Here is a 56532-nt window from a genome sequence, read left to right on the forward strand (position 1 = left end):
TTTTGACAAGTACCTGGATGGAATTGAGCATGTAACAAAAGAAGAAATTGTTGCAGCTGCAGGGAAAATTGAACTGGATACGGTGTACTTCTTAACGGGAAAGGAGGAGGCTTAAATGGCAAAATCCATAAAGTTTGATCAGCTGCAGGAAGAGCTGTTCTATGAAAAGATGGAGAATGGCCTGAACGTGTATGTTCTCCCTAAAAAAGGATTCAATAAAACCTATGCGACGTTCACTACGAAATACGGTTCGATTGACAATGAATTTGTGCCCCTTGATCAAAAAAACATGATTTCTGTTCCGGACGGAATTGCTCATTTTCTTGAGCATAAGCTTTTTGAAAAAGAAGATGGAGATGTGTTTCAGGATTTCAGCAAGCAGGGAGCCTCTTCAAATGCTTTTACATCGTTTACAAGGACAGCTTATTTATTTTCAAGTACTTCGAATGTCGAGAAAAACCTTGAAACTCTTGTAGATTTTGTTCAGGATCCCTACTTCACGGAAAAATCTGTCGAGAAGGAAAAAGGCATTATCGGCCAGGAAATCAACATGTATGACGATAATCCCGACTGGCGTCTTTATTTCGGGCTCATTCAGAACATGTTCCACAAGCATCCGGTTGGCATTGACATTGCCGGGACAGTGGAGTCCATTTCCAAAATAACGAAAGACCTTCTGTATGAATGCTATCACACGTTTTATCATCCAAGCAATATGCTGTTGTTTGTCACAGGTCCTGTTGATCCGGAGAGCATTCTGACTCAGATCCGGGATAATCAGAACAAAAAAGAATTTAAGCCTCAGGCTGAGATTAAACGGGCAGAAGTAAAAGAGCCGGATACTGTCGCCAAAGCTTCGGAAAAGCTGAAAATGAATGTGCAGTCTTCAAAATGCCTTGTCGGACTGAAAGCAAAGCAGGCTGACCGTTCAGGGCAAGAGCTGATGAAGCACGAGCTGTCAATGAACCTCATTTTGGATATGGTGTTTGGAAAAAGCTCTGAGAAGTATACGGAACTGTATGAAAATGGACTGATTGATGATACATTCAGCTATGATTATACAGAAGAAAGCGGGTTTGGTTTTGCCATGATCGGCGGCGATACAGACCGTCCGGATGAGCTTGCAGACGAAATTAAGCAGACGCTGCTCAAGGCTAAAAGCGAAGGTATACCCGCAGAGCGCCTTGAAAATGCCAAAAAGAAAAAAATCGGTTCTTTTCTTAGAGCGATTAACTCACCGGAGTACATCGCAAACCAGTTTACGCGCTATTCATTCAACGAAATGAATCTGTTTGATGTTGTGCCTGTTCTTGAGCAATTGACAAACGATGATATTCATTCTACGCTGAATGAAGTGGTTGAAGAAGAACTGTTTTCAGTCTGCCAGGTTGTACCGAAATAAACATCCTTTTTGAGGGTGTTTTTTTCTCGTCAAGATCATAGGAAAGAGGAAAAAGATGAAAAAAACGGCATTCATTACGGGAGCAAGCGGAGGAATCGGTCTCGCAACTGCACGAAAGCTTGCTTCTGAAGGATATGATTTAATCCTGCATTATCACCGGAACAAAGAACCGCTTGAGAGGCTTAAACAGGAACTTCCTGTACAATGCAGGATTGTACAGGCCGATCTCTCAATCCCCTCAGGTCCGGACACGCTTATGGAGCAGGGAATCGCTGCTGACCTTCTTATATTGAACAGCGGAAAGAGCAAGTTTGGTCTTATGACTGATTTAAATGATGATGAAATTGGAGAACTCGTTCAGCTTCATATCACAAGCCCCTATAAAATTGCACAGAAGGCAATTCCTTCTATGGTGGGGAAAAAGAGCGGAAATATAGTAGTGATCACGTCAATTTGGGGAGAGGTCGGCGCCTCATGCGAAGTGCTCTACAGTATGGTGAAGGGCGGGCAAAACTCGTTTGTAAAAGCCCTGGCAAAAGAGCTTGCACCTTCAGGAATCAGAGTGAATGCGGTATCTCCCGGTGCAGTTAAAACAAAGATGCTCGATGGATTTACAAAAGAAGAGCTGGATGATTTAAAAGAAGAAATACCGCTTGGACGGCTTGGGCGTCCGGAAGAAATTGCGGATGCTGTATCTTTCGCTGCGTCAGAACGGGCAAGCTACATAACCGGTCAGATTCTTTCGGTTAATGGGGGCTGGCACGTGTAAATTTTTCATTCCGTTTCCGCATAAATTCATGAAGCAAAGACAAACTAACACTGTATTCCATTTAATTAGGAGGGGTTAGAATGTCTGTTTTAGATAACTGGGATCAGTGGAAAAACTTCCTCGGCGACCGTCTGCACCACGCTGAGGGCGACGGAATGAAACAAGAAGCTGTAGGCGACCTTGCTTATGAAATCGGCGATTACCTCGCAAAACAGGTAGACCCGAAAAATGATCAGGAAAAAGTTCTTGCAGATCTTTGGAGCGTTGCTTCTAAAGACGAGCAGCATGCCATTGCGAACATGATGGTAAAACTTGTCCAAAATAACGGCACAAGATAAGAGGGGGCGCAGGTCCTCTCTTTTTTTTTGCATATAATTCTGATGCTTGTAGGTCTCTGTACCCTTTTTTTATTGTCAAGGAATTATTCTTTCCTCTTTTGGCAAAATGCTTTATGATATGGATATAGGTGAGACAGACCTTGTTTTGAAGGGGGTCCATAATTGGATATGCAGGAATGGTATTTAGAATATGAAATTCAGAAAAACCGTCCCGGTCTCCTCGGTGACATATCATCGCTTCTCGGGATGCTTTCCATTAATATCGTGACGATAAACGGCGTGGACGACAGCCGGAGGGGACTGCTGCTTAAATGCACAAATAACGAGCAGATCCAGCGGCTTGAATCCATTTTAAATACGATGGACCATATTAGAGTGACTAAATTAAGAAAACCTAAACTGAGGGATACACTTGCTGTCCGTCACGGAAGATACATACAAAGAGATGCGGATGACAAAAAGACGTTCAGGTTTGTCAGAGATGAACTTGGGCTCCTTGTTGATTTCCTTGCAGAGCTGTACAAGCAGGAAGGGCATAAGCTGATTGGAATCAGGGGCATGCCGAGAGTAGGGAAAACCGAATCCATTGTGGCATCAAGCGTGTGTGCGAATAAGAGATGGCTTTTTGTGTCGTCTACATTGCTCAAGCAAACGATCCGCAGCCAGCTGATTGCGGATGAATACAGTGTGGATAATGTGTTTATCATCGACGGGATTGTATCGACCCGCAGAGGTTCGGAGAAGCATTTGCAGCTTGTCAGGGAAATTATGCGGCTTTCAGCAACAAAAGTAGTGGAACACCCTGATATGTTTGTGCAAAATACAGAGTATACACTAGATGATTTTGACTATATAATTGAACTTCGGAATGACCCGGATGAAAAGATTACATATGAGGAAGCAACAGGGCCTCAAATGTTCGATGAATCGAGTTTTTCCGGGTTTGATTTTTAGAAGATATGGAAGGTGTTATGGTTGAGTGAATTAGGAAATCGACTGAAACAGGCGAGAGAAGAGCGGAAACTAAGTCTTGACGATCTCCAGGCAATAACAAAAATTCAGAAGCGCTATCTGCTCGGCATAGAAGAGGGAAACTACGGCATGATGCCGGGAAACTTTTATGTGCGTGCCTTTATTAAGCAGTATGCAGAAGCAGTCGGTCTTGATCCGGAGAAACTTTTTGATGAATACAAAAATGAAATTCCAATTGTTCACACAGAGGAGACGATTGAGCTCTCCCGCGTGAAAACACATAAAGAGCTGCCGAAATCAGCATCAAAAGTTCTTGAATTCCTGCCGCGCATTCTTATTATAGCGGTCGTCATTCTTGCAGCGGTCATCATCTGGATTACTGTTCAAAACAAGCCGGATTCATCAGGACAGGCAGATCAGCCAAAACAGACATCAAGCGGCGAAAATGAATACGATGCCATTGAAAGCCCTGAAGAGCCCGAGCCGAAAGAAACAGATACAGGCAGCGCTCCTCCTGCTGAGGAAGATAAGCCTGCTGAAGAAAAACCCGCCGAACCGGCTTCAGAAGTCGTATTTAAGGAAACAGCCGGCCGGAAAGCTGTTTACGAGTTAACAAAAGCCGAGCAGTTCAAGCTTGATGTAACCTCATCCGGGACAACCTGGATTGAGATTCGCAACGCATCCGGCAAAAAGTTTTTCAGCGGCATGCTGAATAAAGGCAAGACCGAGTCCCATGACTTTACAAATGAAACGGAAGCGTTCATTGTCATCGGAAATGCATCCGCTGCACAGATCAAAGTAAACGGCAAACCCGTTGAATACAAGATTGATCCGAAAAAAACTGTGAGACAAGATATGCAAATCGTATATACTAAGGAATAAAGTCATCTTTAAGATGGCTTTCTTTCATTCTTTTTTGTCTTGCTGTACATACATTAACGTTTTGGAGGAAAACACATGAACTTGCCAAATAAGATAACCATTTCAAGAATTCTTTTAATCCCGGTATTTATGGTGATTATGCTTGCGCCTTTTGACTGGGGAACATTGTACGCTGGAGAGACTTCAATCCCTGTCACTCATTTAGCGGGGGCGATCCTGTTTATTATTGCTTCAACAACAGACTGGATTGACGGCTACTATGCCCGGAAGCTTAACATGGTCACAAACCTCGGCAAATTCCTTGATCCGCTCGCTGATAAGCTTCTTGTATCAGCCGCACTGATTATTTTAGTGGAACTTGGCCTTGCGCCTTCATGGATTGTCATTATAATCATCAGCCGTGAATTTGCCGTGACCGGTCTTCGTCTTGTGCTTGCAGGAGAAGGGGAAGTCGTTGCTGCGAATATGCTCGGTAAAATAAAAACATGGGCACAGATTATTGCCATCTCTGCTTTGCTGCTGCACAATATCCCGTTTTCCTATCTGTCTTTTCCTTTTGCAGATCTTGCATTATGGGTTGCATTATTTTTCACTGTTTATTCCGGTTGGGACTATTTTGCCAAAAACAAGGCTGCCCTTCTTTCTTCAAAGTAAAACACGCAGAGGAGAATGCACATGGCTACAAAAACAGAGATCATTGCGGTTGGATCTGAATTGCTGCTCGGGCAAATCGTCAATTCAAATGCCCAGTTCATCTCTCAGCAGCTTGCAGAGAACGGGATTAACGTCTATTACCATACAGTGGTTGGAGATAACCCGGGCAGGCTTAAGCAGGCAGTAAAAACAGCACAGGAACGTTCAAACATCATCGTGTTTACTGGCGGGCTCGGTCCGACGAAGGACGACCTCACAAAAGAAACCATCGCAAGCATGCTCGGGCGAAAACTCGCAACGGACGAGGAAGCGCTGCGCAGCATCGAAGATTATTTTGTGAAAGTAAACCGCCCCATGTCAGAAAACAATAAAAAGCAGGCTCTTGTCATTGAGGGCTCTGATATTCTTAAAAATGAACATGGCATGGCGCCGGGGATGGCCATTCAGGAAAACGGCATCATCTATATGCTTCTTCCCGGGCCTCCAAGTGAAATGAAGCCGATGTTTCTTAAATTCGGACTTCCTTTTTTCAGAAAAGCACTTGGCAGAAACGATAAGATCATCTCAAGAGTTCTCCGTTATTTCGGTATAGGGGAATCCCAGCTTGAAACGGATATTCAGGATCTGATTGACGGACAATCCAACCCTACAATTGCTCCTCTTGCGGGTGACGGGGAAGTGACCTTACGACTGACAGCAAGGCATCAGTTTGAAACTGAAGCTGTCAAACTGATCAACGATGCTGAAAAGGCGATAAATGAAAGAGTCGGCGCGTTTTTCTACGGATATGATCAGACGACACTTGCAGAAGAGCTATTAAGGCACCTGAGGCAGCGGGGAATGACCATTTCTGCAGCTGAAAGCCTGACAGGAGGGCTGTTCTCAGATCAGCTTACAGCCGTTAAAGGCACGTCGGACGTTTTTAAAGGAACGATTGTGTGCTATACAAATGAAGTGAAGGAAGCCATGCTCGGAGTATCGAAAGAAACGCTTGATGTTCATGGTGCCGTCAGCGAACAATGTGCACAAGAGATGGCAGAGCAGATCAGAAAGCTGACAGGGAGCGATATCGGAATAAGCTTCACAGGCATAGCAGGCGAAGAGCCTGTTGAAGGAAAGAAACCCGGCACTGTTTATATAGGTCTTGCCGTAAAGGGCAGGCAGACAGTAACGCATCAGCTCCTGCTTGCAGGAAGCAGGAACGGCATACGCAAGCGAACAGTTAAATACGGCTGCCATCTTGCGGTAAAAGCTTTAACAGAAAATACAGCGGAATAAGCTGTATTTTTCTTTTTGTCCATTTTCTAATTCGCATCGAGTGCATGGGAGGCTGCGCAAATCCCCTTCAGAAATGTAAAATAGAATTTTAGGTGATTAAAAGAATTCAAATTTCTCATTTCAATAAGGAGAAAAATGAATTTTTCCATCCATTTCAATGTGCAAAAAAACGAATAAATGTTCGCTTTTTGCTTGTCAAACAGATAAAATAAAGGTATATTATTAATAGGTTAATAACTAAAGGAGGAAACTCAGTGAGCGATCGTCAGGCTGCCTTAGATATGGCACTTAAACAAATAGAAAAACAATTTGGTAAAGGTTCAATTATGAAACTCGGTGAACAGACCGACCGTAAAATCTCTACATCCCCAAGCGGTTCGCTTGCGCTGGATGCGGCTCTTGGAGTCGGCGGCTATCCGCGCGGAAGAATTGTTGAAATTTACGGACCTGAAAGTTCAGGTAAAACAACTGTTGCCCTTCATGCAATCGCTGAAGTACAGGCTGCAGGTGGACAGGCTGCATTTATTGATGCTGAGCATGCCCTTGATCCTGTATATGCCCAGAAGCTTGGCGTCAACATTGATGAGCTTCTTCTTTCCCAGCCGGATACAGGCGAGCAGGCCCTTGAAATTGCCGAAGCTCTTGTCCGAAGCGGAGCTGTAGACATTCTGGTTGTCGATTCAGTGGCTGCCCTTGTTCCTAAAGCAGAAATAGAAGGAGAAATGGGAGATGCACACGTAGGTCTGCAGGCGCGTCTTATGTCGCAGGCGCTCCGCAAACTCTCCGGCGCGATCAGCAAGTCGAAGACTATTGCCATTTTCATCAACCAGATCCGTGAAAAAGTCGGTGTCATGTTCGGAAACCCTGAAACGACGCCAGGCGGACGCGCTCTTAAATTCTACTCTTCTGTCCGTCTTGAAGTGCGCCGTGCAGAAACACTAAAACAGGGAAATGAAATGGTCGGAAACAAAACGAAAGTAAAAGTCGTCAAGAACAAGGTTGCTCCTCCATTCCGTGTTGCAGAAGTTGACATCATGTACGGAGAAGGCATTTCCAAAGAGGGAGAGATCATCGACCTTGGAACGGAAAGCGATATTGTTCAAAAGAGCGGCTCATGGTATTCATATAATGATGAGCGCCTGGGACAGGGAAGAGAAAACGCAAAGATCTTCCTTAAGGAAAACCCGGCCATTCGCCTTGAGCTTCAGGAGAAAATCCGCAGCCACTACGGATTAGACGGTGACGCTGCTGTACCTGAAGAACAAGATGAACTGAATTTGCTCGAAGACTAAAAAAAGAGGCGTCCGCGCCTCTTTTTTGTATATTTTTGAATAAATGTTGGCAGAATGGTTGAAGTAAATGGGCGGAACTCCTGACTTTTCCTGTTTAAGAAATGTCAGGCAATGCCTGAAAATTCATAATTGCACTGAAAACCCCTGAATGACAGGCTTGACAAGAAAAATTCACACATTTACAATTGAGAAGTAATACTATTTTGTTAGAACTTTTTGCGAGGCACTATGAAAGCAGATGTTGACCTGCAGAACGGATTGCTGCAAGGTCTCCATGAAACCCTTAAGCTTTGTGCTGTATATTGAAGAATGTATGCAATGTACATGCCGACACTTAAATCTAGCAAGAAACAAGTTCATAGCAAGAGGAGGTGAAATGATGGATCCCATTACAATGATCATCTCCATTTTGCTTGGCCTAATCGTCGGTGCAGTTGTTGGCTATTTTGTTCGTAAATCCATTGCAGAAGCGAAGATTGCAGGTGCTAAAGGCACAGCTGAGCAGATTCTTGAAGATGCAAGGCGTGATGCAGAAGCAACGAAAAAAGAAGCGCTTCTTGAAGCAAAGGATGATATTCACAAGCTTCGCACAGAAGCCGAGCAGGAAATTCGTGAGCGACGAAATGAGCTGCAAAAACAAGAAAATCGCCTGTTACAAAAAGAAGAGAATCTTGACCGCAAGGATGAATCTTTAGACAAGCGCGAAAACATGCTTGAGAAAAAGGAAGATTCTCTGAATGAAAGACAACAGCATATTGAAGAGATGGAAAGCAAAGTGGACGAGATGGTGCGGAAACAGCAAGCTGAGCTTGAGCGCATTTCCAGCTTAACCCGTGAAGAGGCTAAGCAGATCATTCTTGAAAAGGTTGAAAATGAGCTTTCTCATGATATCGCCGTAACCGTTAAAGAAAGCGAAAATCGTGCGAAAGAAGAAGCGGATAAACGAGCGAAAGAAATCCTTTCCCTTGCTATCCAGCGTTGTGCAGCCGATCATGTGGCTGAAACAACGGTATCCGTCGTTAACCTGCCAAATGATGAAATGAAGGGACGCATCATTGGCCGTGAAGGACGAAATATTCGAACACTTGAAACCCTGACAGGTATCGACCTGATTATTGATGATACTCCGGAAGCCGTTATTCTTTCCGGATTTGACCCAATTCGCAGGGAAACAGCAAGAATCGCATTGGACAAACTTGTGCAGGATGGACGCATTCATCCGGCACGAATTGAAGAAATGGTTGAAAAATCCCGCCGCGAAGTGGATGAGTACATCCGCGAAGTAGGTGAACAGACAACCTTTGAAGTTGGCGTTCACGGACTTCACCCTGACTTGATCAAGATTATGGGCCGTCTGAAGTTCAGAACGAGCTACGGTCAGAATGTCCTGAAGCACTCAATGGAAGTTGCCTACCTTTCCGGCCTTATGGCTGCAGAGCTTGGCGAAGATGTAACATTGGCAAAACGTGCAGGCTTGCTGCATGACATCGGTAAAGCAATTGACCATGAGGTTGAAGGAAGCCATGTTGAAATCGGTGTGGAACTTGCTACTAAGTACAAGGAACATCCGGTTGTCATCAACAGTATTGCTTCTCACCATGGCGATCAGGAACCGACTTCCGTTATTGCGGTTCTGGTTGCGGCAGCAGATGCTTTATCTGCGGCTCGTCCGGGCGCAAGAAGCGAAACGCTTGAAAATTATATCCGCCGACTTGAAAAACTTGAAGAGATTTCTGAATCGTACGAAGGTGTTGAAAAATCCTTCGCCATTCAGGCAGGCCGTGAAGTTCGCATCATGGTTAAGCCGGATACGATCGATGATCTTCAGGCTCACCGTCTGGCACGTGATATCCGCAAGCGTATTGAAGAAGAGCTGGATTACCCAGGTCACATTAAAGTAACAGTCATTCGTGAAACAAGGGCTGTTGAATATGCAAAATAAAGCGATGCCTCCCGCATCGCTTTATTTTTTGCCCGCAACTGAAAGACAGGGGCCTATTTTCAGCAGATCTAAGCCAAACTAAAGAAAAAGACATATTTGCAGAGAGAAGGTTTTACAGCATGAAACTATTATTTGTCGGAGATGTCGTCGGCTCACCGGGCCGGGACATGATTAAAGAATACTTGCCAAAGCTTAAAAAGAAGTTCAGACCATCCTTGACGATCGTAAATGGAGAGAACGCTGCTCATGGAAAAGGGCTCACGCAGAAAATCTATCATGAGCTGATTCAGGCGGGAGCACAAGTCATTACGATGGGGAATCACACGTGGGATAAACGGGAGATTTTTGAATTCATCGAGGAGGTTCCTCATTTGATCCGTCCTGCCAATTTTCCTGAAGGGACACCAGGAGAAGGCATTACCTATATTAAAGCGGACGGCAAAGAAGTGGCTGTGATTAATCTTCAAGGCCGGACCTTTCTTGCTCCGATTGACTGTCCGTTTAAAAAAGCAGATGAGCTGATTGAGGAAGCGCGAAAACGCACACCTATTATCTTTGTGGATTTCCATGCGGAAGCTACAAGTGAAAAGCAGGCAATGGGCTGGTATCTGGACGGAAAGGCATCAGCTGTTGTCGGAACCCATACACATGTTCAGACGGCAGATGAACGGATTCTTGATCACGGGACTGCTTTTATTACAGATGTCGGCATGACAGGACCGTATGACGGCATACTCGGAGTTGAGCGGGAAGCTGTCATCAAACGCTTTTTAACAAGTCTGCCGGTCCGGTTTGAAGTAACAGAAGGAAAGGCGCAGCTGAGTGCAGTTGTGGTCGATATCAATGATAAAACAGGTAACGCATCAAAGATTGAACGGATTTTAATTAATAATGATCACATGTTTTTTGAATAGATCATTTATTTTGAAATTTTAGAAAAAATAAATGAACAAGCAGGAATACTCGTTCCCTCTAGTGAATATAGTATCAATGGAATGACTGTATAAGAGGTTCAGAAGGCTCATAAAGGGGATGAGCCCTCCGAACAGATCCGGTAATACACGATCCAATGTACATTCACGATCTATTGAAAACAAGGGGGATTCTAGAAATGGAAATATTAAAAGTTTCAGCAAAGTCCAATCCTAACTCCGTAGCGGGGGCTCTTGCAGGCGTTCTGCGGGAAAGAGGAGCAGCCGAGATACAGGCCATTGGCGCAGGCGCCCTTAATCAGGCCGTAAAAGCTGTCGCCATTGCCAGGGGATTTGTTGCTCCAAGCGGCGTAGACCTGATCTGCATACCCGCCTTTACGGATATTCTCATTGATGGTGAAGAGCGTACGGCGATAAAATTAATTATTGAGCCTCGTTAAATAGAGAAGAGTACAGCCTGTTTGCGGGATACGCAAGCAGGCTTGTTTTTTCATAAATAAGGCATTGCCGGAGAAGAGTTGATTTCTTGTGCGTATCTTTGATGCTCATTGTGATCTGCTGTACCAGCTTTGGAAAGATCCTGAGAAGAGCGAATGGAACGATTTGAATCTTCACGTAACCATTGAAAAGCTCTTCAGATTTGGAGCGAGGATTCAGTGCTTCGCTATTTTTGTGCCAGTAGAGGCAGTTAATAAAAAAGAATGCGCGATTGCACAGGCTGCCATTTTTCACGAGCGCATTCTTGAACGCTATGAAAAAATCAGGCTGATCAAAACGAAGCAGGATGCAGCCTGTCTGAAAGAAGATGAAATCGGGGCCATCCTGACGCTTGAAGGATTGGAGCCGATCGGCCATGATCTTCAAATGCTGTCTGTTTTTTATCATTTGGGTGTAAGGGCAGCCGGGCTGACCTGGAATTTTGCCAACCTGCTTGCAGACGGTGCGCTCGAAACAAGGAATGCGGGACTTACCTTTTTTGGCAGGCATGCTGTTTCAAAACTGAATGCGTATAACATGTGGACGGACGTTTCCCATTTGTCCGAGAGAAGTTTCTGGGATGTCATTGAACTGGCAGACTATCCGGTGGCAAGCCATTCCAATTCCTACGCTCTCTGTCCGCACCCGAGGAATTTAAAAGAAGATCAGCTGAAGGCGGTCGCTGATAAAAAGGGAATCATCGGGATTACCTTTGTTCCGCAGTTTACGGCGTCCCATGCACAAGCCGGCATGAAGCACATCTTGAATCATCTTGATTATATTCTTGGTATTGTCGGGGAAGATGCGGTAGGATTCGGTTCGGATTTTGACGGCATTGACGAAACCGTAGAGGGACTTGAAGGGTATGAGCAATATCCTTATCTCGTAAACACGCTTCTCAGGCACTATTCGGAAAGACAGGCGGAAAAATTTCTATGCCTCAATTTTATCAATGCCATTCCATTCTGACACAATAGATGAAAGATTTGAAAAAATCAAATAAATTCAGGGCGAAAACAGGTTTATTTGCCTGAAACGCTTGTTTTTTTCTCTTTATCGTTCTACAATTGTAACGTTTAGTACATAATCTGACGCAGTGTATCAGCTCTAATTAGAGCAAAAAATATATGAGTGTTTCTTAAGAAGGGGTGTAAGGCACATGATCAGTCAACTTTCATGGAAAGTTGGAGGACAGCAGGGCGAAGGTATTGAAAGTACAGGTGAAGTCTTTTCAATTGCTTTAAATAGAATGGGATATTATTTGTATGGGTACCGCCATTTTTCATCCCGAATTAAGGGCGGCCACACGAACAATAAAATTCGCGTAAGCACAACCCAAGTCCGAGCTATATCCGATGACCTTGATATATTAGTAGCTTTTGATCAGGAAACGATTGATGTGAACGTGTATGAGCTTCGCAAAGGCGGGCTTGTGATTGCAGATTCAAAATTTAATCCGTCTATTCCGGATGACTGCAGCGCTGTACTTTATTCTGTTCCTTTTACAGAGATCGCAACAGAGCTTGGAACGTCTCTGATGAAAAACATGGTAGCCATCGGAGCAACAAGTGCAGTTCTTGACCTTGGAACAGAACAGTTTCAGAATGTGGTTCAGGAGATCTACGGAAGAAAAGGCCAGCAGATTGTCGAGAAGAACCTTGAGGCCATTTCAAAAGGCTCAAGCTACATGAAACAGGAGCTCCAGTTTGACCGCGATGATCTGTTCCTTGAAAAAGCAGACGGAAACAAGCGCATGTTCATGATTGGAAATGATGCCATCGCACTTGGTGCTGTAGCAGGCGGAGCCCGGTTTATGGCTGCCTATCCGATTACTCCGGCTTCTGAAATTATGGAGTATTTAATTAAAAAGCTGCCTGATTTTGGCGGTACGGTCATTCAGACTGAGGATGAAATTGCCGCATGTACAATGGCAATCGGCGCAAACTACGCCGGAACGCGGACACTGACTGCTTCAGCAGGGCCCGGCCTTTCATTAATGATGGAGGCAATCGGATTATCCGGAATCACGGAACAGCCGCTTGTCATCGTGGATACGCAGCGCGGAGGCCCAAGTACAGGTCTTCCGACTAAACAGGAACAGTCAGATCTGATGGCCATGATTTACGGAACACACGGGGAGATCCCTAAGATCGTGATGGCGCCAAGTACGGTTCAGGAAGCTTTTTACGATACCATTGAAGCGTTCAACCTTGCAGAGGAATACCAGTGTCCGGTCATCCTTCTCACTGACCTTCAGCTCTCCCTTGGCAAACAGACAGTTGAACCATTAGACTATGATAAAATTCAAATCCGACGCGGCAAGCTCGTTCAGGAAGAACTTCCGGAAATCGAAAACAAAGGCTATTTCAAACGCTTTGAAGTGACAGATGACGGCGTTTCTCCGCGTGTTCTGCCAGGTATGAAGAACGGCATTCACCATGTGACAGGTGTTGAGCATGACGAGACAGGAAAGCCTTCAGAAGTGGCAACAAACCGCAAAGCCCAGATGGACAAACGTCTAAGAAAGCTTTCAGCCATGAGGTTTGATACGCCTGTTCATCAGAATCTGATTCACCCTGAACCGGATGTTTTATTTGTCGGCTTTAACTCAACAAGAGGAACGATTGAAGAGGCAATGGTCCGCCTTGAAAAGGACGGCGTGAAAGCAAATCACGCACATGTCCGCCTTCTTCATCCATTCCCGGCAGATGAAATGCTTCCGCTTGTAAAGGCAGCAAAAAAAGTCGTAGTAGTCGAAAACAACGCGACTGGCCAGCTTGCCAGCCTGATCAAAATGAATGTCGGCCATGCAGAGAAAATTTGCTCGATTTTAAAATACGATGGAAATCCGCTCTTGCCGCATGAAGTTCATTCAAAATGCAAGGAGTTGTTCTAAATGGCGACATTTAAAGAATTTCGGAATAATGTAAAACCAAACTGGTGTCCGGGATGCGGAGACTTCTCCGTGCAGGCTGCCATTCAGCGCGCCGCCGCAAATGCAGGCCTTGAGCCGGATCAGCTTGCCGTTGTATCAGGCATCGGATGTTCCGGACGTATTTCAGGATATATCAATGCCTATGGGTTCCACGGCATTCACGGCCGTTCCCTCCCGATCGCCCAGGGAGTTAAAATGGCGAACAAAGATTTGACGGTTATCGCCTCCGGCGGTGACGGCGACGGGTTTGCCATCGGCATGGGACATACCATTCATGCCATCAGAAGAAACATTGATGTCACATATATCGTTATGGACAATCAGATTTACGGCCTGACAAAAGGCCAGACATCTCCGCGAAGCGATGTCGGATTCAAAACGAAGAGTACGCCTAAAGGGTCCATTGAATCTTCTCTTTCTGTTATGGAAATGGCTCTTACAGCAGGCGCAACGTTTGTGGCCCAGAGCTTTTCAACGGACTTAAAAGACTTGACAGCCATTATTGAAGCGGGAATTAAACATAAAGGCTTCTCACTGATCAATGTGTTCAGCCCTTGCGTAACGTACAACAAAATCAATACGTATGACTGGTTCAAGGAAAATCTCACAAAGCTTGCAGATATCGAAGGGTATGATCCTTCTAACCGGATGCAGGCCATGCAGACGCTGATGGAGAAAAACGGACTGGTAACAGGACTGATTTATCAGAATGCCAATCAGCCATCCTATCAGGAGCTCGTTCACAATTACAGCGAAGAACCGCTGTCTCATGCAGACCTTAAAATCAGCGAAGAGAAGTTTAACGAACTTCTTTCAGAATTTATGTAAGTCAGAAAACGTCTATCTCCGGATAGGCGTTTTTCTGTTGAAAAATAAATGATTCTGGTCAGATTTATCGCGCTTATGAAACTTTTTCAGAGATTTTTTCCGGGTGTGTTCAAGTGTCTTTTTGGAGAGGACACCTATCTTTACACTGCTGTTCAAGGATGATAAACTTCAACTATGATAACGTATTAAGCAGTTTTTTAAGCAGGGAGTGTTCATTGTGAATGGAAAAATGAAAGCGGTTGTCAAGCATCACAGAGGATTTGGAGCCGAGCTTAAAATGGTGGATATTCCTCAAATTAACGATCACGAAGTATTGATTAAAGTAAAAGCTACATCCATCTGCGGGACAGATGTTCATATTTATACGTGGGATGCCTGGTCGGAAAGCAGAGTGAATCCACCATATGTTTTTGGGCATGAATTTTCCGGAGAGGTTGCCCAGGTTGGAAGCAAAGTTACAAACGTTGCGGTTGGAGATTTTGTTTCTGCTGAAACTCACCTTGTATGCTACGAATGTCCGCAATGTCTGACAGGAAACTATCATATTTGTAAAAATACGAAGATTATCGGTGTCGACACAGATGGCTGTTTTGCAGAATACGTGGCGCTTCCGGCTGTCAACCTCTGGAAAAATCCGAAGGGAATGCCGTTTGATACAGCGTCTATACAGGAGCCTATGGGCAATGCGGTGCATACTGTTCTTGCTGGTGATGTAGCAGGAAAAAGCGTGGCTGTTATTGGCTGCGGTCCAATCGGCATTATGGCTGCCGGCGTTGCAAAAGCTGCCGGGGCATCGCAGGTCATTGCGCTCGATTTAAATGACTACAGACTGAACCTTGCAAAAGAAATGGGAGCAACAGCCGTCATCAATTCTAAAAATGAAGATCCGCTTGAAAGAATCAGCGAACTTACGGATGGAAACGGCGTCGATGTCGTGTGCGAAATGTCCGGCCACCCGGCTGCGATGAATCAGGGGTTCAAGATGGTGACAAACGGAGGCCGAGTGTCCATTTTGAGTCTCCCGGTCCGGCCTGTAGAAATTGATGTTACGAATGATATTGTTTTTAAAGGCATAACCGTACAGGGAATTACAGGCAGAAAAATGTATGAAACATGGCAGCAGGTTTCGCGCCTTTTGAAATCAGGGCAGGTTGATGTCACGCCGCTGATCACCCATCACTTCCCGCTTGAAGACTTTGAAAAAGGCTTCAATTTAATGATCGAAGGAAAATGTGGTAAAGTCGTATTACATCCTTAAACATGAACTGGAGGGGCTATGATGAAAGGGTTTGAATACTTACAGGCAGAACTTGATGAAATGAAACAAAACGGGACGTTCCGTAAATTGATTCCGCTGGAATCCGATCAAAAGTCAAAAGTCGTGATCGGAGGAAAAGAATTAATTCAGCTTTCTTCAAACAACTATCTTGGGCTCACCACACATCCAAGACTTGTAAAAGCATCCATAGAAGCAGCACGGAAGTACGGGGCCGGTACGGGTTCAGTCAGGACGATCGCCGGAACATTCTCCATGCATGAAGAGCTTGAGCAAAAGCTTGCCGAGTTTAAGCATACGGAAGCAGCACTTGTCTTTCAGTCCGGTTTTACAACAAACCAGGGCGTGCTGTCTTCTATTCTGACAAAAGAAGATGTGGTCATTTCTGATGCTTTAAACCATGCATCCATCATTGATGGCATCAGACTGACAAAAGCAGCCCGCAAAGTGTATAATCACGTGGATATGGCTGACCTTGAACGCGCACTGAAAGAATCAGCAGACTTCCGTGTCCGCATTATTGTGACAGACGGTGTATTTTCAATGGACGGCAATATCGCGCCACTTCCCATGATTGTCGAGCTTGCTGAAAAATATGACGCCCTCGTTATGGTTGACGATGCGCATGCTTCAGGTGTGCTTGGGAAAAACGGCCGCGGGACGGTTAATCATTTTGGTCTTGACGGACGTGTACATATTCAGGTGGGAACATTGAGCAAAGCGGTAGGTGTGCTTGGCGGATACGTTGCGAGTACACGAACGCTGATTGACTATCTTATTCAAAAAGGACGTCCGTTCTTATTCAGCACATCTCATCCTCCTGCTGTCACGGCAGCGTGTATGGAAGCGATCAATGTATTGCTTGAAGAACCTGAATTGATTGATAAGCTTTGGGAGAATGCGAAGTTCTTCAAAAAGGGTCTTGAAGATCTTGGCTTTGACACCGGGAAAAGCGAAACTCCGGTTACGCCTGTCATTGTAGGTGATGAGGCGCTGTCTCATCAATTCTCTGATAAACTGAGAGAATACGGCGTCTTTGCTCAGGGAATCGCGTTCCCTACAGTAGCAAAAGGGCAGGCCCGCGTAAGAACAATTGTTACGGCCGAACACTCAACTGAAGAGCTTCAGCAGGCACTGGACATTTTTGAAAAAGCTGCAAAAGAGCTGAACATCCTGAAATAATCGAAAAGAGAGGCTCGCTGCCTCTCTTTTTTTGCCGCAGCCGGAAGCCCTGCTTTTCTTTTTTTTCTCAATCATTTACTATAGATGTATGTCCTTTCTGAATATTTTATTGTTTTGTTCTTTAAGAACATATATACTATAAAATTGGTATACTCTCACATAAGTGAGGCGGTTTGAAAGGCCTGAAAGGAGACTGTTTTACATGAACGAAAAGCAGCGTCTGGAAAGCTCACAGGTAACGCCTTCGGACAAAAAATCCGAGAAGGATTACAGCAAGTATTTCCAGGCCGTGTACATGCCTCCTTCTTTAAAGGATGCTAAAAAACGCGGTAAAGAAGAAGTGAAATATCAAAATGACTTTAAAATCTCAGAAGAATTCAGAGGCCTCGGCAACGGGAAGAAATTCCTGATCAGAACGTACGGCTGTCAAATGAACGAGCACGATACGGAAGTAATGGCCGGGATTTTTACTGCACTTGGATATGTTGCAACAGCCGAAGCAGAAGATGCTGATGTGATTCTTTTAAATACATGTGCCATCCGTGAAAATGCAGAAAATAAAGTGTTTGGCGAAATCGGCCACTTAAAAGCGCTGAAACGCGAAAAACCGGGTCTCTTAATCGGCGTCTGCGGATGCATGTCCCAGGAAGAATCGGTTGTTAACCGGATTATGAAAAAGCATCAGCATGTGGACATGATCTTTGGCACACATAACATTCACCGCCTGCCAAATATTCTTAGCGATGCCTATATGTCCAAAGAAATGGTCATTGAGGTCTGGTCTAAAGAAGGCGATGTTATTGAAAATCTGCCGCGCGAACGCAAAGGCAAAATTAAAGCATGGGTCAACATTATGTTCGGCTGCGACAAGTTCTGCACATACTGCATCGTTCCGTACACCCGCGGAAAAGAACGAAGCAGACGCCCGGAAGAAATTATTCATGAAGTAAGACAGCTTGCAGCAAGCGGCTATAAAGAAATTACCCTGCTTGGACAAAACGTAAATGCATACGGCAAAGACTTTGAAGACATGGAATACGGACTTGGAGATCTGATGGATGAAATCCGCAAAATCGACGTAGCCCGTGTCCGGTTTACAACAAGTCATCCGCGCGATTTTGATGATCATTTGATTGAGGTCCTTGCAAAAGGCGGAAACCTTCTTGATCATATCCATCTTCCAGTACAGTCTGGAAGCTCGGAAGTGCTGAAGCTGATGGCGCGCAAATACGACCGTGAAAAGTATATGACACTCGTCAAAAAAATTAAGGAAGCGATTCCAACAGCTTCTTTAACAACAGATATCATCGTCGGATTCCCGAACGAAACAGATGAGCAGTTTGAAGAAACGCTCTCTATGTACCGCGAAGTGGAATTTGACAGTGCATACACGTTCATTTACTCTCCGCGCGAAGGGACGCCTGCTGCGAAAATGCAGGATAATGTTCCGATGGAAGTGAAAAAGGCACGCCTGCAAAAACTGAACAAGCTGGTCAATGAGATCTCAGCAAAAAAAATGATGGAATATGAAGGTCAGGTTGTGGAAGTCCTTGTTGAGGGCGAAAGCAAAAACAACCCTGAAGTGCTTGCCGGGTATACATCAAAAAGCAAGCTTGTAAACTTCAGAGGTCCAAAATCAGCAATCGGCGAGATTGTGAAAGTGAAAATTACGAAAGCAAAAACATGGTCTTTAGATGGGGAAATGGCAGAAGAAGCACTAGAGGTGAAATAGGGGGATGACAATGTATACGAAAGAAGAAATCGTAGCCAGAGCACGTGAGCTGGCGCAAATGGTAGCTGATACAAAAGAAGTTGAGTTCTTCAAAAAAGCAGAATCTCAAATTAACGAAAATCAGAAAATCCGCGAAAAAGTAGCAAGCATTAAAAGCCTTCAAAAACAAGCAGTCAATTTTCAGCACTACAGCAAGCAGGAAGCGCTTAAACAAGTAGAAGATAAAATTGACAAACTTCAGGAAGAGCTCGATGAACTTCCGATCATTCAGGAGTTCAAGGAATCTCAAATTGAAGTAAATGATCTGCTCCAGCTGATCGCCGTTACCATATCAAATCATGTAACAGACGAGATTATCCGCACGACAGGCGGAGATCTTCTGAGCGGGGAAACAGGTTCAAAAGTGAACAACTCTAAAGGATCAGCCTGCAGCAGCTGAAAAAAAGTCCTTTCTGTGAAAACAGAAAGGACTTTTTTTTGTGTTTAATTATCAAGTTAAATCATGTTCTAAATAATCATAATATCTATCTAATAACTGAATTCCAACAAAAAGCATCTGGAACAGCCGGATATCAAAAAAACGAAAAAATATCTAACTAAACTATGTTCCAAATAATCATATATACAACCCCATCCAGCAAAGGCCAAACCCGCCTTTGCTGAAAACCTCTACTAAAATGAACAGCTATATCATATTTATAGGACGAACAAGATTTTATCCTATATGCCTGCAGTTAAGCCTGAATTGGGTTTTCTTTTAAACTTTTAGGCACATTTCTGGGCGTACACGCATAGAATGAAGTATACCGATTCATGTATTGGCGGTACCTATTATTTATTCCTTTTAAGCAGTAGCACAAACCATACTAGCCCAGCATAGGATTAAATGAAGATGATTGAGGAGGGTATGTACGAATGGCTGAATACAGAGAAATAATCACGAAAGCGGTAGTTGCGAAAGGCAAAAAGTTTACTCAATCCACCCACAGCATTGCTCCTTCGCAAAAGCCGACAAGCATTCTGGGCGGCTGGCTGATCAACCATAAATATGATGCGAAAAAGGTTGGGAAAACAGTCGAGGTAGAAGGTACTTATGACATCAATGTCTGGTATTCGTATGCAGACAATACGAAAACAGAAGTTGTCACAGAAAAAGTTTCATATGTTGACGTCATTAAGCTGAAATATAAAGATAACAACTTTCTTGACGATGAACATGAAGTGATTGCAAAAGTGATGCAGCAGCCTAACTGCATGGAGGTTAACATTTCTCCTAACGGCAGCAAAGTTGTCGTTTCAGCTGAGCGTGAGTTTTTAGCAGAGGTTGTCGGAGAAACAAAAGTGGTTGTTGCAATCAACAACGAAGGCTTTGTTGAATCAGAAGAGGACTGGGAAGAGGATCTTGACGATGAGTTTGAAGACCTGAATCCTGAATTTCTTGTAGGCGGAGACGAAGAGTAAGAGGAAACTGGGGAGAATTATCTTCCTGGTTTTTTCTTTGGCAAAATCTCGAGCTTCTAGTATTCCCCAAACCAAAAAAACAGGTTTGTATGCTATAATTAAGGTTGTTTTGAAACGCAAGGTAATGGGGGATTACAATGGCAGCATATACGCCGATGATACAGCAATATTTAAAGATAAAGGCAGAGTATCAGGATGCCTTTTTATTTTTTCGCCTTGGCGACTTTTATGAAATGTTTTTTGAAGATGCAAAGAGAGCATCTGCTGAACTTGAAATCACACTGACGAGCAGAGACGGAGGCAGTGCCGACAGAATTCCAATGTGCGGCGTTCCATATCACTCTGCACCAGGATATATTGAAACATTGATTGAGAAAGGCTACAAAGTGGCCATTTGTGAACAGACGGAAGATCCAAAACAGGCTAAAGGTGTTGTACGCAGGGAAGTTGTGCAGCTGATCACACCGGGAACAGTCATGAATGGCAAAGGCCTTCAGGAAAGAGAAAACAATTACATAGCATCTGTATCCGAGTTCTCATCCTGCTACGGATTTGCTGTTACGGATCTGTCTACCGGAGAAAATCAAGTCACTCTTTTAAACGGATTTGATGAAGTGATCAGCGAGATGTATTCTCTGAATGTAAGAGAGCTTGTCGCAGATCCTGATTTTCCTCAGGATGCACTTAAAAAGGTGACAGAGAGATCGAAAGTGACGATTTCTTTTCAGTCTGCAGAAAAATGGGATGCTTTTTCCCCCATTATGGAACACCTGACAGATGACCGGCTGAAAGAGACATTTGGCAGGCTGTGCACTTATCTGCAGAAAACGCAGAAAAGAAGCCTCGATCACCTGCAAAAAGTAAAAGTGTACAAGCTTCAGGATTTTATGAAGATTGATATCTATTCAAAAAGAAATCTTGAATTGACAGAAACGATCCGATCCAAAGGCAAAAAAGGATCGCTCCTATGGCTGCTTGATGAAACGAAAACGGCCATGGGCGGACGGATGCTGAAACAATGGATTGACAGACCGCTGCTGTCTAAAACGGAAATAGAAAGCCGACTCGATACGGTTCAATCGCTGCTGAATCACTATTTTGAACGCGAGGATCTCAGAGAGAAACTGAAAGAAGTGTACGATCTTGAACGTCTTGCAGGCAGAGTCGCTTTCGGCAGCGTAAATGCAAGAGATTTAATTCAGCTGAAGAAATCACTTCAGCAGGTTCCTGCCATTAAAGAAGTTCTTTCTGGAATCCATCACGCTGCGCTTCGTGAAATAGAGCACAAGATTGATCCCTGCACAGAGCTGTGTGAATTGCTTGACGCTGCACTTGTTGAAAACCCGCCTCTTTCAATAAAAGACGGAAACATTATGAAGGACGGGTTTCATGAACAGCTTGATCAATTCAGGGATGCAAGCAGAAACGGGAAGTCATGGATAGCGGAGCTTGAACAGCAGGAGAGGGTCCGCACTGGCATCAAATCACTGAAAATCGGATACAATCGTGTGTTCGGATATTATATTGAGGTAACCCGTGCAAATGCTCATTTACTTGAAGAAGGAAGATATACACGCAAACAGACACTTACGAATGCTGAACGGTATATTACTCCTGAACTCAAGGAGAAGGAAACACTCATTCTTGAAGCAGAAGAAAAAATGGTTGATATCGAATACCAGCTGTTTACTGAACTGAGAGAACAGGTCAAACACTTTATTCCTAACCTCCAGTCTCTTGCCAAGTGCATAAGCGAACTGGACGTCCTGCAGTGTTTTGCGGTCATCAGTGAAAAGCGCCATTATACAAAACCTGTGTTCTCAGATGGCGAACTGTTCATCAAAGACGGAAGACATCCGGTTGTTGAGAAAGTGATGAATTCACAGGAGTATGTTCCAAATGACTGCTATTTCTCGAACGATCGCGGCATGCTTTTAATTACGGGTCCTAATATGTCCGGTAAAAGCACATATATGAGACAGGTGGCTCTGACGAGTATTCTTGCTCAAATCGGCTGCTTTGTTCCGGCTTCAGAGGCGGTGCTTCCGGTCTTTGACCAGATCTTCACAAGAATTGGGGCTGCCGATGATTTAATATCAGGACAAAGTACATTTATGGTCGAAATGCTTGAAGCCAAAAATGCGATTGTTCATGCGACAGGCAAAAGCCTGATTCTGTTCGATGAGATCGGCAGGGGAACATCCACATATGACGGCATGGCATTGGCCCAGGCAATTATTGAGCATATTCATCACCATATTGGAGCAAAAACACTCTTTTCCACGCACTATCATGAGCTTACAAGTCTTGCAGAAGAACTGCCTATGCTTCAAAACGTTCATGTATCAGCGGTTGAAGAGAATGGGAAAGTTGTGTTTCTTCATAAGATTAAAGAAGGTCCTGCAGATAAAAGCTACGGAATTCATGTGGCAGAACTGGCAGAACTCCCCCAGAACCTGATCAAAAGGGCAAAAGAAATTCTTGAAGGACTGGAAGGAGAACAAACGAGCAAAGTTCCTGCAGCCGTACAGGAAAATAGGGAAACCTTTGAAAAAACGGATGATGCCCAGCTCTCTTTCTTCAATGAGCAGCCAGCCAGAAAAGAAGGCGGCAGGCAGGCTCCAAAAAAAGATCTTCTTGTGCTTGAGCAAATCCGGGCCATCAATCTGCTTGAAATGACGCCGCTTGATGCAATGAATGAACTGTATCAGCTGCAAAAAAAATTAAAATAGCTGGAAGGTGAATAGGATGGGGAAAATAGTCCGCCTAGACGATTCACTATCAAATAAAATCGCTGCCGGTGAAGTAGTAGAGCGTCCGGCTTCTGTCGTGAAAGAACTGGCAGAAAACAGCATAGATGCCGGAAGCACCGTGATTGAAATTCACGTGGAAGAAGCCGGCCTTGCAAAAATCCGCATTATCGACAATGGGGAAGGCATTCAGCCTGAAGATTGTCTTAATGCTTTTCACAGACATGCGACAAGCAAAATAAAAGATGAGAATGACCTGTTTCGAATCAGAACACTTGGTTTCCGGGGAGAAGCCCTGCCGAGTATCGCTTCCGTATCGCATATTGAGCTCAAAACAAGCACAGGCGACGGAGCAGGAACACGAATGGTTCTCAAAGGCGGAAAAGTGGAAGTTCACGAAGCAGCCTCAAGCAGGAAAGGCAGCGACCTCACTGTCTCTAATCTGTTTTTCAATACACCTGCACGGCTGAAATATGTAAAAACAGTTCATACAGAGCTCGGGAATATAACAGATGTTGTGAACCGTCTGGCTCTGTCCAATCCAAATGTATCATTCAAGCTGACTCATAACGGAAAACAGCTGCTTCATACGAGCGGCAACGGGGACGTGCGTCAGGTCATTGCCGGCATATACGGCCTTCCGATTGCTAAAAAAATGATCCCAATCCACCTTCAGTCCCTTGATTTTGAAGTGACAGGCTTTATATCCCTGCCTGAAATCACAAGGGCCTCGAGGAACTATATTTCTACTATCGTAAACGGAAGGTTCATCAAGAACTACCCGCTTGCAAAAGCGATTCAGCAGGGATACCACACGCTGCTTCCAATCGGCAGGTTTCCCGTTGTTTTCCTGGAGATCAGCATGGATCCGATTCTTGTGGATGTCAATGTGCACCCCGCTAAAATGGAAGTGCGCCTGAGCAAGGAAGCGGAACTGAATGAGCTTATTATAAATGGAATAAAAGAGTCTTTTTCAAAGAAACAGCTGATACCTGATGCTGCCCTGCCGAAACGAAAAGAAAAAGCGGCTGAAGAGCAGCAGTCCTTTATGTTCAGTCATGCTGAAAAGAAGACAGGCATCGGCTCCGATCAGCCGGTCCGAACAGAATCATTTTCCGTACAGGCCTCAAATCCGGTACGGGAAGAGAAGCCTGCTGCCCCTTTTGTGGTAGAAGCGGAGGAAGACTATGCTGCTGATCATGAACCTGAAAGGGATATAGAGCAGCCGGCAGTTGAGGAAGTGCGTTCAGAACAGCTCATCGATCAATCCGGGGAAGAAACCCGCGTGCCGGTTCTTTATCCAATCGGTCAAATGCACGGCACCTACATTCTCGCTCAAAACGATAATGGACTCTATATTATTGATCAGCATGCCGCACAGGAACGAATTAACTATGAATATTTCAAAGAAAAAGTTGGACAGGTAGCTTCAGAAGTTCAGGAACTGTTAGTTCCTATCACGCTGCACTATTCAGCAGATGAAGCAGTCATTCTGGCTGAGAAGATGCCTGAGCTTGCCCAAGTGGGGATCTTCCTTGAGCCCTTCGGCGGGAACAGCTTTATTGTCAGGTCCCACCCTCAGTGGTTTCCAAAAGGCGAAGAGGGAAGCATTATTGAAGAAATCATTCAGGAAGTGCTCGATCACAGGCAGGCGGATATTAAAAAAATCAGAGAAGAAGCAGCCATTATGATGAGCTGCAAAGCAGCGATTAAAGCAAATCATCACCTGCGCCACGATGAAATCTTCGCGCTGCTTGAAACGCTCAGAAAAACAGCCGATCCCTTTACATGTCCTCACGGCAGGCCGATTATTATTCATTACTCAACGTATGAGATGGAAAAGATGTTTAAGCGTATTATGTAAAAGTGAAAAGACAATCATGCCCTGCACAGTTATCTGTGCAGGGCAAACTTTTATACCTATCCCAGAAAAAACGGCACGTCTGCTATCGATTATTTCTCTCAAAAAGAAGTTCGAAAAAGAAACCAGCATAAATAATCACTGAGAATCCGCAGTATTCAATCACTGGATCTGTATTAGGCGTCTGGTTTACCATCATAGTCAGCTCCCTTATCATCTTGACCTAGGGGGCAGCCATTTATCAAGGAATTCAGGCAACTGGCCCTCTGAAATGGTGACTCCTGTATGCCCCTTCTTACTCAATAAAAAAGTCTTGTCTTTACTTGAAGCATGTTCAATAATGGGTCTGCTCTGATTTTCCGAAACGAGCTGATCATCTTCTCCGCAAATAACAAGAAGATTGCAGGAGATGTTTTTAAGTTTAACCTTCCTGTTCATGATGGAGAGTTTACCTTTAATCAGACTGTTCTTCTTTGCTAATTCTAAGACTAAGTCTCTGATAAAAGCACCTGGCATAGGCAAGTATGAGTTTGCCCATTTGTTGAAGCGAATCCATTTTTGTATATAAGCTGGATCATCTGTTCTTCCTAAAAGAGCCAGGTATGGTGAAAAATATACTGGAGAAGTCAGCAGCCGCATTCCTGCTTTGACCTCTGAAGCAGAAATTAATCTGCTCCATTCGGTCATCTGATTAATATCAGTTTCATCCGCTGTTCTTAGTTCAGATAACCATTTGCTATAAACATTTGTTTCTTCAAAATCTATGGGTGCAGCATATAAAATGAGATTTTTTATCTTTTCCTCCGCAATGGAAGCATATATGGCCGCAAGTGTTCCTCCCAAACAATAGCCGATGACTGTTAAGTTCTCAGCTTTTGAATGCAATAGAGTTCTGTTTGCCGCTTTTTGAACGTATTTTGCGACATAATCCTCTAATGAGTCATCTTTATCCTCATAGCCGGGCTCTCCGAATTCAAGTAGATATACATCAAATCCCGCATTCACAAACGACCCAATGACGCTTTTGCCGGGAATGAGATCTAAAATATCCGGTTTATTTACAGGAGAATATATAAGGAATAGAGGTGTGTTAAATTTTCTTGAATGCGTTGGGTAATACCACAGCGTTGTTTTATTTAACTGCCATACAGGATTTCTACTTAAGCCTGTTGGGCTGATCTGTGTCAATTCAGCAGAGCTCCTTTCTTATTTTTTCTTGTTTTGTTGCACAAGACTTTTCATCTCATTAAGCTTTGCATCAATCTCCAGAAGTTTTTCCTCGATAGAATCAATCTTTTCTTCCGTTTTAATCACCAATTTAGCTGTATTTGCTACATCATCTTTGCTTGGAAGGTTATGCGCCGAAGAGAAATTGCCTAATAGTTTCTGCAGTTCTGTTTTTTTCTGGGTGTTGAATACCAATCGACTAAAATCTTTGTCATTAATTTTTTCCTTAATAGCATGATTGAGATTTGACTCTAACTGAAACCCGGCTTTTTTAACCAAGTCTTTCAATTGCGGATTTTTCTTTTTCCCCATCTTATATCCTCCTTTATAAGTGAAGTAATGAGAAAATACAGGTGAAATCACCTGTATTTTCGAGAGTGAAGTGAAAGGCAGATTCTCTTTGTTCCTGAATCTTATTAATAGATTATGTTCGACAAAAAAATTAGATTGGGTCAATTTATCATGGCAATTGCTCATTTTTTTAAAAAAAATTGGAAGTTCTATTTGCAGAAAAGTCGAAAAATGTGTTTTTGCAGGAGGTTATATCCCCATACGTAAAAATTTGTCGTGAATATGATGGAGTAAACAGGAAGGAGAGATGGTCATGATCAACCGCAAAACAACTGATTTATTTGTCAAAATGCTTCTCGATAAGTATGGATTAGAAACAAAGCTGAAAGCTATTCCGGAGGATAAGAAAAAACCTCTCAGAGACATGGTCACTGAGCTGAATAGCCAAGTTGAGGATTTTCTAAGCAATTTAAAATCAAAAACTGAGAAAGGGGGGAAATAACATGGGAAGAAACAGAGTCATTTTTTCTGACTGCGCAGGTACTGAAGAAGTTGCAGGCGAAATGGATATGGGCGGCAGCGGCATTGGAAATGCGAATGGAGTATCTCAAAGAGCAAGACAATCTGTTCAAGCAGGTCAGCGTTCAACTGAGAAAATCAGTATTGTTGATTCTACAGATGTAAATGTACTGACAATTGATGTTCAGGCTGCACTTGCGCTTCAGGCTGCTATTCAAGCTGCAATTGTTCTCATTATCAGACTTTCGTTTGCTGATGATATTGAACAGGCTGACCGCTTCAGTGAAGAATTATTCCAATTCACAAGTATTGATCAAGTAAATGAGCAAGAAATTCTTATCAAAGATTCTCATAACGTTAACGTAGGAGCATTAGATCTGGATCTAGTTATTACAATTCAATTACTAATTCAAGTATTGGCAGCTCTTGCACTAAGCTTAGATATCCTATAAAGCTCGTTTAAAAGGGGTGTTCCTGTTTCTGGGGACACCTTAATACTGTAAAGGGATTGATAATTATAAAAATAGGTAAAAGAATTAGAGAACTAAGAGAAACGAGAGGTATACCATTAGGATGTATGGCTGAAAGTTTAAATCTCTCTGTTTCTCACTTATTATCTATTGAAAGAAATACAAGAAGAGCAACCTCAAATGAGATTGCAGACATTTGTCGCGTGCTTGGTGTAAAAAGATATGAACTATATGCCGATACTATAGATTATTTGTAGCAAAAAGAAGAATGCCGGTTAGGCTTCTTCTTTTACATCAGTCAAACTGACTGCAGCTGCTTCCATACTTAACGACGTCATAAATGGATCTGCCGTCAGACGAATGTGTCTCTGAATACTTAAATGGCAGAAGCGAGAAGAAAACAAAGTAAACAGAAAAATAGACAAACTGATAAAAGAAGATGTGCGGATTCAGCAGCCCTGCATGAATCATAGAATTAACGATAATGATGGAGGCCAGGTTGAAGATGGATCCACCTGCATATACAAGGACGTGTGTCCATTTGCTATCCCATTTCAATCGTTCATACTGACAAAAAGAGTCCAGAAAGTAATATTGATTAATTTGAAGCTTTCCGACTCTGAGCAGAAGTTTTCCTCTCCCTAATGTAAAAAAAGCCTTTCCTCCAAACAACCAGACAAAGACAAAATGCCCAAGCTGATGAATGAAGGCAACGATGGGCAAAACAAAAAAGAAAGCCCAGAAAAAAGTAATCATATCCTCAAGCTGAAACAACGGGCATGCCCCTCTCATTAGAATTACCTTTTAGTTTCCCTGTTTTTCTTTGTTAAAACGGCATATTGAGATATTTATGACCCTCGCTTGCTTTCTTTCATACTTTGATAAAAAGCTTGAAAGGAAGCTGCCTTATGAAGGAAATGAATGTTCGGGAGCCTCTGCCTGTTCCCCATGCTCACTTTTATCAGGGAGTGACAGAGGAACAGGAAGGTCACACGCATGCCCTGCTTGGATTTTCTAAACCTCTCAACGGCACGTCATTTGACAGGCATTACCACTATGTAGAAGGGGTTACCACGTTTGACAACAATCATTATCATCGCTTTTATGTAAAGACCGGACCGCCCATTCCAATGCTTGACGGCACACACTATCATCTGTTTGAGGGGAAAAGTTACAGAAACTACACAGAAGCAGAGCCGACTCAGTTTGGAGGGGTTGTATACTCTCCGCAGCAGAAAAAGGTTCATCAGCATTTGTTCAGCGGAAGAACGAGCGGTCCGATCGGATATTAATCCATTCAGGCCGTTTGAGGGTGCTGATATCTGGAAATAATAAACTGGTATTCAATGATTTAAAGTGATAAGATGTTGAAAAGCGGATATAAAGCAAGAAAGTGTGATTACAGATTGAAGAAAGAAAAACTGCTCGTGATAATTGGACCGACCGCGGTCGGGAAAACAAAGTTGAGCATTGAACTTGCCAAAAGGCTGAACGGTGAAATTATAAGCGGGGACAGCATGCAGATCTACCGCGGGATGGATATTGGGACGGCAAAAGCTGCACCGGATGAAATGGATGGTGTGCGCCATCACCTGATCGATATTAAAGATCCTGATGAGTCGTTTTCCGCCGCTGAATTTCAGGAATTAGCACGTCCACTTATCACCGATATTCACTCAAGAGGCAAGTTTCCAATCATTGCCGGCGGGACAGGCATGTATATTCAGTCTGTTATCTATGATTATCAGTTTACAGAACAGGCATCGGATCCTGAGTACAGGCAGATGCTTGAAGAAGAAGCTGAAGCCAGAGGCAATGAATTCATACACAAGAAACTGTCTGATGCAGATCCGGAATCAGCTCAAAGAATTCATCCGAATAATGTGAGGAGAGTCATCAGGGCTCTTGAAATCTTCCGCTGCACCGGCAAAACGATGACAGAGTTTTTAAACGAACAGGAGAAAGTGCTGCTTTACGACCTTGTCATTGTCGGGTTAACGATGGAGCGAAGCGAGCTCTATGAACGGATTGATCACCGAGTTGATCTTATGATGGAGCAGGGGCTGCTGGCTGAGGCAAAACAACTGCATGAGAATGGAATCCGTGACTGTCAGTCTGTACAGGCCATCGGTTATAAAGAGCTTTTCGCTTATTTTGACGGGAAGTCTTCTCTCGAAGATGCAGTGGATCAGCTGAAACAGAACTCCCGCCGCTATGCGAAGCGCCAGCTTACATGGTTCCGCAACAAAATGGACGTGGAATGGTTTGATGTAAGCAGCCCGCATGATGCAAATGACAGATTCAATGAAATTTTCACTTATATAGCAGGAAAGCTTCAATTAAGCTAGAATACATAAAACATAGAGAAAAGAGGAGGACGAAACATGAAACAAACAGTCAATATCCAAGACCAATTTTTAAACTCAATGCGCAAAGAAAGTACATTTGTAACGGTGTACCTTCTGAACGGATTTCAGCTCAGAGGCCTTGTTAAAGGATTTGACAACTTTACAGTCCTGCTGGAAACAGAAGGCAAGCAGCAGCTGATTTTCAAACATGCGATTTCAACGTTTGCGCCTCAGAAACATGTTTCCCTTGAAATAGAATAGTCAGTTAAAATCAGCCTTCATATGCGGAGGCTGATTTTTTATTTGTCTTGTTTCAAAGAGTCTCCTGATGATCAGGAAATGGATTTATTTCTCGGGAAAGCGCAGAATCCATCAATATTCAGCAATATTCTCTCCGCGGAAAAATAATTTCATCTTTTAGATAGGCATTTGTCACGATTTTGCCCCAAGCAACGTATAGTAATAAAAGAATGTGAGGTGAACATCTTTGGATCAAGCAGTCACATTTAAAAACAACGGGCAAATTAATGTGATTCTTAGCGGCCAGAAAAAGGTCTATCATGAGCGAATCAGCGAAACAGCCACATATGAACTGAAAATCCCCAAAACAGAACCGCAGCATGCCATATTAAATGAAATTGAAGCAGAGCTGAATACGCTTGTAGGCATGGATGAACTGAAGCGGATGATTAAAGAAATTTATGCATGGATTTTTATTAATAAAAAGCGGGAAGAACAGGGGCTGAAAGCAGGAAAACAGTCTCTTCATATGATGTTCAAAGGAAATCCCGGCACAGGGAAAACAACAGTAGCCAGATTGATCGGGAAATTATTTTTCCAGATGAATGTGCTCTCAAAAGGCCATTTAATTGAAGCGGAACGGGCAGATCTTGTGGGAGAATACATTGGACATACCGCACAGAAAACACGGGACCTGATTAAAAAGTCCCTTGGAGGCATTCTTTTTATAGATGAAGCCTATTCCCTTGCCCGCGGGGGAGAAAAGGACTTTGGGAAAGAAGCCATTGACACTCTCGTTAAGCATATGGAAGATAAACAGCATGAATTTGTTCTCATATTGGCGGGCTATTCCAAGGAGATGGATCATTTTCTTTCATTAAATCCCGGCCTGCATTCCAGATTTCCGCTCGTGGTAGATTTTCCGGATTATTCTGTTGAACAGCTGATGGAAATCTCAAAGCGCATGATGAAGGAAAGAGAATATTCATTCAGCAAAGAGGCTGAATGGAAATTCCGCGAGCATCTGAATGACATGAAAACAAACCTTGCCCCGTCAAAATTCTCAAATGGCAGGTATGTCAGAAATATCATTGAAAAATCCATCCGCTCCCAGGCGATGAGACTTCTAACAGCGAATCAATTGGGACGGGACGAACTTGTCACGATCTTGAGTCAGGATCTGGTGATTAAAGAATAAACATAAAGGACAAAAAAAGCCGCGGCTGCGGCTTTTTTCAATGGTGGATGGAGCGGTTTGGAAGCTGCCATTTGTTTGTATAGGAGAGAACTCTGCAAACAACGAGCAGAATAAATAGAGTATAAAGCTGAAAAGGTGACTGGGCCAGATCAAATCCGATAATTAGGCCTGCAAGGACAGCCCACACAGCATAAATTTCTGATCTCAGTACGAGCGGTTTTCTTCCAGCCAGCAAATCCCTGACAATACCGCCGCCGCTTCCTGTCAGTACTGCAGCCACAACAACTGCACTGATCGGATGATTCATCTCAGCAGCATACAGCGCTCCTTGAATAGCGAATGCCGAAAGTCCGATCGCATCGGTGAAATTTCCCCACTTCTGCCAGTGTTTAAGCAGGTTGTTGGGGAATAAAAACACGGTCGTCATGGCAACAAGAGCGATCTGAAAGAGTGTCCCCTGCTCCCATAAAGCCGAAACCGGCACGCCGATGAGAAGATTTCTGATGGCTCCTCCTCCAAATGCGGTGACAATGCCAAGAATATACACCCCGAGAATATCATATTCCTCTTCCATCGCAACAATGGCGCCGCTCACTGCAAAAGCAATTGTGCCGATGATGCTTAATACTTCCCACGTCATATATGTATCCCCTTTTTCATAAATGTCAGATATCTTTAATTAGAAGCGGCTGCATGAAAGCAGCCGTCTTGATTTTATATGCGTATCCGCTTTAATGCAATCCTTTTCTTTTAAAATAGTCTTCGAATCGTTCCTATGTGCGTAAAAACGTAAAGCATTAGTGGATTCTTTGTTTTTTTGGTATGATAAAGAAGCAAAATTATGAGTAAAAGGATGGTACCCGTTTGAAAGAGACAATGAATACCGGGAGTGAAAAAGTCATTCTGGTCGGCTGCCAGCTTCCAAAGACAGAAGATGAAGCGTTCAGTTATACAATGAGCGAGCTTGCCTCCCTTACTAAAACAGCGAACGGAGAAGTGCTCGTCCAGCTGTCGCAGAAGAGAGAGCGCATTCACCCGGCAACATACATAGGCAAAGGCAAAGTTGATGAACTGCTTGCTCTTTCAGAAGAGCTTGAGCCGGACTTAATTATATTTAATGATGAGCTTTCTCCAAGTCAGCAGCGCAATCTGTCGGCTGCCCTTGATGTGAAAATTATTGACCGCACACAGCTGATACTTGATATATTTGCGACGCGGGCAAAATCAAAAGAAGGCAAGCTTCAGGTGGAGCTTGCGCAGCTTCAGTATCTTTTGCCGAGGCTGAGCGGACAGGGAATCAATCTTTCAAGACAGGGCGGCGGAATCGGCACGAGGGGGCCGGGCGAAACGCAGCTTGAAACAGATAGAAGACATATTAGAACCCGCATACATGAAATTAAGATGCAGCTTGCTGCAATTGTCAGCCACCGGAACCGCTATCGTGAAAGAAGAAAGAAAAATCAGGCTTTCCAAGTAGCTCTGGTCGGCTACACAAATGCCGGGAAATCGACATTGTTTAACCGAATTACAGACGCGGGCACATTTGAAGAAGACCTTCTTTTTGCCACACTTGATCCGATGACAAGGAAGATGACACTTCCATCGGGCTATCAGGCTCTTTTAACAGATACGGTAGGATTCATTCAGGATCTGCCGACAACGCTTGTTGCAGCGTTCCGCTCTACACTTGAAGAAGTGAAAGAGGCGGATTTAATTCTGCATGTTGTCGACAGTTCAAATGAAGATTACGTCAATCATGAAAAAACGGTCTATAAACTGCTGGAAGAACTCAAGGTCACGACGATTCCGGTTTTAACGGTATATAACAAGCAAGATAAGCAGTCGGCTGGCTTTGTTCCTTCACCGAAAGGCGAGCATGTGCTGATCAGCGCTTTTTCGGATGCGGACATTGCAAAACTGAAACAGAAGATCCAGTCGTTTTCAATGGAGCTGATGGAAGAATACAGCATTGATGTGCCTGCTTCAGAAGGCAAGCTTCTGGCTTCATTGAAAACAGAAACCATGGTAGGGCACTTTGCCTTTAATGAAGAAGAAAATCATTATGAAATACAGGGACACTTCCTGCCGGGACATGCAGCTTCCGGCCAGATAGAGATGTATAAGAGAAAGGGAAACAAACATGTTTAACCAATTGAAATACGGTGATAAGCTTGCGCAGCTTGCTGCAGAGGCAGAAGAAAAAATCAGAGATACCCACAAAAAAATTGATGAACGAATGGAAATGAACCAGTTCCGGGTTCTTCAAAGCTACAGAGACCATAGAGTGAGCGACTCACATTTTATCCCGACTACAGGATATGGGTATGATGACCATGGAAGGGATACGCTGGAACAGATTTATGCGGATGTTTTCGGCGGGGAGTCAGGGCTTGTAAGGCCGCAGATCATTTCAGGCACCCATGCCATCTCCATTGCCCTGTTTGGAGTGCTCCGTCCATTTGATGAACTTCTATACATAACGGGAAAGCCTTATGATACCCTTGAAGAGATTGTGGGCATCAGAGGAAGCGGCACCGGTTCTCTAAGTGAATTTAAAATCGGCTACCGGGCTGTTGAACTGAAAGAAGACGGCGGCATAGATTATGATGCCGTCGGTGCTGCCATTACAGAAAAGACAAAGATGATCGGCATTCAGCGCTCAAAAGGATATGCCACAAGGCCATCTTATACTCTTGCAGAAATTAAGCAGATGATTGACTTTGTCAAATCCATTAAGCCTGATGTTGTTGTCTTTGTCGACAATTGCTACGGTGAATTTGTTGAAGAGCTTGAACCTTGTCACGTCGGTGCCGATCTTATGGCTGGTTCGCTTATTAAAAATCCGGGCGGCGGACTTGCGAAAACAGGCGGTTATATCGTTGGGCGCAAGGATCTGGTGGAAGCATGCTCCTACCGGATGACATCACCTGGTATTGGGGCTGAGGCAGGCGCGTCCCTCTACAGTCTTCAGGAAATGTATCAGGGATTCTTCCTTGCTCCTCACGTTGTTGCCCAATCTTTAAAAGGTGCAGTGTTTACGGCAGCGATGCTTGAACTTGCAGGGCTTAAAACAAACCCGTCCTGGGATGCAGTCCGCACAGACCTTATTCAATCTGTCCAGTTTGAGCAGTCTGATTTAATGGTTGCGTTTTGCCAGGCCATACAATATGCATCACCGGTCAATTCGCACGTGACGCCATATCCGAGCTATATGCCGGGTTATGAGAACGATGTCATAATGGCTGCAGGAACTTTTGTACAGGGAGCAAGCATAGAACTCTCTGCAGACGGGCCGCTGCGTCCCCCGTATACAGCTTATGTGCAGGGCGGATTAACGTATTCTCATGTGAAAATTGCCATCTGTTCTGCTCTTGATCATCTTTTGGACAAGAATTTAATTCGTCTGTAATCGGATATAAATCCAAATGTCATTTTTCCTAACATAGTGTTGACACATTATATGACATGGAATATAATAAGATTAAGTTAAGAAAAGGAGGGAATACAATGGGTGATACGATTCGACGCTCGATGCCCTTATTCCCGATCGGAATTGTCATGCAGCTGACAGAACTCTCTGCCAGGCAAATTCGATATTATGAAGAAAACGGCTTGATTTTCCCTGCAAGAACAGAAGGGAACAGACGCCTATTTTCATTTAATGATGTAGATACGCTTCTTGAAATAAGAAGCCTTATCGAACAAGGCATTAACATGGCCGGCATCAAGCAGATTTTTTCTTCTAAGGATAAAAGTATGGAACGCGAAGAAGAAGGCCAGCCTAAAAAAGTGGAAAAACCGGATCTGACCGACGCTGAACTCAGAAAGCTGCTGAAAGCTGAACTGATGCAGGCCGGAAGGTTCCAGAGATCATCGCTCAGACAGGGTGACATGTCTAGATTTTTCCATTAATTAACGCAGCTTCACTTTATTTTTCACAATAAATATTACTTAGTATTGTTAGGAGAGGATTTTCACAATGGCAAAGTATTCGAGAGAAGATATTGTACGCTTAGTACAAGAAGAAAACGTAAAATACATCAGACTGCAGTTCACGGACATCCTTGGAACAATCAAAAACGTAGAAATTCCTGCAAGCCAGCTTGAAAAAGCACTTGACAACAAATGCATGTTTGACGGATCTTCAATTGAAGGATTTGTCCGCATTGAAGAATCTGACATGTATCTGTATCCTGATCTTGATACGTTTGTTATTTTCCCTTGGACATCTGAAAAAGGCAAAGTTGCACGTTTCATCTGCGACATCTACAGCCCGGACGGCACACCATTTGATGGAGATCCGCGCAACAACTTAAGACGTATGCTGAAAGAAATGGAAGACCTTGGATTCACTGACTTCAACCTTGGGCCTGAGCCGGAATTCTTCCTTTTCAAGCTTGACGAAAAAGGAGAACCAACTCTTGAGCTGAACGATCACGGCGGCTACTTCGACCTTGCTCCGACTGACCTTGGAGAAAACTGCAGACGTGACATCGTGCTTGAGCTTGAAGAAATGGGCTTTGAAATTGAAGCATCTCACCATGAGGTAGCTCCTGGCCAGCATGAAATCGACTTCAAATATGCCGGTGCAGTAAAAGCTTGTGATGATATCCAAACATTCAAACTTGTTGTTAAAACAATTGCGCGCAAACACGGATTGCATGCTACATTCATGCCGAAGCCGCTGTTTGGAGTAAATGGATCTGGAATGCACATGAACCTCTCTCTTTTCAAAGACGGAGTGAACTCATTCTATGACAAAAACAGTGAACTTGAGCTGAGCGAAACAGCGAGACATTTCATTGCCGGCGTAATCAAGCATGCACCAAACTTTACAGCTGTTACGAATCCGACAGTTAACTCATATAAACGTCTAGTACCTGGCTACGAGGCACCATGCTATGTTGCCTGGTCTGCACAAAACAGAAGCCCGCTTATCCGTATCCCTGCTTCACGCGGACTAAGCACACGCGTAGAAGTGCGCAGTGTTGACCCTTCTGCAAACCCGTACCTTGCAATGAGCGTATTGCTTGCTGCTGGTCTTGACGGCATTAAAAACAAACTTGCTGCTCCAAAACCGATTGACCGCAACATCTATGTCATGACGAAAGAAGAGCGTGTTGAGAATGGAATCGTAGATCTTCCTGCAACATTAGCACAGGCTCTTGATCTTCTGAAAACAGACGAAGTAATCATCAACGCACTTGGCGAGCATTTGTTTGAGCATTTTGTAGAAGCGAAAGAAATCGAATGGGATATGTTCCGCACTCAAGTTCACCCATGGGAACGCGAGCAGTACATGTCTCAATACTAAGAATCACACTCAAAAACCTCAGCTGTCTGCTGAGGTTTTTTTGCACAATCAAGCTTTTTAGTCAATTCCATCTGATTTTCTTTTTTGAAGATAGTCCTTCAGCAGCCTCATTATGGCTATTACGGCAAGTATGGAACCAACTGCAATCCCGGATAAAGCGACCACGAGTGAAATGTATTCAAAAATAGAGTAATTTGCAAGCTTGTTCCAGCTTATGCTGCCTTTCCAGTCCTCAATGACAAGGTTCATGCCATAGATTCCGGAAATAACCGTATAAGTAGTAAGGATCAGCAGCAGGGAATTGTGGCGTTTGCTGGCCAGCTTCTCCTGGTTTTGATAAAGACTGTCCATCGTATTCTTCACTTCTTTATAGAGGGTCTCAATTTTGAACCTGTCTTTCATCATAACAGAAAGCTCCTGGCCTTCCGTTCTGCTGCTGATTTCTGAAAAGATATACTTAGCGGTGAAATTAGCAATCGAGCGGATCAGACCTTCCATTTTATCCTGTTTCTGATCAATGTAGAGCTGTGAATAGCTGTATGAAAGCTTTAGAAGAACAATTTTATAGAAAAGATGCAGGATGAGATTGTAGTAGAGCTGTCCAACCATTTCTTCCGCGGTCACGTTCTCCTGACCCACATCATTCGTAATTTTAGTGAATGTATGATCACTCACAACGTGAAAGCTGCCGGGTGACCACCTGTCGTAAATGTGATCCTTAAGATAGTGGTCTATATATGCGGAATTGCTTGCGGACATATACGGCCTGCCGTTTTGATCATAGCCATTTATGTGGCCTATTCGAAAAAGAGTATCCGAAGAAATCTCTGCGTCCTTTTCTGTCAAAAGATAACTGCTGACAAACATTCTCTCGTCAATAAAGTAGGGAAGGCTTCCAAGGTAAGTTGACTGGCTGTTTTCACTTTTTTCTATATACGGGACAACAGAGGGGCACAGCTCTTCAAAAATAAAATCCTGAATCTTTTCGTAAGTGCCCAGTCCTGAATGAAGAACAGTTCCTTTTTCTTCTGTAATAAATGGTTCAAGAACCCTGAAGTGATCCATAAAATCGAGTGCATCGCTCAGTGACCATGTATTGCTGTTTGATGTCAGCTCTGTCCTTATGGTGATCATTCCGACAGAAAAAGGGCATATATACAGATCGATTGAGTGGACATTGAAAGAATATTCATTTACAGCTGTACGAAGCGTGCATTTTCTGTCAAAGGATTTTGAGTATCGATTTATAGCCTTATCCTGATGCTGATCCGGAAAGAGAATCTGTTCTATGTACGGCATAAAATAATGTTTCAGGCGTTTATGGGGAAGACTTGTTTTCTCTCCGTAAAATTTTGTCTGCTGGGCGCTGCTGTTAATGCTGAAAAATTCAAATCCGTTCGCCTTAAGTTCATCAGTCAGCTGGGAGATGCAGTCGCTGTCCCATGAAAAAGGAAAAATAAATTGGGCATTCGCCCGCAGAATGGCCGGTTCTTTTGTCATAGGCACCCTCTCATCTTTTTTTTATTATTATGTTCCCCTGAGAGAAGGCTGCAAAACAGGCAAATAAAAAAACTTTGCCTGTAAAAGCAAAGTTTTCAGTGTATGTTTCTATAAACTCCAACAACTTTTCCCAGGATGACAACATGTCTGAGAATAATCGGTTCAAGTGTAGAGTTTTCCGGCTGAAGGCGCACGTAATCTTTCTCTTTGAAAAAACGTTTGACAGTTGCCTCATCATCCTCTGTCATGGCAACAACGATATCCCCGTTGTTTGCAGTGTTCTGCTGTTTGACAATAACCATGTCCCCGTCAAGAATACCGGCTTCAATCATACTGTCTCCCATAATCTCGAGCATGAAGATCTGATCATCGGATGCGGCGAACGTATCTGGAAGAGGAAAATATTCCTCGACGTTTTCAATGGCTGTGATCGGGGAACCGGCTGTTACTTTCCCGATTACAGGAACGTTAATCACGCTTGAACGCGGAATCATCGCTGTCTCATCTTCTAATATTTCGATCGCTCTCGGCTTTGTCGGATCCCGTCTGATCAGCCCTTTGCTTTCAAGCCTGGCAAGATGGCCGTGCACAGTTGAGCTCGAAGCAAGGCCCACTGCTTCGCCGATCTCACGGACTGATGGCGGATATCCTTTCTTTTGTACTTCAAGCTTAATAAAAGTGAGGATATCCTGCTGCCTCTTTGAAAGTTTTGTCATTTTATCCACCTCGCGTCCTGTAATTTATGTTGATTATAGCATGTTTTTCCTGCATATACAAACATAAGTTCGAAAAATGGCGTTGACAGAAACGTTTGTTCGCATTATACTGAAACTATCAAATATACGAACAAACATTCTATTAAGGTGGGGATTGAGTTGAAAGGTTCATTATCTTACGTTATTTCTTTCTTTGCAGTTGTCATTGTAGCTGTCTTTGCATTATCATACACAGGAGAAAAAGAAAGCCTTGATCATTATGTATCCATTGAAATAGCAGAAGGTGACAGTATATGGAGCCTTGCAGATCAATATGAAGAGCATCACCGCATGTCCAAAACCGATTTCGTTGAATGGGTTCAGGATAAAAACGGACTGCCGACAGCTGTGATCAAGTCAGGAGATTCTGTGGTTCTTCCTATTGATAAACAAACCTACCATGACGGGACACAGCTGGCATCAAGAAAATAGGGAAGTGAGAACACTGAACGCAATCATCTACTGCAGAGTCAGCACTAGAAAAGAAGAACAAGAGACATCACTCGCCCGGCAAAAAGAAGAACTTTTGGCCCTTTCAGCAGCACATGGCATGAATGTGGAAAAGATTATTGAGGAACAGGCGAGCGGATATGAGGTTGAAAGAGAAGGTATTTTTGAAATATTTGACTGTATAAAGGAACAGAAAATTGACGCCATTGTTATTCAGGATGAGACAAGACTGGGGAGAGGGAACGCCCGCATCGCCCTTATTCATTTTTTCGCAAAAGAAGGCATTACGATCTATACGGCCACGCAGAATGGAAAGCTTTTTTTGTCTGAAGCCGATTCCATGGTTCTGGAAATTGTAAGCATTGTTGAAGAATATCAGCGGAAGATCCATAATCTGAAAATTAAAAGAGGTATGCAGCGGGCGGTTGAAAAAGGGTATAAACCTCAGAGGAACCTTACTAACAGAGATAAAGGAAGCGGCAGAGAGAAGAAGGAAGTGCCTGTCAGCGAAATTATCAGGCTTAAACAGAATAAACTGACATTCTCAGAGATTGCGGCTACCTTAAGAGGGTTTGGATATGAGGTTTCTAAAGCGACAGTACATAGAAGATATCAAGAGCACATGAAAGAGGAACAGGTCTAATCTGTTGTTTTTTGCCCCCATATCTAGTACGATATGATAGTAAATCTGTATTAGGTAAAGGAGCTGCAGTCATGCTGCCAAAAGAAAAGATGGCAAGAATCAACACCTTGTCCAGAAAATCAAAAACGTCCGGTCTTTCTCCGGAGGAAAAACAGGAACAGCAATTACTCAGACAGGAATATCTTAAGGCATTCCGGGGTTCTATGAAAAATACATTAAAAGGCGTTACAGTCCTGGATCCAAACGGGAACGATGTAACACCTGAAAAATTAAAAGAAGAACGCAGACGCGATCTGCATTAATCGCTGGAATACGTCAATTTTTGATGTATTCCTTTTCATTTTGCACATAATACATTAGAATAGGTTCTTACACTTCTCATTTTTGCATTTCCATGCGAAATGGTTGTATGAATAGGGCAGTAAAGCTATGATAAAAAAGTAGAATGTTATTTCTGAAAGGATGATCAATTAATGTCACATTCAATTCAAGACTTATCAATTGCTACCATTCGAACGCTGTCGATTGATGCGATTGAAAAAGCAAAATCAGGACATCCTGGAATGCCTATGGGGGCAGCTCCAATGGCGTATTCGCTTTGGACGCAATTTATGAATCACAATCCTAAAAATCCTGAATGGTTTAACCGCGACCGCTTTGTATTATCTGCAGGTCACGGGTCTATGCTGCTGTACAGCCTTCTTCATTTATCAGGCTATGATTTAACGATGGATGATCTTAAAGAATTCAGACAATGGGGAAGCAAAACACCGGGACACCCTGAATTCCGCCACACAGCAGGTGTAGATGCAACAACAGGTCCGCTTGGCCAGGGAATTGGGATGGCTGTCGGAATGGCTATGGCAGAACGTCATCTTGCACATACATATAACCAAGAGTCTTACCCGGTTGTCGACCACTTCACATATGCAATCTGCGGAGACGGTGACCTGATGGAAGGAATCTCTTCTGAGGCAGCTTCCCTTGCAGGGCATTTAAAGCTTGGCAAATTAGTTGTTCTTTATGATTCTAACGACATTTCTCTCGATGGAGACCTTGACCGCTCATTCTCTGAAAACGTGGAAGACCGTTTCAAAGCAATCGGCTGGCAGGTCATTCGGGTAGAAGACGGCAACAACCTTGAAGAAATTGCTAAAGCGATTGAAGCTGCTAAGCAAGATGAAACTCATCCTACTCTGATTGAAGTGAAAACGACAATTGGCTACGGATCACCGAATATGTCAGGGAAATCAGATGTTCACGGCAAGCCGCTTGGATCAGATGAAATCAAACTGACGAAAGAAGCATATGCATGGACATTCGAACAGGACTTCCACGTTCCTGACGAAGTGTATGCTCATTTCAAAGAGTCGGCAGAACAGTTCGGTTCGAAAAAAGAACAAGAATGGAACGCTCTTTTTGACAGCTATAAAAAAGAATTCCCTGACCTTGCAAAAGCTCTTGAGGCAGGAATTAAGGGCGAGCTTCCTGAAAACTGGGATTCCGAAGTGCCTGTATATGAAGACGGCAAAGCACTTGCTTCACGTGCTTCTTCCGGTGAAGTGTTAAATGGCCTTGCGAAAAATGTTCCATACATTTTCGGAGGATCAGCTGACCTTGCAGGTTCAAACAATACTTCTATTAAGGGAGCAGCAGATTTCACAGCTGAGGACTACAGTGGACGCAACATCTGGTTCGGTGTCCGTGAATTCGCAATGGGTGCTGCACTAAACGGCATGGCGCTGCATGGCGGTCTTCGCGTTTACGGCGGAACGTTCTTTGTATTCTCTGACTACCTGCGTCCGGCAATTCGTCTTGCTGCTTTAATGGGTCTGCCGGTAACATATGTATTCACTCATGACAGTATTGCTGTAGGAGAAGACGGCCCTACTCATGAGCCGATTGAACAGCTTCCTGCCTTGCGTGCAATGCCGAACCTGTCTGTTATCCGTCCGGCAGACGGCAATGAGACTGCTGCTGCATGGAGACTTGCCCTTCAATCTGAAACGGCACCGACAGCACTTGTTCTTACCCGTCAGAATCTAAAAACGATCAAAGGTACGTCTGAAACGGCATATGAAGGAGTTTCCAAAGGAGCTTATACAATTTCTCCTAGCAAAAAGGAAACGGCTGACGCACTTCTTTTAGCATCAGGTTCTGAAGTGGGACTTGCTATCGAAGCGCAGGATGCTCTTCAAAAAGAAGGCATCGATGTTGCGGTTGTAAGCATGCCGTCATGGAACCGTTTTGAAAGCCAGTCAAAAGAGTACCGCGCTTCCGTTCTTCCAAAAACAGTGAAGAAGCGTCTGGCTATTGAGATGGCAGCACCTCTTGGCTGGGAGCGATATACTGGAGATGAGGGTGACATTCTTGGCATCAGCCAGTTTGGAGCCTCAGCACCAGGTGAAAGAATTATGAAAGAGTTTGGCTTTACAGTCGAGAATGTAACAGCACGAGTAAAGGCACTATTAGAAAAATAAGCCTTACGAGAGAGAACGAATCACTTCGTTCTCTCTTTTTCGACAAAAAAAGTGAAATTTTGCCTTTCGTTTAGACAAATTTCTTCCTCAACTTTCCAGTATAATAATGGGTAACCGTCATACGGAAGGGTGAAAGCATGAGACACTACACTGTCTACTTAATAGAGGAAGAGTTTGCGAATCACTTTTTTGGCCGTGAAGTAAAGCTTTTTCAGCTTTTTCAGGAATTTATGCGGACAAGCCCTGAACAGCCTGAGTTTATTCACCTGAAAAAACAAATTACTTATATTACGAGACAAATTCCGAAAGACTATATAGATGACATGATCAGCAGCAGCTTAAATGGACGATACAATTATGCATATTCACAAAACCGCCATCATATTGAAAGTGAATCCATGCAGGGAGGAGCCATCCTTGAAACGGGTGACAGATCGGTTACAGTCACTTCAGAAGGAAGCTTTGACATGGAAGCGATTTTCTTTGAAGTTCTCAGAAAGGCGGATTCATGCTTTTTAGCGATGGATTTTGAAGAAAAGCGGCACGGATGGCTAAAACCGATAAAAGAAAGAAAATTTGTCTAAAAAGGCAGAAATTATAGAGTATATGTTGTATAATATCCTATGGTTTAGTACACTGTAAAATAGACAACATGAAGGAGGAAAGACGATGGATCTGTGGGTAGTCATTCTAGTAGGCGTTCTGGCTTTGCTTGCCGGAGTAGCACTAGGATTTTTCATTGCTCGCCAGTATATGATGAGTTATTTAAAGAAAAATCCGCCAATTAACGAGCAAATGTTAAAAATGATGATGATGCAAATGGGCATGAAACCGTCCCAGAAGAAAATCAACCAAATGATGAAAATGATGAACAATCAGGCAAAATAAAAACCCGGTTACGGGATTTTAAATAAAAAAGCACGCTTTCGGAGCGTGCTTTTTTTGCGGGGATTTTTAAGTTTTAAGAATAAACACGTTTCATGGCAGAGTAGCTGTACCGGTTGTATTCATTCAGCAAGTGATCCAGTTCCTGGCTGTATTGAATGGACACGTTCGAATTGATTCCATTTTTAGTGGCTATTTCGATCATTTCCGCTCGTTTTTTTTCAATTAGTTTTAATAGTTCTTGTTTAGACACGAAAACTTGTCCTTTCTGTATGTAAGTTCTGCACGAACCTTGCTGGTAATTTCTATTATATCCTAAAATGGAAAATAATTCGAAGGGAAAATAAGGATTTTTTACTTTAATATATGACTATTATAAAGGGAAGTCCTGACCGAATAAATCCTTTTAAGCAGATGTTAAGGAATTGACATAAAACTGTCACACAGTGAAACATATGTTTTTCAGGCAGTATTTGCTAAAATATAGTGTGACTTTAAAGTTGAAAGGAGGGTTCATGGATGACCGATGTTAATGTATTCTTAGCATTTGGAGCAGGATTTCTTTCCTTTATCTCTCCTTGCTGTCTGCCTTTATATCCTGCGTTTCTGTCATACATAACAGGTGTTTCAGTCGGGGAGCTGAAGACTGAAAATGCCATGCTTCAAAAACGGAGTATGCTGCACACACTGTGCTTCCTGATTGGATTTTCCATTATCTTTATTGCTCTTGGATTTGGAAGTTCCTTTATTGCAGATTTCTTCTTTGGCTATAATGATCTGATCAGGCAGATTGGCGCCATTTTAATCATACTCTTCGGGCTTGTCATTGTGGGTGTTCTGCAGCCTGAATTTTTGATGAAAGAACGCCGGTTTGAATTGAAAAACAGACCCTCCGGGTATATCGGTTCCGTGCTTATAGGTCTTGCTTTTGCAGCAGGATGGACACCATGCACCGGACCTATTCTTACAGCTGTCTTCGGGCTTACACTGAGCAATCCAGGTTCTGCTATGCTCTATATGTTTGCCTACGTACTTGGTTTTTCCATTCCTTTCTTTATCATGGCCTTCTTTATCGGAAAGCTGGGATGGATCCGCAAGCACAGCCTGGTTATTATGAAAGCGGGCGGCTGGATCATGATTATCATTGGGATCATGCTGTTTTTTAACTGGATGACAAAGATTATTATTGTGATGAGCAGGCTGTTTGGTGGGTTTACGGGATTTTAGACCTATTTTTTAGAAATTTTTGAGTCTTTTTTACTACATTTTATTCTGTAATTTGATATAATATCTCATAGAATAGTAGATCTTGCGTTCGTCGATTTAAAAAGGAGGCGCTTGCATGGCCAGAGTGCTAATTGTTGATGATGCCAAATTCATGAGATTAACCTTATCAAAGATTCTTGTATCCAAAGGACACGAGATTGCAGGAGAAGCGGAGAATGGTGCCGAAGCAGTCAAACTTTATGAAAAGCTGAAACCGGACCTCGTTACGATGGATATTACGATGCCGGAAATGAACGGGATTGAAGCTTTGAAAGCGATAAGAGAGATGGATCCCGCTGCCAAAGTCGTTATCTGCTCTGCAATGGGCCAGCAGAAAATGGTGGTAGAGGCCATCGAAGCAGGAGCAAAGGATTTTATTACGAAGCCTTTTGATGAAACAAGAGTAAACGACGCGGTTTACCGCGTTCTGGGGTAAATTGCATGGAACGGCCATCTTTTGTGTAAAGAGATGGTTTTTTATTTGCTTCAGTAGTATATTATAGTAGTAACCATTTTAAAAAGGATTGATCACATTGGTCATTTTCTCAACAATTGCTGCTGTTATCATGGCTCTAGGCGTCATGATGATCCGCATGAGAGCTTCTAAGAAACCCGCAAGTGCCAGAAAGATTATCCTGCCGCCGATTTTTATGAGCACGGGAGCGTTAATGTTTCTTCACCCGATGTTCAGAGTGACGCCGCTTGAATTCCTGGAAGCGATCACACTGGGGTTCTTTTTCTCCATCTTTCTTATTAAAACATCAAATTTTGAAGTCAAGGAAGATAAAATCTACCTGAAGCGTTCAAAAGCCTTTGCATTCATTTTAATTGGGCTTCTCCTTATCAGGATTGCACTTAAATTTTATTTGAGCAACAGCATTGATGTCGGAGAATTGAGCGGCATGTTCTGGATTCTTGCATTCGGAATGATTGTTCCGTGGCGAATCGCCATGTATCTGTCTTTCAGAAAGCTTGAAAATCAGCTGCCTCCATCGAATATTCAGGCCACATAAAAACCCGCCGGGCTCAAGAGATTTGAGCCAGCGGGTTTTTTAAAATAGTGCCCGGTAAGGGGTATGATCAATATCTTTCTCTTTAAGACGCTTTAAAAGAAACTTATGGTCGCGCTTTGGAGTAGCTGTTATATATCCGCGAATCACAAGATCCTGTGTAATAGATCCCGCTTTTTCCTGAAGTGCCAGCTGGCCGATTTTGCCGGCAATTTTTGCCCGGGCAACATCCCTGAAAAGCTCAGGAACCGGTTCGACCAGATCCTCAAGCAGCTGTTTTTGGCTTGTATTCCATAAGTGCCTCGTCTGTTCAATATAATACGCTTCCCAATCAAGATCTGATTTTCCGTCTTCTTTAGGCAAGCGCTTTAAAAATTTCCGGAACATGAAAAACCCGCCTATTGCGAGCATGCCTGAAAGAAAAACGACCCAAAACAGTATGAACCATAGAAACCAGCCGTCAAGCATAGTTGTAACCCCCGTCCGTCAATGAATCTGCTATTATTATACACCAGGGGAAATTAGTTGAAAAGGCTGTCTCAGCTGGAATGGACCTGCTTTGAAAGCTCAAGCAGGGATTTTTTGACGGCTGTCAGTTTATTGCGGTCTTTGCCGGTTGACAGGTGGCCCAGCAGTTCGGCATGAGCGATGTAAACAGAGCGTTTATAAGACAAATCGACCCTGATCGTTCCACAATTTGTCGGCAAATACAGAATTTCATACAATAATGTCATAAACGCTCCTCCTAGAAATGGCGTTTTCTTTTTATTATATGATTAAATCAGCCTATAAAAAAGAATTATTTTCATATTTTTGTAAAAATTTGTAGCTTAATTCGGGTATTTTGACATAAAAGAAAAGACTTCCTGTCAGCAGGATGTCTTTTTTTGCGAGAAAACGGATGTGCATTTATTTCTCGAGTGCCTGATTATATAAGTTCCGGAGTACAAACGTTTTGTACATTTTCAGTTTTCTTCTTTCAATCGGGTGCCTGGTCATTCCCATTTCCCTGAGTGCTTTCACATACCATCCTTTGGAGCCATAATAGGCCATAAGCATACCCCTTTAGTCTTTTAGAAAAAAATATGTTTTGCCATCGATTTTCAGAACGGCAGTGACATAAAAAAGAAACATTTAAGACCTGTCAACATACGCTGAAAGATAGGGGGTTCTAATATGGAAAAGTACTATTGCACAAACTGCATGCTGCTCCTGGAACAAAACAAAATGTGTCCTCGGTGCGGAAATCAGCTGATCAAGAAAATAGAAATCAATGTCCAGGCTCAAAGCACCAAACCTTCAAAAAAACAATCTGAATTGTAAACGCGGCATCTGATCGGATGCCGTTTCATTTTCCTCTGACGACTGTTCAGAATCCTGAACGGTTTTGCTCGCTTCATTTGAAGACATGCGGATACAATTGCCAAAATTGACTGTGCCGCCTGTAATTTCATTGATCACAAGGTTTTTAATATAGACTCCCACTGCATACACGCTCCTTCTTCCTTATACATATGCCTGACAAGAAGGACTTGTCTGAGCAGAAACCTATAAAATGACACTTTCTGCGCAGATTTTGGCGGAAAAAATAAAAAAGCAAGCTGTGCTTGCTTTAAAGAGCAAATTGAACCGGAATATATGAGCTTTTCCGTGAGCAGCTTCCTTCTTTGAAAATTTTCACTTCAAGAATATCATTTGAGAACACAGCCTCAATCTTTTTTTTCTCAAGTGAAAAAGGAAGAAGGATGGATCTCTCCAGCTGATCTGATTCTGTCGTCTGCCGGGCAGTCTGTGCGGTGATAATGAGCGTTTCACGGTTTGCTCTAATCTGTATATCTTCCGGTTTTACATCTGCGAACTCTGCCTCAACAATGTATTCCTCGCTTGTTTCAAACAAATCCACCCGGAAGGATCTGCAATCAAGGAGGGCAGAGAACGGGTCTGTGAAAAACTGGTTCATCCAGTCTTCAATACAGCTCAGATCAGATGGTTTTGAACGCTTTTTTTTGTCCATCTCATGTTGACCTCCAAAAACCATGCTACTTTCATTTTATTCAGCTCATTATCAGGACGTGAATAGAAGACAGATTGTGCAGAAATGCTGTGAAGCTGACATGCGGAAGGCTGTGCAACAGTTGAATGCGGGGCTCTTTCTATAGTTCAGTTTATTTCCTGCTGATTGTGTTCATGCCTGGCATAAAAAGAAAAATTCCATGAACGGCAGGGGCGTTTTGTGCAGTTTAGTTGTGGTTTGTTTAGATGGCAGCGGGAGGGGGGATGATTGCGTTTTGTATTCAGTTTCAGGGGTAAACTCCTCTGTTAGAACGGAACCATCGGCTATAGCAAAAAGCGCCTATACCGCTTTATTAGTGCCCTGTATTTTGGACGGCGGATTTATAGGGCAGCATTCCACTTTTTTGGTGCTCTGTATTTTGGAACGTTTAATTTATAGGGTAGCATTCCACTTTTTTGGTGCTCTGTATTTTGGAACGCCGAATTTATAGGGTAGCATTTTACCTTTTTGTTGCCCTGTATTTTGGACAAGCTGATTTATAGGGCAGCATTTCGCCTTTTTGTTGCCCTGTATTTTGGTCCTGCTGATTTATAGGGTAGCATTTTCTCTTTTTGATGTCCTGTATTTTGGACCGGTTGATTTATAGGGCAGTGTTTTCTCTTTTTGATGCCTTGTATTTTTGATCTGCAAATTTATAGGCCAGCATTCCAATGTGTAAGTAATCATTGTGCTCTGCACGCTGTCCAGCTCCAGCGCTCAACTCCTCTGTTAGAACAAAATCTCCCAAAAAGTCAAAATCGGACTTTTTAAGGGGATATCATATGTATGCTTGGGAGTTAAAGACGTCATTATGTTCATTGCGCACTGCACGCTGTCCACCTCCAGCGCCTAACTCCTCGGCCAGAACAAAATCCCCTGAAAAGTCAAAAGTGGACTTTTCAGGGGATATTATGTGTGTGCTCAGTAGTTAAAGGCGTTATTATGTTCATTGCGCTCTGCACACTGTCCAGCTCCAGCGCCTAACTCCTCGGCCAGAACGGCTCCGCCGAAAAAAGCAAAAGCGGCTTTTTCCGGCGGAGCCTTTTCTGTCCTTCGGAGCTGATCAAGGCGCTTCCGCTTTTCTAGTTACATATCATGATGCGAATGATTTTTCTGCCTTGTGTGGTTGCGGTTTTTTACTTTTTTGGATCCGTCGAGCGGTTCGGGCTGGCCGGGGTTGTTTCCTTTTGGAGCGTTTTTGTGCATGTCTTTGCTGTTGTTTTTGTTTGTCATAGGTGTCACCCTCCTTTACCTTTATCTTGGTTTAAAGGGTGCTCGTTCATGCAAAAGAGAGGCTGTATAATATGACCATTGAAAAACCAAAATAAAGACAGATTCAGCCACTTTAAGGAGGAAAGATCATGCCTTATCATAAAAATAAACAGCAGGCATTTCAGGCCGCACAGCAGGGGACTGCTCAGGCAGAAAATATGTACCAGCAGCTTTCAGCAGAAACACCGGATTACGGGATTCAGCTCATTCATCTGAAAGAAGAAATCAACGAAGCTTATGAACAGATCAACAATGCGCTTGAAGTTGCATCAGAAACGCAAAGGGAAACACTGGAGCAATACAGAAGAGATTTGTCAAAGATTGTTGCTGAAGTAAATATTGAAGAACAATAAACAAAAACGACGGGAGATCCGTCGTTTTTTGTTTTATTGATTTGTCTTGCGCTTCTTATTATTCTGCTTCTGGGCTGCTGATAGAGGCTCATTTGAAAATTCTTCGTTGTATCCTGCGCCTTTTCCCTGAGCAGAAGCTGCATTCATGCCTTCATTCGCATGGTTTGCCTTGCGTTTGGCCATAACTGTCACCCCCATGCTGATAGTGTTTGTTTTCTGTCGAAATTGATGTGCGCGGTTACAATTCTTTCTATTGAAAAAGGTCTGAAGTTTACAACTATAAGAACTACTTATGTACTTTGATAACAGCATTGTTATTTACTTATGTTAAAACATGTATTAAGATGAACATGTGCGAAGTAATTGGTGGGAGAGACCGAGGTTTCGACACAAACGTCGATTTTGATTTAAAAGGGGAGAAAACATATGACGAAACAAGAGCAATTAGCACATCACGATGTTTTCCAAGCGCGTAAAAGTTTTACAGTAGGCGGAAAAACATACAACTATTATTCATTAAAAGCATTAGAAGATGCAGGAATCGGCAATGTTTCCAAACTGCCGTATTCCATTAAAGTTCTGCTTGAATCAGTTTTGAGACAGGTAGATGGAAGAGTTATTACAAAAGAGCACGTTGAAAACCTTGCAAAATGGGGCACAGCTGAGCAAAAAGAACTTGATGTGCCATTTAAGCCATCACGCGTCATCCTTCAGGATTTCACAGGCGTTCCTGCCGTTGTTGACTTGGCATCACTCAGAAAAGCAATGGCTGACATTGGGGGAAATCCTGATGTAATCAATCCAGAGATTCCGGTAGATCTTGTCATTGACCACTCTGTACAGGTTGATAAAGCGGGCACAATGGACTCTCTGCAATTTAACATGGAGCTTGAGTTCGAGCGCAACGCAGAACGTTACAAATTCTTGAGCTGGGCTAAGAAAGCGTTTAACAACTACCGTGCGGTTCCGCCAGCAACAGGGATCGTTCACCAGGTAAACCTTGAGTACCTTGCAAATGTCGTTCACGCAGTAGAAGGTGCAGACGGCACATTTGAAACATATCCGGATTCACTTGTAGGAACAGACTCCCACACGACAATGATCAACGGTATCGGTGTTCTTGGATGGGGTGTCGGCGGAATTGAAGCGGAAGCAGGCATGCTTGGCCAGCCTTCATATTTCCCGGTTCCTGAAGTCATTGGCGTTAAACTTACAGGTAAAATGCCAAACGGAACAACAGCTACAGACCTTGCACTGAAAGTGACTCAGGTCCTTCGCCAAAAAGGCGTAGTAGGCAAATTTGTGGAATTCTTCGGACCTGGCGTACCGCAGCTTCCGCTTGCAGACCGTGCGACAATTGCCAACATGGCACCAGAGTATGGCGCAACATGCGGATTCTTCCCGGTTGACGGCGAATCCCTTGAATATATGAAGCTTACTGGCCGCGACAGCGAGCTTGTTGATATGGTTGAGGCATACTGCAAAGAGAACGAACTTTTCTTCTCGCCTGATGTGGAGCCTACGTACACTTCGGTTGTAGAAATTGACCTTGCAGAAATCGAGCCGAATCTTTCAGGACCTAAACGTCCCCAAGATTTAATTCCTCTTTCTGCTATGCAAAAATCGTTCCAGACAGCTCTTGCTGCACCTGCTGGAAATCAGGGCTTCGGTCTTGAAGCTGCAGAAGCAGGAAAAGAGATCTCTGTTACGCTTGCAAACGGCGAAGTAACAAATATGAAGACCGGCGCAATTGCGATTGCGGCCATTACAAGCTGTACAAACACATCGAATCCTTATGTTCTTGTAGGTGCAGGTCTTGTAGCGAAAAAAGCGATTGAAAAAGGAATGAAGGTGCCGGCTTACGTAAAAACTTCTTTAGCTCCAGGCTCTAAAGTAGTTACAGGCTACCTTGAAAATTCCGGCCTTCTTCCATATATGAACCAATTAGGCTTCAACGTTGTAGGATACGGCTGTACGACTTGTATCGGAAACTCAGGTCCGCTTGCTGATGAAATTGAAAAAGCGGTTGCTGAAAACGATCTTCTTGTTACATCCGTTCTTTCCGGAAACCGTAACTTTGAAGGACGCATCCATCCACTGGTAAAAGGAAACTATCTTGCTTCTCCGCCGCTTGTTGTGGCATATGCACTTGCAGGCACAGTGAACATTGACCTTAAAAATGATTCACTTGGAAAAGACAAAGACGGAAATGATGTCTTCTTCGATGACATCTGGCCTTCTATGGATGAAATTAATGAAATCGTTAAGCAAACAGTTACTCCTGAGCTGTTCAGACAGGAATATGGCCGTGTGTTTGACGACAATGAGCGCTGGAATGCGATTCAGACGACAGATGAGGCTCTTTACAAGTGGGATCAGGATTCTACTTACATTCAGAACCCTCCATTTTTCGAGAACCTGAATCCGGAGCCGGGTCTTGTTGAACCGCTCAGAAATCTCCGAGTTGTAGCTAAGTTTGGAGACTCTGTGACAACAGACCACATTTCACCAGCCGGTTCAATCGGAAAAGACACGCCGGCAGGCCGTTACCTGCAGGAAAAAGGCGTAAGCCCTAGAGAGTTTAACTCATACGGTTCACGCCGCGGTAATCATGAAGTGATGATGCGCGGTACGTTTGCCAATATCCGCATTAAAAACCAAGTAGCACCTGGAACAGAAGGCGGATACACAACGTACTGGCCAACTGGTGAAGTAACTTCCATTTACGATGCATGCATGAAGTACAAACAAGACGGTACAGGTCTTGTAGTTCTTGCAGGCAAAGATTACGGAATGGGAAGCTCACGCGACTGGGCTGCTAAAGGAACGAACCTTCTTGGCATTAAAACAGTTATTGCTGAAAGCTTCGAGCGCATTCACAGAAGCAACCTTGTATTCATGGGCGTTCTGCCGCTTCAGTTTAAACAAGGCGAAAATGCTGAAGTGCTTGGTTTGACTGGAACTGAATCAATCGAAGTGCTGATTGACGAAACGGTTAAGCCGCGCGATCATGTGAAAGTGAGAGCGACTGATTCAGAAGGCAATGTAAAAGAATTTGAAGTGCTTGTCCGCTTCGACAGCGATGTTGAAGTTGACTACTACCGCCATGGCGGAATTCTTCAAATGGTTCTTCGCGAGAAGATCAAAGGCTGATTATAAAAGGGCGGACTTCCGCCCTTTTTTATTTTGTTCAATTCTGTTGTTCTTTTCAAAAAGAGATGATTTAATGAAAAAGAGACTTGTCCATTTGGGGACAGCATATACATAAACAGACAAGCATGCACCAAGGAGGAAAAACGGTGAAGAGAATACTTGCCATAGGACTGCTAGTGTTTTTGGCAGGCTATGCCGTCTGGTTTGCCATCCTGCCTAAGGAACCTGAAGAAGGACTTGAAATAGGCAACAAACCGCCGGAATTTGAAATGGAAACACTTAGTGGAGAGACAGTCACGCTCGATGATGTAAAAGGAAAAAAAGTGATGGTGAATTTCTGGGCGACTTGGTGTCCGCCGTGCGAAGCGGAAATGCCGGAAATGCAAAAACTCCAGGATGAACATCAGGATGAACTGGTGGTACTTGCAGTAAATATGACGAATGCTGAGAAAAGTCGTAAAGATGTAGAAAAATTTATCGCAGAGCGTAATTTAACGTTTCCTGTAGCTCTTGATAAAGATGGCCGTGTAAGTATTCAATATGAGGTCTATTCTTATCCGACTACTTATTTTCTTGATGAGGAAGGCAGCATTCTGAATATATCAAGAGGAGCGATGACAAAGGAAACGATGGAAAAACTTCTGGAATTGTAGGGACTGTTTATAATGAACAGTCTTTTTTGTTTTTTAAATTATTTCTGATTAATTTACAGATTATTGGAAATAATGGATGTAATACATATGGAGGTGTACTGCATGAGAAAAATGAAAAAAATGACGTTTGAAGAGTTAGTGCTCGAAAATAAAAAAGAGCTCATGAAAGATCAGGAAGCTCTTGATAAGCTTGAGGAAAGAGTCGAGCAGCGTCTGCTTGACAAGCTCAGCTAAATCCAACACTTGGCTGTCATGTTCGCTTTCTCTCTGGAGAAGATAATGGAGAGGAGGCGAGTGACCATGACAAATTCAAATGACAAACAAAGCCACTTTACCCCAAACCATATCGGAACAAAATCAAGAGGCTTTGGCGGGAATAAGGGAAAACAAATGCAGAATAAATCGAATGAACATGCACAGGTTATGCAGACTAAAGGAGAATAATTTAGTTATCATAATTTTATTATGTTAACTAATTGCTCCATATTCCATCATCTTAGAAAAGGAAGTGTTCATATGGCCTATAAAGCAAATCCGGATGATCGTTCTGATAATGTAGAAAAATTGCAGGACATGATCCAAAATACAATGGAAAACATCGATAAATCGCAGGACAGCCTGCAATTTTCAAATGAAGAGGAACGTGCGCGCATTGAAGCGAAAAATGAGCGCAGAGAAGAGAGCATACAGGCTTTCCGTTCTGAAATTAAAGATGAAGCTTCTGCGCGCGAAAACGGTTATAAGTAAACCTGCAGGAGACGGCTCTGTGCCGTCTCTATTTTTGTGCGGAAAAAAGGCTTATGGTATGATAATGGGTATTCATGGTGTGATTAGGAGAGGAACTAGATGCTTGTTTCAAAAAAAGAAATAGAAGTCAGATATGCAGAAACAGATCAGATGGGCGTTGTGTATCATGCCAATTATCTGATCTGGATGGAAGTAGGAAGAACAAAACTTATTCAGGACCTTGGCTTTTCCTATGCTGAAATGGAAAAAGAGGGCGTTATTTCACCTGTTGTCGACCTGCAGGTCCGCTATAAAAAGCCGCTAACATATGGAGATACCGTAACGGTCCATACTTGGATCGAAGAGTATAACGGATTTAAAGTAGCCTATGGCTACGAAATGTACACTCCCCAGGGGGAGCTTGCTCTTCAGGCTGTATCCAATCATGTATGTGTAAAAAAGGATACATTTAAACCCATTCAGATCAGAAAAGCTTATCCTGAATGGCATAAAGCATATGAAAAAGCGAAAAAGCAGGCATAACCGTGGCATTCGGGATAAATCGGCGCGAACTCAACGAGTGGAAATCGCAAGTGGAAAAAGGTGAAGTCGCCTTTCTTACTCATTTCTGGATAGATCCTCGCTTCAGGAACTCACATGCTGTCACAAAAGCAGGATGTTCTGATGTGGGCAAACTGATCAGGTGGGGAGAAAGTTACGGTTTGAAAAAAGAGTGGATTCATGACTACAAAAACCTGCCGCATTATGACCTGATGGGTGAACTGCAGATTAGAGTCCTGAAGGATCATGGGTTAAGCAGCCATATAAAAAAGTTCAATCTTGAGAAAAAACCCGCGGATCATTGATCTGCGGGTTTTTTGTAGTCAAATACAGGTTCATCTTTATCATGGTCATAATCGACAATCAGATCATTCTGATCAAAGTACCAGACATCGCTCTCCTCGATGAAAAACGTGATGCCGTTCTTCTCCGTTTTGGCTCCGGCTTCTTTCGGCGAGTCTTTGACAACACCCAGCGAAAAACCTTTTTGAATGGTGCTGCTTCCGCCATATCTCACAAAGAAGCGAAAAGAGTCCCCGCTTTCGATGTTCATTTCTTCCTGATACCATTTTACAGCTTCGTCACTCATATGTATTTTCATGAAAGCTTCACTCCTTCTCTCATACTTTACCACGAAAAAGCAAAACAAAACGCATTTTTTTACTCGCCAGTGTTTAAGTATTGAAACATGTGCTCCTGTATTTCTTTATTTTTGGCAGAATTGACGGTTTCCAGTTCTTTAACGCGGTATGTGCGATTGTTCTGGTTTACAACAATCGTCGGTACAAAGGATGGTTCAGCGAGCTGGATTTGTTTCTTTCCGTTTTCCGTTTTTTTGCTGATTTTAATGGAGAAAATACCGCCGATATCCTTATAATCGCTGACTTGTCCTGAAAGGAAGTTACCGAGAGAGTAGACGACGAAGGTCCTGTTTCCGTCCTGCCCCTCTACCCATTCCATTGGCTGCAGGACGTGGGGATGATGGCCGATGACAAGGTGAACTCCTTCATCAGCCAAGAAACGGGCAAGCTCCTGCTGATCTTCGTTCTGCAGCCTGATGTATTCAACACCCCAGTGCATGCTGACGATGACCGCATCTGCCTGCTTTTTCATTTCCTGTATTTCTCTTTTCATCTTAGGCTTATCAATCAGATTGACAAGGTGGGGCTTTCCTTCTGGAACTGGAATGCCGTTTGTACCGTATGTGTAGGCGAGAAATCCAAGTTTAATGCCATTGACATTCAAAATTCTCGGCTCTGCGGCATCTTCCGGACTGCGGTAGGAGCCAACATAAGGCATCTGAATCTCGTCGTAGCGCGCCGTCGCATTTAATATCGCTTTTTCACCTCTGTCAAGCGTGTGGTTGTTCGCTATTCCCGCAATATCCACACCTGCATCCTGAAAAGCGTCAATCACTTCAAAGGGACTGTTAAAAGAAGGGTAGGTAGACAGTCCGATTTCTGTCCCGCCGATCATCGTTTCCTGATTGGCAAATGTGATGTCAGCCTGTCCGATCAGAGGTTTTACATCTTTAATCATGGGTTTGAAATCATATGTTCCGGAAGGCTGTTTTGCATCATTGTAAACTCTGCCGTGTATGAGAATGTCTCCGATTGCAGACAGTGTCAGCTCAGACTGAAACGATTTTGGCTGATGCTCTGTCTTGGTGGTTTGATGAAGCTCCACTTTCTTTTGAGGGGCTTCAGCAGGTTCTGCTGCAAGGAAAAAGGCAGCCGTGCCCATTGCAGCAATGGCTGCAGCTGCTGATATCATCCATTTTTTCTTCATGATGTAATCTCCTATTAAGTTTCTTTTCCTTCATCATATACGAAGTGCTTAAAAAAGAAAACGCTTTCCGCAAAACAGAAAAAGCCGCCAAAGGCAGCTTTAAATCCATTTTACTTTAGGTTCTGTTTTTTCTTTAATGCGTTTAATGTTTGCGCGGTGGCGGTATATAACAAACAGGGCCAGCACACTGACAATGGACGTCAGAATGACATCACCGTAGAAGATGCTGAAGACGACCGCATAAATGCCCGTCAGCATGGACGACAGAGATACATACTTCGTCAGGTAAAGGAACAGAAAAAAGACAGCAAGCATCGTGACAAACATCAGAGGTGCCGAGAAAAGCAGAATGCCTCCTGAAGTAGCAACGGCTTTTCCTCCTTTAAATCCTGCAAAAACCGGGTATGTATGGCC

General features: G+C 43.4%; 67 protein-coding genes (2 of these 67 cut by a window edge). 50 read left to right on the top strand and 17 right to left on the bottom strand.

All coding sequences use genetic code 11. The features are described from left to right. The 22 genes from yfmF to mutL form a co-directional block, all read left to right on the top strand. Positions 1–115 carry the end of an EF-P 5-aminopentanol modification-associated protein YfmF gene (gene yfmF / locus ACK1LH_RS09745; RefSeq protein WP_029281209.1) on the top strand. Its footprint begins 1166 nt before the window's first position, so the window shows 115 of its 1281 coding nt (coding positions 1167–1281); the start codon falls outside the window, past its left edge; the stop codon is at positions 113–115. After that, positions 116–1402, top strand: a complete 1287-nt coding sequence (gene yfmH, locus ACK1LH_RS09750) for an EF-P 5-aminopentanol modification-associated protein YfmH (protein WP_029281207.1) — start codon at positions 116–118, stop codon at positions 1400–1402. A gap of 55 nt (positions 1403–1457) precedes the next feature. Beyond that, on the top strand, positions 1458–2171 hold the full coding sequence (gene ymfI / locus ACK1LH_RS09755) for an elongation factor P 5-aminopentanone reductase (RefSeq protein ID WP_411335005.1): 714 nt from the start codon (positions 1458–1460) through the stop codon (positions 2169–2171). Between the two features lie 80 nt (positions 2172–2251). Next, entirely contained in the window at positions 2252–2509 is a 258-nt protein-coding gene (locus ACK1LH_RS09760; RefSeq protein ID WP_029281204.1) for a DUF3243 domain-containing protein, read from the top strand. A gap of 168 nt (positions 2510–2677) precedes the next feature. Further along, positions 2678–3463, top strand: a complete 786-nt coding sequence (locus ACK1LH_RS09765; RefSeq protein ID WP_029281202.1) for a YmfK family protein — start codon at positions 2678–2680, stop codon at positions 3461–3463. A 21-nt stretch (positions 3464–3484) separates the two neighbouring features. Beyond that, positions 3485–4363 carry a helix-turn-helix domain-containing protein gene (locus ACK1LH_RS09770; protein ID WP_411335006.1) on the top strand — a complete coding sequence of 293 codons (879 nt, stop codon included), beginning with the start codon at positions 3485–3487 and terminating at the stop codon, positions 4361–4363. Positions 4364–4438: 75 nt separating this feature from the next. After that, complete coding sequence (gene pgsA, locus ACK1LH_RS09775) at positions 4439–5017, top strand: CDP-diacylglycerol--glycerol-3-phosphate 3-phosphatidyltransferase (RefSeq protein WP_029281198.1); 579 nt, start codon at positions 4439–4441, stop codon at positions 5015–5017. A 15-nt stretch (positions 5018–5032) separates the two neighbouring features. Then, positions 5033–6295, top strand: a complete 1263-nt coding sequence (locus ACK1LH_RS09780) for a competence/damage-inducible protein A (RefSeq protein ID WP_203290182.1) — start codon at positions 5033–5035, stop codon at positions 6293–6295. A gap of 254 nt (positions 6296–6549) precedes the next feature. Then, complete coding sequence (recA, locus tag ACK1LH_RS09785) at positions 6550–7587, top strand: recombinase RecA (RefSeq protein ID WP_029281194.1); 1038 nt, start codon at positions 6550–6552, stop codon at positions 7585–7587. 379 nt (positions 7588–7966) lie between these two features. After that, positions 7967–9529 carry a ribonuclease Y gene (gene rny, locus ACK1LH_RS09790; protein ID WP_029281192.1) on the top strand — a complete coding sequence of 521 codons (1563 nt, stop codon included), beginning with the start codon at positions 7967–7969 and terminating at the stop codon, positions 9527–9529. Positions 9530–9648: 119 nt separating this feature from the next. Then, the gene (locus ACK1LH_RS09795; RefSeq protein ID WP_029281190.1) at positions 9649–10443 is read left to right on the top strand and encodes a TIGR00282 family metallophosphoesterase; all 795 of its coding nucleotides are present in this window, start codon (positions 9649–9651) and stop codon (positions 10441–10443) included. Positions 10444–10640: 197 nt separating this feature from the next. Next, a complete protein-coding gene (gene spoVS / locus ACK1LH_RS09800) occupies positions 10641–10901 on the top strand; it encodes a stage V sporulation protein SpoVS (RefSeq protein WP_029281188.1) in 261 nt (86 codons plus the stop codon). An 88-nt stretch (positions 10902–10989) separates the two neighbouring features. Continuing rightward, the gene (locus ACK1LH_RS09805; protein ID WP_029281186.1) at positions 10990–11907 is read left to right on the top strand and encodes a dipeptidase; all 918 of its coding nucleotides are present in this window, start codon (positions 10990–10992) and stop codon (positions 11905–11907) included. Between the two features lie 190 nt (positions 11908–12097). Next, entirely contained in the window at positions 12098–13834 is a 1737-nt protein-coding gene (locus ACK1LH_RS09810) for a 2-oxoacid:acceptor oxidoreductase subunit alpha (protein ID WP_411335007.1), read from the top strand. Continuing rightward, a complete protein-coding gene (locus tag ACK1LH_RS09815) occupies positions 13835–14701 on the top strand; it encodes a 2-oxoacid:ferredoxin oxidoreductase subunit beta (protein ID WP_029281184.1) in 867 nt (288 codons plus the stop codon). Between the two features lie 217 nt (positions 14702–14918). Further along, positions 14919–15959, top strand: a complete 1041-nt coding sequence (gene tdh / locus ACK1LH_RS09820) for an L-threonine 3-dehydrogenase (RefSeq protein ID WP_029281182.1) — start codon at positions 14919–14921, stop codon at positions 15957–15959. A gap of 21 nt (positions 15960–15980) precedes the next feature. Next, a complete protein-coding gene (locus ACK1LH_RS09825) occupies positions 15981–17159 on the top strand; it encodes a glycine C-acetyltransferase (RefSeq protein ID WP_411335008.1) in 1179 nt (392 codons plus the stop codon). A 202-nt stretch (positions 17160–17361) separates the two neighbouring features. Next, positions 17362–18891: a tRNA (N6-isopentenyl adenosine(37)-C2)-methylthiotransferase MiaB gene (gene miaB / locus ACK1LH_RS09830; RefSeq protein ID WP_203290183.1), complete on the top strand. Its 1530-nt coding sequence runs from the start codon at positions 17362–17364 to the stop codon at positions 18889–18891. A gap of 4 nt (positions 18892–18895) precedes the next feature. Continuing rightward, complete coding sequence (locus tag ACK1LH_RS09835; protein ID WP_029565650.1) at positions 18896–19330, top strand: RicAFT regulatory complex protein RicA family protein; 435 nt, start codon at positions 18896–18898, stop codon at positions 19328–19330. 476 nt (positions 19331–19806) lie between these two features. After that, the gene (gene cotE / locus ACK1LH_RS09840) at positions 19807–20352 is read left to right on the top strand and encodes an outer spore coat protein CotE (protein ID WP_029281170.1); all 546 of its coding nucleotides are present in this window, start codon (positions 19807–19809) and stop codon (positions 20350–20352) included. Between the two features lie 137 nt (positions 20353–20489). After that, entirely contained in the window at positions 20490–23084 is a 2595-nt protein-coding gene (mutS, locus tag ACK1LH_RS09845; protein WP_411335009.1) for a DNA mismatch repair protein MutS, read from the top strand. A gap of 16 nt (positions 23085–23100) precedes the next feature. Beyond that, positions 23101–24966: a DNA mismatch repair endonuclease MutL gene (mutL, locus tag ACK1LH_RS09850; protein WP_029281166.1), complete on the top strand. Its 1866-nt coding sequence runs from the start codon at positions 23101–23103 to the stop codon at positions 24964–24966. Positions 24967–25176: 210 nt separating this feature from the next. On the opposite strand, the gene ACK1LH_RS09855 is transcribed toward mutL, so the two are convergent. Both ACK1LH_RS09855 and ACK1LH_RS09860 read right to left on the bottom strand, forming a co-directional pair. Next, positions 25177–26151, bottom strand: a complete 975-nt coding sequence (locus ACK1LH_RS09855) for an alpha/beta fold hydrolase (RefSeq protein WP_035206531.1) — start codon at positions 26149–26151, stop codon at positions 25177–25179. A gap of 18 nt (positions 26152–26169) precedes the next feature. Continuing rightward, positions 26170–26502, bottom strand: coding sequence for a hypothetical protein (locus tag ACK1LH_RS09860; protein ID WP_411335010.1), 333 nt, complete (start codon positions 26500–26502; stop codon positions 26170–26172). Between the two features lie 292 nt (positions 26503–26794). Between ACK1LH_RS09860 and ACK1LH_RS09865 the strand changes: the two genes are divergently transcribed. Genes ACK1LH_RS09865 through ACK1LH_RS09875 form a run of 3 tightly spaced genes read left to right on the top strand, consistent with a single transcriptional unit; the run spans position 26795 to position 27727 of the window. Next, the gene (locus ACK1LH_RS09865) at positions 26795–26983 is read left to right on the top strand and encodes a hypothetical protein (RefSeq protein WP_029281161.1); all 189 of its coding nucleotides are present in this window, start codon (positions 26795–26797) and stop codon (positions 26981–26983) included. A 1-nt stretch (position 26984) separates the two neighbouring features. Beyond that, positions 26985–27452 (top strand): spore coat protein, encoded by a 468-nt coding sequence (locus ACK1LH_RS09870; RefSeq protein WP_051827089.1) that lies wholly within the window; start codon positions 26985–26987, stop codon positions 27450–27452. A gap of 56 nt (positions 27453–27508) precedes the next feature. Continuing rightward, complete coding sequence (locus ACK1LH_RS09875) at positions 27509–27727, top strand: helix-turn-helix domain-containing protein (protein ID WP_139015475.1); 219 nt, start codon at positions 27509–27511, stop codon at positions 27725–27727. A gap of 37 nt (positions 27728–27764) precedes the next feature. Here ACK1LH_RS09875 and ACK1LH_RS09880 read toward each other — a convergent pair whose 3' ends face one another. Beyond that, a complete protein-coding gene (locus tag ACK1LH_RS09880) occupies positions 27765–28244 on the bottom strand; it encodes a hypothetical protein (RefSeq protein WP_029565654.1) in 480 nt (159 codons plus the stop codon). A gap of 134 nt (positions 28245–28378) precedes the next feature. On the opposite strand from ACK1LH_RS09880, the gene ACK1LH_RS09885 reads away from it, so the two are divergent. The 4 genes from ACK1LH_RS09885 (at position 28379) to spoVK (ending at position 31256) form a co-directional block, all read left to right on the top strand. Continuing rightward, complete coding sequence (locus ACK1LH_RS09885; RefSeq protein ID WP_051827090.1) at positions 28379–28762, top strand: YmaF family protein; 384 nt, start codon at positions 28379–28381, stop codon at positions 28760–28762. 75 nt (positions 28763–28837) lie between these two features. Further along, positions 28838–29818, top strand: coding sequence for a tRNA (adenosine(37)-N6)-dimethylallyltransferase MiaA (gene miaA / locus ACK1LH_RS09890; protein WP_411335011.1), 981 nt, complete (start codon positions 28838–28840; stop codon positions 29816–29818). A gap of 36 nt (positions 29819–29854) precedes the next feature. After that, positions 29855–30079, top strand: a complete 225-nt coding sequence (gene hfq, locus ACK1LH_RS09895; protein ID WP_029281151.1) for an RNA chaperone Hfq — start codon at positions 29855–29857, stop codon at positions 30077–30079. 226 nt (positions 30080–30305) lie between these two features. After that, the gene (gene spoVK / locus ACK1LH_RS09900) at positions 30306–31256 is read left to right on the top strand and encodes a stage V sporulation protein K (RefSeq protein ID WP_029281149.1); all 951 of its coding nucleotides are present in this window, start codon (positions 30306–30308) and stop codon (positions 31254–31256) included. A gap of 37 nt (positions 31257–31293) precedes the next feature. Here spoVK and ACK1LH_RS09905 read toward each other — a convergent pair whose 3' ends face one another. Next, entirely contained in the window at positions 31294–31896 is a 603-nt protein-coding gene (locus ACK1LH_RS09905; protein ID WP_029565657.1) for a trimeric intracellular cation channel family protein, read from the bottom strand. A 236-nt stretch (positions 31897–32132) separates the two neighbouring features. Here ACK1LH_RS09905 and hflX point away from each other — a divergent pair, with 236 nt between their 5' ends. From hflX to glnA, 4 genes are all read left to right on the top strand, one after another. Continuing rightward, on the top strand, positions 32133–33404 hold the full coding sequence (gene hflX / locus ACK1LH_RS09910; RefSeq protein ID WP_029565658.1) for a GTPase HflX: 1272 nt from the start codon (positions 32133–32135) through the stop codon (positions 33402–33404). Further along, positions 33397–34665 carry an aminotransferase class I/II-fold pyridoxal phosphate-dependent enzyme gene (locus ACK1LH_RS09915; protein ID WP_203290186.1) on the top strand — a complete coding sequence of 423 codons (1269 nt, stop codon included), beginning with the start codon at positions 33397–33399 and terminating at the stop codon, positions 34663–34665. Before hflX ends, ACK1LH_RS09915 begins: the two co-directional genes overlap by 8 nt. A 98-nt stretch (positions 34666–34763) precedes the next feature. Further along, positions 34764–35168, top strand: coding sequence for a MerR family transcriptional regulator (locus ACK1LH_RS09920; protein ID WP_029281141.1), 405 nt, complete (start codon positions 34764–34766; stop codon positions 35166–35168). 67 nt (positions 35169–35235) lie between these two features. Beyond that, positions 35236–36570, top strand: a complete 1335-nt coding sequence (gene glnA, locus ACK1LH_RS09925) for a type I glutamate--ammonia ligase (protein WP_029281139.1) — start codon at positions 35236–35238, stop codon at positions 36568–36570. A gap of 57 nt (positions 36571–36627) precedes the next feature. Here glnA and ACK1LH_RS09930 read toward each other — a convergent pair whose 3' ends face one another. Together ACK1LH_RS09930 and lexA are read right to left on the bottom strand one after the other, a co-directional pair. After that, the gene (locus ACK1LH_RS09930) at positions 36628–38070 is read right to left on the bottom strand and encodes a hypothetical protein (protein ID WP_411335012.1); all 1443 of its coding nucleotides are present in this window, start codon (positions 38068–38070) and stop codon (positions 36628–36630) included. Positions 38071–38165: 95 nt separating this feature from the next. Continuing rightward, positions 38166–38786, bottom strand: a complete 621-nt coding sequence (lexA, locus tag ACK1LH_RS09935; protein WP_029281135.1) for a transcriptional repressor LexA — start codon at positions 38784–38786, stop codon at positions 38166–38168. A 159-nt stretch (positions 38787–38945) separates the two neighbouring features. Between lexA and yneA the strand changes: the two genes are divergently transcribed. The 6 genes from yneA (at position 38946) to ACK1LH_RS09965 (ending at position 43286) form a co-directional block, all read left to right on the top strand. Further along, the gene (yneA, locus tag ACK1LH_RS09940) at positions 38946–39257 is read left to right on the top strand and encodes a cell division suppressor protein YneA (protein WP_029281133.1); all 312 of its coding nucleotides are present in this window, start codon (positions 38946–38948) and stop codon (positions 39255–39257) included. 13 nt (positions 39258–39270) lie between these two features. Further along, the gene (locus ACK1LH_RS09945) at positions 39271–39918 is read left to right on the top strand and encodes a recombinase family protein (RefSeq protein ID WP_029565662.1); all 648 of its coding nucleotides are present in this window, start codon (positions 39271–39273) and stop codon (positions 39916–39918) included. A gap of 71 nt (positions 39919–39989) precedes the next feature. Next, on the top strand, positions 39990–40220 hold the full coding sequence (locus ACK1LH_RS09950) for a DUF896 domain-containing protein (protein ID WP_411335013.1): 231 nt from the start codon (positions 39990–39992) through the stop codon (positions 40218–40220). Positions 40221–40391: 171 nt separating this feature from the next. Then, complete coding sequence (gene tkt, locus ACK1LH_RS09955; protein ID WP_029281127.1) at positions 40392–42398, top strand: transketolase; 2007 nt, start codon at positions 40392–40394, stop codon at positions 42396–42398. Between the two features lie 137 nt (positions 42399–42535). Beyond that, a complete protein-coding gene (gene sirA, locus ACK1LH_RS09960) occupies positions 42536–42982 on the top strand; it encodes a sporulation inhibitor of replication protein SirA (RefSeq protein ID WP_029281125.1) in 447 nt (148 codons plus the stop codon). Positions 42983–43067: 85 nt separating this feature from the next. Further along, positions 43068–43286 (top strand): YneF family protein, encoded by a 219-nt coding sequence (locus tag ACK1LH_RS09965; RefSeq protein ID WP_029281123.1) that lies wholly within the window; start codon positions 43068–43070, stop codon positions 43284–43286. 73 nt (positions 43287–43359) lie between these two features. On the opposite strand, the gene ACK1LH_RS09970 is transcribed toward ACK1LH_RS09965, so the two are convergent. Next, positions 43360–43536, bottom strand: coding sequence for an aspartyl-phosphate phosphatase Spo0E family protein (locus ACK1LH_RS09970; RefSeq protein ID WP_081414077.1), 177 nt, complete (start codon positions 43534–43536; stop codon positions 43360–43362). A 266-nt stretch (positions 43537–43802) separates the two neighbouring features. Here ACK1LH_RS09970 and ACK1LH_RS09975 point away from each other — a divergent pair, with 266 nt between their 5' ends. The 3 genes from ACK1LH_RS09975 to ACK1LH_RS09985 all read left to right on the top strand — a co-directional run bounded on the left by ACK1LH_RS09975 (position 43803) and on the right by ACK1LH_RS09985 (position 45562). Further along, the gene (locus ACK1LH_RS09975; RefSeq protein WP_029281121.1) at positions 43803–44510 is read left to right on the top strand and encodes a cytochrome c biogenesis CcdA family protein; all 708 of its coding nucleotides are present in this window, start codon (positions 43803–43805) and stop codon (positions 44508–44510) included. Positions 44511–44625: 115 nt separating this feature from the next. Beyond that, positions 44626–44985: a response regulator gene (locus ACK1LH_RS09980; protein WP_029565665.1), complete on the top strand. Its 360-nt coding sequence runs from the start codon at positions 44626–44628 to the stop codon at positions 44983–44985. A 97-nt stretch (positions 44986–45082) separates the two neighbouring features. Next, positions 45083–45562: a CcdC family protein gene (locus ACK1LH_RS09985; protein ID WP_029281117.1), complete on the top strand. Its 480-nt coding sequence runs from the start codon at positions 45083–45085 to the stop codon at positions 45560–45562. A gap of 39 nt (positions 45563–45601) precedes the next feature. Here the strand turns inward: ACK1LH_RS09985 and ACK1LH_RS09990 are convergent, their stop codons facing one another. From ACK1LH_RS09990 to ACK1LH_RS10015, 6 genes are all read right to left on the bottom strand, one after another. Next, entirely contained in the window at positions 45602–46027 is a 426-nt protein-coding gene (locus tag ACK1LH_RS09990; RefSeq protein WP_203290191.1) for a DUF2621 domain-containing protein, read from the bottom strand. Between the two features lie 71 nt (positions 46028–46098). Then, positions 46099–46293, bottom strand: coding sequence for a hypothetical protein (locus ACK1LH_RS09995; RefSeq protein WP_029281112.1), 195 nt, complete (start codon positions 46291–46293; stop codon positions 46099–46101). A 175-nt stretch (positions 46294–46468) separates the two neighbouring features. Then, positions 46469–46612 (bottom strand): DUF2639 domain-containing protein, encoded by a 144-nt coding sequence (locus tag ACK1LH_RS10000; RefSeq protein ID WP_081414110.1) that lies wholly within the window; start codon positions 46610–46612, stop codon positions 46469–46471. A 246-nt stretch (positions 46613–46858) separates the two neighbouring features. Beyond that, the gene (locus ACK1LH_RS10005; protein ID WP_029281110.1) at positions 46859–47053 is read right to left on the bottom strand and encodes a hypothetical protein; all 195 of its coding nucleotides are present in this window, start codon (positions 47051–47053) and stop codon (positions 46859–46861) included. Positions 47054–47171: 118 nt separating this feature from the next. Next, positions 47172–47573: an Hsp20/alpha crystallin family protein gene (locus ACK1LH_RS10010; RefSeq protein ID WP_051827097.1), complete on the bottom strand. Its 402-nt coding sequence runs from the start codon at positions 47571–47573 to the stop codon at positions 47172–47174. 1125 nt (positions 47574–48698) lie between these two features. Further along, a complete protein-coding gene (locus ACK1LH_RS10015) occupies positions 48699–48845 on the bottom strand; it encodes a small acid-soluble spore protein P (RefSeq protein ID WP_081414079.1) in 147 nt (48 codons plus the stop codon). A gap of 128 nt (positions 48846–48973) precedes the next feature. Here ACK1LH_RS10015 and ACK1LH_RS10020 point away from each other — a divergent pair, with 128 nt between their 5' ends. Beyond that, positions 48974–49237, top strand: coding sequence for a hypothetical protein (locus tag ACK1LH_RS10020; protein ID WP_411335014.1), 264 nt, complete (start codon positions 48974–48976; stop codon positions 49235–49237). 33 nt (positions 49238–49270) lie between these two features. Here ACK1LH_RS10020 and sspO read toward each other — a convergent pair whose 3' ends face one another. Continuing rightward, positions 49271–49420 (bottom strand): small acid-soluble spore protein O, encoded by a 150-nt coding sequence (gene sspO / locus ACK1LH_RS10025; RefSeq protein WP_029281104.1) that lies wholly within the window; start codon positions 49418–49420, stop codon positions 49271–49273. Between the two features lie 243 nt (positions 49421–49663). Here sspO and acnA point away from each other — a divergent pair, with 243 nt between their 5' ends. From acnA to ACK1LH_RS10060, 7 genes are all read left to right on the top strand, one after another. Then, positions 49664–52390 (top strand): aconitate hydratase AcnA, encoded by a 2727-nt coding sequence (gene acnA / locus ACK1LH_RS10030; protein ID WP_029565669.1) that lies wholly within the window; start codon positions 49664–49666, stop codon positions 52388–52390. Positions 52391–52515: 125 nt separating this feature from the next. Then, positions 52516–53043: a TlpA family protein disulfide reductase gene (locus ACK1LH_RS10035; RefSeq protein WP_029281100.1), complete on the top strand. Its 528-nt coding sequence runs from the start codon at positions 52516–52518 to the stop codon at positions 53041–53043. A 102-nt stretch (positions 53044–53145) separates the two neighbouring features. After that, positions 53146–53277, top strand: a complete 132-nt coding sequence (locus ACK1LH_RS10040; RefSeq protein WP_081870140.1) for an FbpB family small basic protein — start codon at positions 53146–53148, stop codon at positions 53275–53277. Between the two features lie 66 nt (positions 53278–53343). Continuing rightward, positions 53344–53487 carry an acid-soluble spore protein N gene (locus tag ACK1LH_RS10045; RefSeq protein ID WP_029281098.1) on the top strand — a complete coding sequence of 48 codons (144 nt, stop codon included), beginning with the start codon at positions 53344–53346 and terminating at the stop codon, positions 53485–53487. 72 nt (positions 53488–53559) lie between these two features. Then, a complete protein-coding gene (gene tlp / locus ACK1LH_RS10050) occupies positions 53560–53790 on the top strand; it encodes a small acid-soluble spore protein Tlp (RefSeq protein WP_029281096.1) in 231 nt (76 codons plus the stop codon). Between the two features lie 99 nt (positions 53791–53889). After that, positions 53890–54312 (top strand): acyl-CoA thioesterase, encoded by a 423-nt coding sequence (locus tag ACK1LH_RS10055; protein ID WP_029281094.1) that lies wholly within the window; start codon positions 53890–53892, stop codon positions 54310–54312. 2 nt (positions 54313–54314) lie between these two features. Further along, positions 54315–54635 (top strand): hypothetical protein, encoded by a 321-nt coding sequence (locus tag ACK1LH_RS10060; RefSeq protein WP_029565670.1) that lies wholly within the window; start codon positions 54315–54317, stop codon positions 54633–54635. On the opposite strand, the gene ACK1LH_RS10065 is transcribed toward ACK1LH_RS10060, so the two are convergent. The 3 genes from ACK1LH_RS10065 to plsY all read right to left on the bottom strand — a co-directional run. After that, positions 54629–54931: a HesB/YadR/YfhF family protein gene (locus tag ACK1LH_RS10065; protein ID WP_029281090.1), complete on the bottom strand. Its 303-nt coding sequence runs from the start codon at positions 54929–54931 to the stop codon at positions 54629–54631. The two genes, ACK1LH_RS10060 and ACK1LH_RS10065, sit on opposite strands and share 7 nt — an antisense overlap. A 59-nt stretch (positions 54932–54990) precedes the next feature. Continuing rightward, positions 54991–56118, bottom strand: a complete 1128-nt coding sequence (locus tag ACK1LH_RS10070) for a CapA family protein (RefSeq protein WP_411335015.1) — start codon at positions 56116–56118, stop codon at positions 54991–54993. A gap of 99 nt (positions 56119–56217) precedes the next feature. After that, positions 56218–56532 carry the 3' portion of a glycerol-3-phosphate 1-O-acyltransferase PlsY gene (gene plsY / locus ACK1LH_RS10075; RefSeq protein WP_029281086.1) on the bottom strand. The gene runs 270 nt beyond the window's last position, so only the last 315 of its 585 coding nucleotides appear in the window; its start codon lies off the right edge, out of view — the gene reads right to left on this strand; its stop codon occupies positions 56218–56220.

Origin of the sequence: Metabacillus indicus, assembly GCF_046603695.1 — a bacterium.
In the GTDB taxonomy this organism is placed as follows: Bacteria; Bacillota; Bacilli; order Bacillales; family Bacillaceae; genus Bacillus_P; species Bacillus_P indicus.

Coding starts and splice junctions, on each gene's coding strand:
- ACK1LH_RS10070 (WP_411335015.1), bottom strand. CDS start 56,118: ATGAAGAAAAAATGGATGATATCAGCAGCTGCAGCCATTGCTGCAATG.
- ACK1LH_RS09920 (WP_029281141.1), top strand. CDS start 34,764: ATGGGTGATACGATTCGACGCTCGATGCCCTTATTCCCGATCGGAATT.
- ACK1LH_RS10015 (WP_081414079.1), bottom strand. CDS start 48,845: ATGACAAACAAAAACAACAGCAAAGACATGCACAAAAACGCTCCAAAA.
- ACK1LH_RS09870 (WP_051827089.1), top strand. CDS start 26,985: ATGGGAAGAAACAGAGTCATTTTTTCTGACTGCGCAGGTACTGAAGAA.
- ACK1LH_RS10055 (WP_029281094.1), top strand. CDS start 53,890: ATGCTTGTTTCAAAAAAAGAAATAGAAGTCAGATATGCAGAAACAGAT.
- ACK1LH_RS09795 (WP_029281190.1), top strand. CDS start 9,649: ATGAAACTATTATTTGTCGGAGATGTCGTCGGCTCACCGGGCCGGGAC.
- hflX (WP_029565658.1), top strand. CDS start 32,133: ATGAATACCGGGAGTGAAAAAGTCATTCTGGTCGGCTGCCAGCTTCCA.
- ACK1LH_RS09905 (WP_029565657.1), bottom strand. CDS start 31,896: ATGACGTGGGAAGTATTAAGCATCATCGGCACAATTGCTTTTGCAGTG.
- ACK1LH_RS09760 (WP_029281204.1), top strand. CDS start 2,252: ATGTCTGTTTTAGATAACTGGGATCAGTGGAAAAACTTCCTCGGCGAC.
- ACK1LH_RS09980 (WP_029565665.1), top strand. CDS start 44,626: ATGGCCAGAGTGCTAATTGTTGATGATGCCAAATTCATGAGATTAACC.
- ACK1LH_RS09965 (WP_029281123.1), top strand. CDS start 43,068: ATGGATCTGTGGGTAGTCATTCTAGTAGGCGTTCTGGCTTTGCTTGCC.
- tkt (WP_029281127.1), top strand. CDS start 40,392: ATGTCACATTCAATTCAAGACTTATCAATTGCTACCATTCGAACGCTG.
- ACK1LH_RS09950 (WP_411335013.1), top strand. CDS start 39,990: ATGCTGCCAAAAGAAAAGATGGCAAGAATCAACACCTTGTCCAGAAAA.
- yfmH (WP_029281207.1), top strand. CDS start 116: ATGGCAAAATCCATAAAGTTTGATCAGCTGCAGGAAGAGCTGTTCTAT.
- ACK1LH_RS09930 (WP_411335012.1), bottom strand. CDS start 38,070: ATGACAAAAGAACCGGCCATTCTGCGGGCGAATGCCCAATTTATTTTT.
- sirA (WP_029281125.1), top strand. CDS start 42,536: ATGAGACACTACACTGTCTACTTAATAGAGGAAGAGTTTGCGAATCAC.
- ACK1LH_RS10045 (WP_029281098.1), top strand. CDS start 53,344: ATGACAAATTCAAATGACAAACAAAGCCACTTTACCCCAAACCATATC.
- glnA (WP_029281139.1), top strand. CDS start 35,236: ATGGCAAAGTATTCGAGAGAAGATATTGTACGCTTAGTACAAGAAGAA.
- ACK1LH_RS09825 (WP_411335008.1), top strand. CDS start 15,981: ATGAAAGGGTTTGAATACTTACAGGCAGAACTTGATGAAATGAAACAA.
- ACK1LH_RS09865 (WP_029281161.1), top strand. CDS start 26,795: ATGATCAACCGCAAAACAACTGATTTATTTGTCAAAATGCTTCTCGAT.
- miaB (WP_203290183.1), top strand. CDS start 17,362: ATGAACGAAAAGCAGCGTCTGGAAAGCTCACAGGTAACGCCTTCGGAC.
- ACK1LH_RS09815 (WP_029281184.1), top strand. CDS start 13,835: ATGGCGACATTTAAAGAATTTCGGAATAATGTAAAACCAAACTGGTGT.
- ACK1LH_RS10040 (WP_081870140.1), top strand. CDS start 53,146: ATGAGAAAAATGAAAAAAATGACGTTTGAAGAGTTAGTGCTCGAAAAT.
- tlp (WP_029281096.1), top strand. CDS start 53,560: ATGGCCTATAAAGCAAATCCGGATGATCGTTCTGATAATGTAGAAAAA.
- ACK1LH_RS09995 (WP_029281112.1), bottom strand. CDS start 46,293: ATGACATTATTGTATGAAATTCTGTATTTGCCGACAAATTGTGGAACG.
- ACK1LH_RS09885 (WP_051827090.1), top strand. CDS start 28,379: ATGAAGGAAATGAATGTTCGGGAGCCTCTGCCTGTTCCCCATGCTCAC.
- cotE (WP_029281170.1), top strand. CDS start 19,807: ATGGCTGAATACAGAGAAATAATCACGAAAGCGGTAGTTGCGAAAGGC.
- ACK1LH_RS10065 (WP_029281090.1), bottom strand. CDS start 54,931: ATGAAAATACATATGAGTGACGAAGCTGTAAAATGGTATCAGGAAGAA.
- mutS (WP_411335009.1), top strand. CDS start 20,490: ATGGCAGCATATACGCCGATGATACAGCAATATTTAAAGATAAAGGCA.
- ACK1LH_RS10010 (WP_051827097.1), bottom strand. CDS start 47,573: ATGGACAAAAAAAAGCGTTCAAAACCATCTGATCTGAGCTGTATTGAA.
- sspO (WP_029281104.1), bottom strand. CDS start 49,420: ATGGCCAAACGCAAGGCAAACCATGCGAATGAAGGCATGAATGCAGCT.
- ACK1LH_RS10000 (WP_081414110.1), bottom strand. CDS start 46,612: ATGGCCTATTATGGCTCCAAAGGATGGTATGTGAAAGCACTCAGGGAA.
- lexA (WP_029281135.1), bottom strand. CDS start 38,786: ATGACAAAACTTTCAAAGAGGCAGCAGGATATCCTCACTTTTATTAAG.
- hfq (WP_029281151.1), top strand. CDS start 29,855: ATGAAACAAACAGTCAATATCCAAGACCAATTTTTAAACTCAATGCGC.
- acnA (WP_029565669.1), top strand. CDS start 49,664: ATGACGAAACAAGAGCAATTAGCACATCACGATGTTTTCCAAGCGCGT.
- spoVS (WP_029281188.1), top strand. CDS start 10,641: ATGGAAATATTAAAAGTTTCAGCAAAGTCCAATCCTAACTCCGTAGCG.
- ACK1LH_RS10020 (WP_411335014.1), top strand. CDS start 48,974: ATGCCTTATCATAAAAATAAACAGCAGGCATTTCAGGCCGCACAGCAG.
- pgsA (WP_029281198.1), top strand. CDS start 4,439: ATGAACTTGCCAAATAAGATAACCATTTCAAGAATTCTTTTAATCCCG.
- mutL (WP_029281166.1), top strand. CDS start 23,101: ATGGGGAAAATAGTCCGCCTAGACGATTCACTATCAAATAAAATCGCT.
- ACK1LH_RS10035 (WP_029281100.1), top strand. CDS start 52,516: ATGCACCAAGGAGGAAAAACGGTGAAGAGAATACTTGCCATAGGACTG.
- ymfI (WP_411335005.1), top strand. CDS start 1,458: ATGAAAAAAACGGCATTCATTACGGGAGCAAGCGGAGGAATCGGTCTC.
- ACK1LH_RS09765 (WP_029281202.1), top strand. CDS start 2,678: ATGCAGGAATGGTATTTAGAATATGAAATTCAGAAAAACCGTCCCGGT.
- ACK1LH_RS09915 (WP_203290186.1), top strand. CDS start 33,397: ATGTTTAACCAATTGAAATACGGTGATAAGCTTGCGCAGCTTGCTGCA.
- rny (WP_029281192.1), top strand. CDS start 7,967: ATGGATCCCATTACAATGATCATCTCCATTTTGCTTGGCCTAATCGTC.
- ACK1LH_RS09860 (WP_411335010.1), bottom strand. CDS start 26,502: ATGGGGAAAAAGAAAAATCCGCAATTGAAAGACTTGGTTAAAAAAGCC.
- ACK1LH_RS09990 (WP_203290191.1), bottom strand. CDS start 46,027: ATGCTTGACGGCTGGTTTCTATGGTTCATACTGTTTTGGGTCGTTTTT.
- ACK1LH_RS09780 (WP_203290182.1), top strand. CDS start 5,033: ATGCACATGGCTACAAAAACAGAGATCATTGCGGTTGGATCTGAATTG.
- ACK1LH_RS09975 (WP_029281121.1), top strand. CDS start 43,803: ATGACCGATGTTAATGTATTCTTAGCATTTGGAGCAGGATTTCTTTCC.
- ACK1LH_RS09810 (WP_411335007.1), top strand. CDS start 12,098: ATGATCAGTCAACTTTCATGGAAAGTTGGAGGACAGCAGGGCGAAGGT.
- ACK1LH_RS09835 (WP_029565650.1), top strand. CDS start 18,896: ATGACAATGTATACGAAAGAAGAAATCGTAGCCAGAGCACGTGAGCTG.